Genomic DNA, 55,671 nt, shown 5'->3' with positions numbered 1-55,671 from the left:
GGCGAGTGGCTGGCGGCGCAGGCGGTCGCCCTGCACCGGCAAGGCCGGTTCGCAGAGGCCGAAGCGCTGCACCGGCAGGCCGTCGCCATGGCTCCGACCCAGCCGGCCGCCTGGACCAACGGCGGCCTGACCCTGCTTCGGCTCGGCCGTGTCAAGGAAGCCATCCACTGGCACCGGCTTGCGGTGGCGCTGAACCCGGCCTTTGCCGAAGCGCTGGGCAATCTCGGCGTGGCGCTCCAGGCCGATGCCGCCGCACCCGAGGCCGCCACGCTGCACCGCCGCAGCGCCCGGCTGCGCCCGATGCAGGCGGAAGTCTGGGGCAACCTCGCCGCAGCACTGCTCGCCACCCGCCGCTTCGCCGAGGCGGCAAACGCCTGCACCCGTGCGGCGGCCCTGGCGCCGGCTCTTGCCGGGGTGCTGACCACGGCCGGCGCGGCTGCGAAAGGACTGGGGCGCTTCGCCGAGGCCGCCCGCCAGTCCCGCCGGTCGCTGCGCCTCGTCCCGGCATCGCCCAAGGGCTGGTCGAACCTGGGCATGGCGTCGGCCGGGCTCGGGCGCTGGGACGACGCGCTGCACGCCCACCGCCACGCGATGGCACTCGCCCCCGACCTGCCGGATGTGCTGGTCAACCACGGCCACACGCTGCTGATGCGGGGAGAGTGCCGGCTCGCCGCCCTGTTTGCCGACCGCACGCTGAGGCTGGCCCCCGGCCGGGCCGAGGTGCGGATGAACCGGGCCCTGCTGCGGCTGGCCGACGGCGATCTCGGCGGCGGCTGGGCCGACTATGCCCACCGCTTCGCCACCGGCGACGCCGTGTCCCGCCGCTTCGACATCCCCGAATGGCAAGGCGAACCGCTGGCCGGCCGCCGCATCCTGGTGTGGGGAGAGCAGGGGCTGGGCGACGAGATCCTGTTCGGCACCGCGCTGCCCGATCTGCTCGCTCAGGCGGGGACGGTCATCGTCGAATGCGACCCGCGCCTTGCCGGGCTCTTCGCCCGCGCCCTGCCGGCGGCAGAGGTCAGGGCGCCCAGCGCGGATCCGCGGGATGCCGATTGCCACGCGCCACTGGGCAGCGTCGCGGCACGGCTGCGGCCGGATTTGCGACGGTTCCGCGCAACCAGCCCGTTCCTCAGCCCCGACCCCGGACTGGCGGCGGGCTGGGGCGAAAGGCTGGCGACGCTCGGCCCCGGCTTGCGGGTCGGCATCTGCTGGCGCAGCAGCCGGATGACGGCGGACCGGGCCGGCGCCTACAGCCGGGTCGCACAATGGTCACCGGTCTTCGGCATCCCTGGCATCGCCTTCGTCAGCCTGCAATATGACGGTCACGGCGCGGAGCGGGAGGAGGTCCTGCACCGCTTCGGCACCGTCCTGCATCACTGGCCCGATCTGGACCAGCGCAACGACCTTGACGGGGTGGCGGCGCTCATGTCCGGCCTGGATCTGGTCATCTCCGCGCCGACCGCGGTGGGGGAACTGGCCGCGGCGCTCGGCGTGCCGGTCTGGCGGATCGACGGGGCCGGGGACTGGTCGGCCCTGGGAACGGCGGTGCGGCCCTGGTTCCCGACGATGTCGCTGATCGGCCGGTCCGGCGACCTTGACGCCGCTCTTGCGGCAGTCGCGCGGCGCCTTCGCCGACTGGCTGACGACCCTTCCCGGTCGGGGTGACCATCGGAGAGTGGATGATTCGGCGCAATTCCGCATTGCGATTCCCGAGCGCGCCCATTATCGACTATGGCCGCCGGGTTCCGCGCAGGGTGGATGACCCGGCGCCCGCTCCGTCGTAAGCTGCTCCGGCAAGCCGAATGACGACAGCGGGACTTCAGCGAAAGGACGGTCGGTGCGGTCTGAGGACGCTCTTGCCAACATAGACGTCGCGGTGCTCGCCGGCGGGCTCGGCACGCGCATCCGGGGCGTTTTGGGTGACACGCCGAAGGTCCTGGCCCCGATTGCGGGCCGCGCCTTCCTCGGTCACCTGCTCGATTATCTGTCCACCTACGGGTCGCGCCGCGTGGTGCTGTGCCTGGGCCATCTGGCCGACCGGGTGACGGCCTGGCTCGCCCGCGGCGATTCGGCCGGCACCATCGACGTGGTCTGCCAGATCGAACCGCGCCCGCTCGGCACCGCAGGCGCACTCGGCTATGTCCGCAAGGAGTTGCGCAGCAGCACCATCCTGGTGGTGAACGGCGACACCTTCCTCGACGCCGACCTGCGGGCCTTCATCGCCTCGCACCGGCTGTCGGGGGCGGAGGCGTCGGTGCTCTGCGTGACGGTGGAAGACGCGTCCCGCTTCGTGCGGGTGGAGATCGGTCCCGACAGCCGTGTCCGCCGTTTCCTGGACAAGGCGCCGGGGGCGGGCACCATCAATGCCGGGGTCTATCTGTTCTCCGCCGCCTTCCTCGACCGCTTCGTCGCGTCGGGTGAGGTGTCGCTGGAACGCGACGTGCTGGAAAAACTGCCGGCCGGCACGCTGAACGCCCATGTCGCCAAGGCCCGCTTCCTCGACATCGGCACGCCGGAGAGCCTTGCCACGGCCGCCAGCGTCATTGCCGGCCGGGAGTCCTGAGGGGGGACTCCCGGCGCGCCGTCCCGAGGGCCGCAATTTACCCCCGCACGCCCCCGGTCTGTCGCTGGACAGGCGCAAAGTGCCGCGCCAAGATGCTGGGCACCCCGATCCCGCGTGCCGTGGTAGGACAGCCACGCCGTCTCTTACGGACCCGCGCCATGGCCGTCATCCTCATCCGTGCCGACGCCTCGCCGACCATCGGCACCGGCCATGTCATGCGCTGTCTCGCCGTGGCGGAAGCCCTGCGCGACCAGGGGCACGAGGCGCTGTTCGCCGCCGTGGAATCCACCCCCGCCATCGACCGCCGCCTGACCGCCGACGGCTTCCGCCATGTCTCCATCGCCGGCCCGGTGGGGGAGGCGGCGGATCTGGCCGCCACCCGCTCGCTGCTGCGGCGGGAACATGGCAGCGCGGTGATGCTCGACGGCTACCGCTTCGGCGAAGCCTACCGCGCCGGGCTTCAGGCGGCGGGCGCACGGGTGCTGGCCTGGGACGATCTGGGCGACGGCACGCCGCTGCACGCCGACCTCGTCGTCAATGCGGCACCGCAGGCCGCCGCCCTTCCCTATGACGCGATGGCGCCCGGCGCCCTGCTGCTGCTCGGCCCCGGCTATGCCCCGCTGCGGCGGGAGGTGCGGCAGGCGGCGCAGGCGCAACGGCTCGGCATCGCCGGCCGGCCGGTGCTGCTGGTGACCTTCGGCGGTTCCGACCCGCTGGGATTGACGGGCCCGGTCCTGGAGGCGTTGGCGAAGCGGCGGCCCGACGGCTGCCGGATCGTCGCCGTCGTCGGCGGCAGCAACCCGCGCGCGGCGGAGGTGGCCGGGCTTGCCGGCGATGGGTTTGCCGTGGAGATCGACTGTCCGCGCATGGGCGCGCTGATGGCGGAAAGCGGGCTGGCGGTGTCGGCCGGCGGCGGCACCATGGGCGAACTGGCGGCCCTGGCGGTGCCGACCCTGCTGGTGGTCACCGCCGACAATCAGGCGATGGCGAGCAGCGATGCCGCGGCGCTCGGCTGGAGCAGCGCCGTGGACGCCCGTGGCCGCCCCCCGGCCGAGGCGGCCGGGATCATCGCCGAGCGAGCGCTCGCTCTATGGGCCGATGCGGGACGGCGGCAGCGGATGCAGGATGCCGCCGCGGCGCTGCCGCTGGATGGCGAGGGAGCGGTGCGCATCGCCTGCGCCCTCACCGGCCCGGCTCCGAAGTCAGGCAGCGCCGCCCGGCGTCGGACGGCGCTCGCCTGAGGTTTTACTGGAGGTTGCTTGCGTCAGCTGACCACCCGCCAGGTGCCGTCCGCCTGCTGGCAGGCGGTGCCGAAGCCCTGCTGGGTGCGGCCCTGGACGACGATGGTCGTCTGATATTCACGGCAGAGCTGACCCTGCGGCCCGGTCCCCTCGCGCACGGGGGTATAGGTGCCGTAATTGCCGGTCTCCGGGTTGTTCCAGCGCACGGTGCTGCCGGTCGGCGCGCTGTAGGCGTTGACCGCCGCCTGCTGGGCATAATTCTGGTCTGCACGGTCGAGCGAGGCGCCGGCCGCATTGCCCAGCGCCGCACCCAGCAGCGTGCCGACACCCACCGCCACCAACTTGCCGCTGCCGCCGCCGAAGCGCGAGCCTGCCAGACCGCCGACCACGCCGCCCAGCACGGTGCCGGCCGTCTGCTTGTTGGCGCTGACGCCGCCATAGGAATCGCCGTAGCCGGGCTGGGCGCAGCCGGCAAGCGGGGCCGCGAGCAGGCTGGCGGACAGCACGGCGGCGAGGAAGGGGCTGGCTTTCATGGTGGCTCTCGTCCTGTTGGGTCCTGTTGGGATCGGCACGAAACCGTCCGTTCCTGACGCCATCAACATGGCTGACCCGCATCTTATTCCCGGTGCGTGACGCGGTGCCTCGGTTGCTCCTATGATCGACCCAACGGTTCCACAAAGGAATCGACGACAAGCCCTTGGGAGGGAACGAACATGCTGCCCAACGCGGACAGCTGGGACGGGGTATCCCGCGCCTTCGCCTGGCGCGTGCCCGACCGCTACAACATCGGCGTCGACGTCTGCGACCGCTGGGCGGAGGCGGAGCCGGACCGCATCGCCCTGATCAACAAGCGGCGCGACGGCGGGGTCGAGGAATACCGCTTCTCCGACATCCGCGCCCTGTCCAACCGCTTCGCCAACGCATTGGCGGCGCAGGGCGTGGCGCGCGGCGACCGGGTCGGCATCCTGCTGCCCCAGGCGCCGGAAACCGCCATCAGCCACGTGGCTGTCTACAAGCTGGGCGGCATCGCCGTTCCGCTGTTCTCGCTGTTCGGGGTGGAGGCGCTGGAATACCGGCTGGCCAATTGCGGCGCCCGCGCCGTGGTCACCGATGCCGTGGGCGCCGCCAAGATCGCCCAGATCCGCGACCGCCTGCCGGACCTGCGCGCCGTCTTCCGCATCGACGGGTCGGGGCCGGGCTGCCTCGACTGGCACGGACTGTGCGATGCGGCATCCGACAGCTTCACCCCGGCCGACACCGGCCCGGACGACCCGGCGCTGATCATCTACACCTCCGGCACCACCGGCCAGCCGAAGGGGGCGCTGCATGCCCACCGGGTGCTGCTGGGCCATCTGCCGGGCGTGGAGATCTCGCACGACCTGTTTCCGCAGCCGGGCGACCGCATCTGGACGCCGGCCGACTGGGCGTGGATCGGCGGGCTGCTCGACGTGCTGCTGCCGGCCTGGCACCATGGCGTGACGGTGGTGTCCCACCGCTTCGAGAAGTTCGATGCCGAGGCCGCCTTCGCCCTGCTGGCCGAGTTCAAGGTGCGCAACGCCTTCCTGCCGCCGACCGCGCTGAAGATGATGCGGGCGGTGAAGAACCCGCGGGCGCGCCATGCCATCGACATGCGATCGGTCGCCAGCGGCGGCGAGACCCTGGGCGCCGGGCTGCTCGACTGGGGACGCGAGACCTTCGGCGTGACGATCAACGAGTTCTACGGCCAGACCGAGTGCAACATGATCGTCTCCTCGGCTGCCACGCTGATGGCGCCGAAGCCCGGCATCATGGGGCGCCCGGTCCCCGGCCATGACGTGGCGGTGATCGACGGCGAGGGCAACCGGCTGACGCCGGGGCAACTCGGCCTGATCGCGGTGCACCGCCCGGATCCGGTGATGTTCCTCGGCTATTGGAACAACCCCGACGCCACCGCGGCCAAATTCATCGGCGATTGGCTGGTCACCGGCGACCAGGGCGAGTTGGACGGGGACGGCTACATCCGCTTCGTCGGACGGGACGACGACGTCATCACCTCGGCCGGCTACCGCATCGGCCCCGGCGAGATCGAGGATTGCCTGATCGGCCACCCCGCCGTCCGCATGGCGGCGGTGGTCGGCGTGCCCGATCCGCTGCGCACGGAGATCGTCAAGGCCTTCGTCGTCCTTCAGGAGGGCGTGACGCCGGACGATGCGCTGGTCACCTCCATCCAGGAGCATGTGAAGACCCGGCTGGCCGCGCACGAATATCCGCGCGCCATCGAATTCATGGAAAGCCTTCCCATGACCACCACCGGCAAGATCATTCGCCGGGAGTTGAGGAACCGCTCGTAATATCATGATCGAATTGATTTTATTGGCTGCGGCATTTTTCGCCGGGGCGATGAATGCCGTTGCCGGCGGGGGCAGTTTCCTGACCCTGCCGGCCCTGATCTATGCCGGGGTGCCGCCGGTCGCCGCCAATGCCACCGGCACGGTCGCCCTGCTGCCCGGCTATGCCAGCGGGGTCTACGGCTATCGCCAGGACCTGACGCCGGTCGGCACGCTCAGCCTGCCGCTGCTGTCGGCGGTCAGTCTGGTCGGCGGTCTCGCCGGGGCCGGGTTGCTGCTGGTGACGCCGGATTCGGTGTTCCGCGGCATCGTGCCGTGGCTGCTGCTGCTGGCGACCGGTCTGTTCGCCTTCGGCACCATGCTGGCGCAGCGCCTGCGCAGCCTGGGACTGCACGGCAACGGGGCGATGCTGGGCACGCTGTTCGTCGTCTCGGTCTATGGCGGCTATTTCAACGGCGGGCTCGGCATCCTCCTGCTGGCGCAGCTGAGCCTGTTCGGCATGACCGACCTGAACGCCATGAACGGGCTGAAGAACCTGTTCTCGGCGGTGCTGACCGCCATCGCCGTGGTGGCCTACGCCGCCGGCGGCGCGGTCGAATGGCCGAAGGCGCTGCTGATGACGGTCGCGGCGGTCGCCGGCGGCTATGTCGGCGCCCGCCTGGGCCGCCGGATTCCGAAGCCCGTGCTGCGCGCCGGCATCATCGCTGTCGGGCTGGTGATGAGCGCGGTATTCTTCCTGAAATGATCGCGCTATAGAGGGCGCAACTTTGCGCCTGTCCGGACCCCCGCCGCCATGCTGACCGTATCCAATCTCGACCTGTACTATGGTGACGCCCAGGCGCTCGACGGCGTCACGTTGCAGGTGGCGGCGGGGCAGACCACCGCCATCGTCGGCGCCAACGGGGCGGGCAAGACCTCGCTGATCCGGGCCATCGCCGGAATCCTGAAGCCGGCGCGCGGCAGCATCCGCTTCAAGGACCGCGAGATCGCCGGCCTGCCCAGCCATGTCGTCTGCGACCTCGGCGTCGGGCAGGTGGCGGAGGGGCGGCAGATCTTCCCGACGCTGAGCGTGCGCGAGAATCTGGAGATGGGCGCCGTCATCCCGCGCGCCCGCGCCGGCGCGCGCCAGACCTACGACCGCGTGCTCGACCTGTTCCCGCGCCTGCGCGAAAGGCTGGATCAGGCGGCCGGCACCCTGTCCGGCGGCGAGCAGCAGATGCTGGCCATCGGCCGTTGCCTGATGGGCAAGCCGGAACTCATCATGTTCGACGAGCCGTCGCTCGGCCTGTCGCCTGCCCTGGTGCAGGAGCTGTTCCGCATCATCCGCTCGCTGGCCGCCGAGGGCATGACGATCATTCTGGTCGAACAGAATGTCGCGGCCTCCCTGCGCATCGCCCAGACGGCTTACGTGCTGGAAAACGGCCGCGTCGTCCTGTCGGGAACGGGGGAGGCGCTGCTGGCCGACCCGGCGGTGAAGCAGGCCTATCTCGGGCTGTGACGCCACCGGCCCTCCGGCCGGCGTTACCCCCCTTATCCTCCTATCGTTGAATATACGAACCATCTACAGTCCTCGTAAGCTGGCAGTCCAAAGAATGAGCGGACGGGGACCATGGCGGCAGGCTGTAGCAGACGGGCGACCTTGCTGGCGGCCGGCGCGCTTCTGGCGTCGGCGATGGTCCGGACCGCCGCGGCCTCCGAGTCCGCCGCCAGCCGTCCGGCCGTCCGCGCCGGGGTGCTGAAATTCGGCACGGTCAGCTGGGAACTCGACACCGTCCGCGCCAATGGTTTCGACAGGCAGGCCGGGATCGACCTGCAACTGGTCGAGCTGGCCGGCAACCCCGCCACCCAGGTGGCGCTCCAGGCCGGTGCCGTGGAGATCATCGTTTCCGACTGGCTGTGGGTGTCGCGGATGCGCAGCAAGGGGGAGGCGCTGTGCTTCATCCCCTATTCGACCGCCGTCGGCGCGCTGGTGGTTCCCGCCGGGTCGAAGATCGCCGGGGTCGGCGACCTGCGGGGCAAGCGCATCGGCGTCGCCGGCAGTCCGCTCGACAAAAGCTGGCTTCTGCTCAAGGCGTTGGCGGCCGACCGGCACGGGCTGTCGCTCGACCGCGATGCGCAGCCCTTCTTCGCCGCCCCGCCCCTGTTGAACAGCAAGGTCGCCGACGGCGACCTCGATGCGGTGCTGACCTATTGGCCCTTCGCCGCCCGGCTGGAGGCGAAGGGCATGCGGGTGTCGATGACCGTGGCCGACATGCTGGAGGCATTGGGCCAGCCGGCGACGGTGCCGTCCATCGGCTATGTCTTCCGCGAGGAGTGGGCGCGCGCCAACCCGGCCGCCCTTGCCGGCTTCCAGGCTGCCACCGGTCAGGCGAAGACCCTGCTGGCGCAGTCCGACGCCGCTTGGCAGCGGCTCGCCCCGCTGATGCAGGCGGAGGACGATGCCACCTTCCGCACGCTGCGTGACCGCTACCGCGACGGCATCCCGCGCCGCTGGACGGAGGAGGAGCGGGCAGGGGCCGCGAAACTCTATGCGCTGATGGCAAGGCTGGGCGGACGGGACCTGGTCGGCGATGCACCCGCCATCGCGCCCGGCACCTTCTGGACCGGCGGGGCGTAGCCGGTGCGCCGCGCCCTGATGCCTGTCCTGATGCCGGTGGTCTCGATCCTGCTGCTGCTGGCGCTGTGGCAGGCCGCGGCGATGATCGTCGGCGGACGCCTGCTGCCGGGACCGCCGGTGGTGGCCCACGCCCTGCTGCGCGAGGCGGAGAGCGGGGCGCTGTTCCATCACATGGGCGTCACGCTGCTGCGCGTGCTGGCGGCCTTCGCGCTCGCCATGTCCATCGGCGTCGGCATCGGCCTGCCGATGGGGCGCTCGCCAGTCCTCGACCGGCTGTTCGGCCCCTGGTTGGTCTTCTTCCTGAACCTGCCGGCGCTGGTGGTCATCGTGCTGGCCTATGTCTGGTTCGGCCTGACCGAGGCGGCGGCCATCGGTGCCGTCGCCATCAACAAGATCCCCAACACGGTGGTGCTGGTGCGGGCCGGCGCCCGCGCCATCGACGAGGGGCTGGTCGACATGGCCCGCGTCTACCGCCTGTCGCCCGCGGACCGGCTTCGCCATGTGCTGGTGCCGCAACTCACCCCCACAATCGCCGCGGCTGCGCGGTCCGGCCTGGCGCTGATCTGGAAGATCGTGCTGGTGGTCGAACTGCTGGGCCGCAGCGACGGTGTCGGATTCCAGATCAACCTCCTTTTTCAGACCTTCGATGTCGCAGGAATCCTGGCTTACACCATCGCGTTCGTGGCCGTGGTCCAGCTTCTGGAATACGGCGTCCTCCAGCCGGCCGAGCGGCATTGCCAGCGTTGGCGGCGGATGCCCGCTGACGCTTGAGATCCGCTCCAAGCGCTTCGGCGCGGTGGAGGCGGTGCGCGGCCTGACCCTGTCGGCCCCGGCGGGGGAGGTCGTGGCGCTGGTCGGCCCCAGCGGCTGCGGCAAGACGACGGCGCTCGGCATCGTCGCCGGGCTGGACCGCGCCTTCGACGGCGTGGTGGAGGTCGGACCGCGGCCGGACGGCGGACCGGCCCGCATCGGCTATGTCTTCCAGGAACCGCGCCTGCTGCCCTGGCGCACGGTGCGGCAGAATCTGGCGCTGGTCCTGCCGCGGGCGCAGCGGCGCGGGCCGGCGGTCGACGCCATGCTGGAGGCGCTGGAGCTGTCGCCCTTCGCCGACCGCTTCCCGACCCAGCTGTCGCTGGGGATGGCGCGGCGGGTGGCGCTCGCCCGCGCCTTCGTGGTGGAGCCGGACCTGCTGCTGATGGACGAGCCGTTCGTGTCGCTGGACGAACCGACGGCGCTCCGGCTCCGCGGGCTGCTGTCGAACTTGCTGGACCGGCGGCCGACCACCGTGCTGCTGGTCACCCACAATCTGCGCGAGGCGTTGGCTCTGGCCGACCGGCTTCTCCTGCTGGCGCCTTCGCCCGGCCGGGTGGTGGCGGAGGTGCCGGTGGCCGTTCCCCGCGCCGCCCGCGACGACGCCACCATCGAGGCGCTGCGCCGCGACCTGCTGTCCCGGCCGGAGCCGGCCTTCCGCCTGCTGGCCTGAGGCAACGGGCCGACCCTGCGCGGCCTGTGGGTCCATTTGCCGCTCGTCCGTTCACGAACGCTGCGCTATCGTGGCCGCATCCTTGCCGGGAACGCCCGGCGTTTGCAGAGGGCGTCGAAGCCGGATGGCTTTCGGTCGGATGACAGTGCGGCAGGTGCGGCGGCTCGGCCTTGTGGCCGGGATGGCTGCCCTTTTGCTGCAAGTCATCGCCTGGGGCTGGATGCCCCTGATGAGCAGCCGGATCGCCCAGGCCGGGGAGACCGTGTCCCTGGCGATCTGCTCCTCCGGCGGCCTGACCACCATCCAGGCCGCTGCGGCCGATTTCGCGATCCCCCATGACGGCGATCCTGGGAAGTCGCCGGACCCGGCGTCGCCCGGAACCGGCCATTGCCCGCTCTGCCCGCTGGTGACCGGGCTGGCCTTGCCGCCGCCGCTGCTGGCGGTCGGCCCCGCTCTTGCCATGGACCGCGACACCCGCCTGCTGCCGGCCGAGCATGTCGCCGCCGGCTGGTTCCTGTCGACCCTCCAGGCGCGGGCTCCCCCACCGCTCGCCTGATTTTCCTCCCGCTTCGAGTCATCGCCGCTGCCGGCCGCCACGCCCGATCCCTGTGCGGATTCCCGCGCTCCGGTCGCCGCAGCGATCACAAGCACAAGCGTGCCCGCTGCACGCCCCATTTCCCGAGCCCTGCGGTGTCATCCGCCGTGGCGGCCACCCCCTGCCATTCACATCCGCATTCCAGGAGAAGAGTCCATGAAGCGCATTCTCGGCATCGCCGCAGCCCTCGCCCTGTTCGGTGCCGGCACCGCCCTGGCCCACGGCTTCAAGGCCGGTGCAATCGAGATCGGCCACCCCTGGGCCCGCGCCACCGCGCCGTCCGCGCCGAATGGCGGCGCCTATCTGTCGCTGACCAACACCGGAACGACGGAAGACCGTCTGGTCGGCGCCTCCACCCCCGCGGCGGAGAAGACCGAACTGCACACTCATCTGAACGAGAATGGCGTGATGAAGATGCGCGAAGTCGCCGGCGGCATCCCGGTCCCGGCGGGCGAAGCGGTGAAGCTGGCGCCGGGCGGGCTGCACATCATGCTGCTCGGCCTCAAGCAGCCGCTGGTGAAGGGCGCCCACATCCCGATGACCCTGCGCTTCGAGAAGGCCGGCGCCGTCGAGGTCGAGATCGCCATCGAGGCGGCTGGGCAGGCCGCGGCGCCGGCCGAAGGCCACAGCATGGGGGCTGCCGGCGCCGGCCACACCCACAACGCCGCACCGGCCCAGAAGCAGTAACGGAAAAGGCCGCCGGCAGGGAAACCCGCCGGCGGCCTTTTCTACACCCCACGCCCTTATTCGGCCGGAGCGATCCCCACCGGCTGGGCCAGCCTCGCCGCCTCGGCCGCCCGATAGCGGGGCGACAGCACGCCGAACCGGCGCGCCCACCAGGCGGTCAGCGGCGGCGTCAGCAGGGCGGTGACGACCACGCTGGTGGCGATCAGCGCCGTGGCGGACGGAGCGACCGGCGCGAAGGTCGGCTCGATGGAAGCGATGATCGGCGGCACCGTCACCGCGGCCCCGGCGGTGGAGGCAGCACCGATGCCCGCCGTGCCGTTGCCCTTCGCCAGCAGGATGTCGGCCAGCACCAGCATGAAGCCGGTGACGGCGATGACGCCCAGGCCCAGCACGATGCCCAGCAGGCCGGTGTTGAGGATGGTCGAGAAGTTCAGGTTGTTGCCCAGCGCGAAGGCGAAGAAGGGAACCATCACCGAGACGCCCTGGGTGAAGAAGGCCCGCAGATCCTTGTCGAGGTTGCCCAGCGCGAAGCCGATCAGGAAGGGCAGCAGGGCGCCGACCATCGTCTGCCAGGGGAAGGCGGCCAGACCGGCGATGCCCAGCGTGACCATGGTCATGAAGGGGCCGGATTCCAGGCACATCAGGCAGAAGGCGCCGGCTTCCTCTTTGGTGCCGTACTGCTGCATCAGCGCCATGTACATGCCGCCGTTGGTGTCGTTCATCACCGCGATGATCGCCAGCACCGACAGGCCGGAGAAGAAGCCCGAGGTGATGCCCTCCGCCGGGATGAACCAGGAGGCGATGACGCCCGCCATCGCCGCGGTGAGGATCTTGACCGAAACCAGCACGCCGCTCTTGCGCAGGACCAGCGGGGTAGCCTTCAGGCTGATGCTGGCGCCGATGCAGAAGAACCACACCGACAGGATCGGCAACGTGCCGGTGATCAGGCCGTTGGTGAAGGAGCCGAAGAATTTCCCCGTATTGGGAGCCAGCGTGTTCAGGCAGGCGCCAAGAAACAGGGGGACGATCATCATCCCGCCGGGGATGCGGTCGATCCGGGATTTGATGTTCATGGAAGACACTCCTGCGAATTTCATCCCGTCGCCGCCGCGCCCCTTCGCCATCGGGCATGTTTCAGCGGCCGTTAATCTCGTTGAAAGCGGCAGCCAAAGCGCCGCCTTGTGCATACTAGTATACAAGTTAGCTGGCCATTGTCAAAGCGGCTGATTGTCAGCCGCGACAGGTTGTCGCGCCGGGCGGGAAGCGGAGAGGGAAAGCGGGAGGCCGGGGAGGCAGCAGGCAGAGTCAGCATGCCGGAAGCGGCACGCAGGGCTGCGGCTGGACCGGGGTCGGTCCACAATGTCGATGCGGGTGCAGGCCGGTCCGCCGGTGCCGGTGGCGGCGGAACCGGCGGGACAGACGGTCAGCGCGGCCGGTGGCGGGCGAGGGCGTCGGTGATGTCGATGTCGCGGAACGGCTTGCCGATCACCGGCCGGGTGCGGTGGGCATCGGGCAGGCCCTCGGCGCCATGGCCGGTGGTGAAGATGAAGGGAATGCCGGCGCCGGCCAGCCGGTCGGCCACCGCGTCCACCCGTTCGCCACGCAGATTGACGTCGAGAAGCGCGATGTCGAATCCGCCTGCTTCGATCATTTCCAACGCCGCGGACACCGAACCCGCCGGGCCGAGACAGGCGACTCCCCGGTCGATCAGGGCGTCCTCCAGGCTCATGGCGATCAGCGGTTCGTCTTCGACGATCAGGACGGTCAGGTTCGACAGATTAGCGTCGGTCACTGTGGGCTCACTCGCGACGACAGAGGAATGACAAGCCGGCATCGCACGCCGGCGGTTTCGAAAGCAAGGGCTACATCGCCCTCCAACTCATGCGCCAGACCGCGCTCGATCAGGCGGGAACCGAAGCCGCGCCGGGTCGGCGGCGCCACCGGCGGCCCGCCGCTCTCGCGCCAGCGCAGCACCAGCGCGCCGGCACCGCTCCGGACGGATCGACCGCCGGTTTGGCCGGAATCGGCCTGACCGGAGCTGGCATGATTGGAACCGGCCTGACTGGAACTCGATTGGCACACGCCATCGCGCACCGGCGTTTGGCCCGGCTTGACGATTTCCCAATCCAGGTCGACACGGCCGTCTTCCGCCGACAGCGCACCGTATTTCGCTGCGTTGGTGGCAAGTTCGTGAAAGGCGAGGTGCAGCGACACCGCCACGCCGGTGGTCAGATTGACCGGCGGGCCGGCAACCTTGACGCGGCCGGCATGGACATGGGGCTCCAGCGTCAGCGCGGCGATCTCGCTCAGCGAGGCGCCCTGCCAATGGCGGCGGGTCAGCAGATCGTGGGCCTGGGCCAGAGCGCGCAGGCGGGACTGGAAGGCATCGGGGAAGGCCTCCACCGACGGGGCCGCGCGCAGGGTCTGCTTGGCGATGGACTGCACCATCGCCAGCGTGTTCTTGACCCGGTGGTTCAGCTCCTCCAGCAGCAACAGCTGCCGCTCCTCGGCCTTCTTGCGATCGGTGATGTTCAGCGAAACGCCGGCCATCCCGGTCGGCGCACCGTCCTTGTCATAGATGGCGCGGCCACGAACCTGCACCCAATGGACGCTGCCGTCGGGCCAGATCGTGCGGTATTCCATGTCCAGCGGGGAACCGCTGGACACCGCCTGGCGAACCATCGCCTGCTGATGCTCGCGGTCGTCGGGATGGACCCGCTCCAGCAGGCGGTCGTAGGTCGGGATGTCGGCCGGATCGGCCAAGCCGAGGTTGGCGGCGCAGATCGACGAGACGCGCAACCGTTTGGTCGCCAGCGTCAGCTCCCAGGATCCCAGCCGCCCGGCCTCCAGCGCGAAGCGCAGCCGTGCCTCGCTCTCGGCCAGCGCGGCACGCTTGTCGGCCAGCTCGTTGCGGTCGCGCGCCTCGATCAGGGCACGGCGGACCACCACCTGCAACCGCTCCATCCGCAGCTTCACGACATAGTCGGTGGCGCCCTTCTTCAGCGCCTCGATGGCGTTCTCCTCGCCCAGCATGCCGGACACGAAGATGAAGGGCACCCGCGGCAGGCGGTCGCGCGCGATGGCCAGCGCCGACATGCCGTCGAAATCGGGCAGGTCGAAGTCGGACAGGATCAGGTCGAAGGGTCCGCCGTCGGTGACCGCCTCGATGAAGGCCTGCCGCGTCTCGACGCGATGCACGTCGAACGCATGGTCGTCGATCATCAGAAGATGCTCGCGCACCAGATCGGCGTCGATGCCGCTGTCCTCCAGCAGGAGGACGCGGCAAGGCGTCGGCGGGCCCAGACCCGCGGCATCGCCGGCGGCGGTGTCGATCACGTCAGCCATCAGGTGCCGCGTGGCCGGCGGGGATGGCAGCCGGGCGGCGGCTCGTTCAGAATCGCCCAGAAGCTGCCGATGTCGCGGATCGCGTCGAAGAACTCCTTGAAGCCGACCGGCTTGACCACGAAGGCGTTCACCCCCAGGCGATAGCTGCGGACGAGATCCTGCTCCTCCTTGGAGGAGGTCAGCATGACCACGGGGATGGCGCGGGTGTTCTCGTTCGCCTTGATCCGCTGCAACACCTCGATCCCGTCCACCTTCGGCAGCTTGATGTCGAGGATGATGACGGCCGGATATTTCGGGTCGGTCGGCTTCGACACCGCCTGCCCGTCGTCATGGAAAAGATAGGACAGCGCCTCGGCCCCATCGCGGGCGACGACGATGTCGTTGGCGAGTTGCGCCTCGGCGAACGCCTCCAGCGTCAGCTCCAGATCCTTCGGGTTGTCCTCGACCAGCAGGATCGGTTTCAGCGTGGCCATGGGGCTACCTCGATTCAACGGCGACGGACCGCGGCAGGGAGAAATGGAAGGTGGCGCCGTGATCCAGCCTGCCTTCCGCCCAGACCCGCCCGCCGTGGCGCTCGACGATGCGGCGGACATTGGCAAGCCCGATGCCGATGCCTTCGAACTCTTCCTCGCGGTGCAGGCGCTGGAATACGCCGAAGAGCTTGCCGGCATAGGCCATGTCGAATCCACGGCCATTGTCGCGGACGAAGAACTCGTGCGCGTCGGCGTTGGAGCGGCAGCCGACCTCGATCTCCGGATCGGTGCGGTCGCGGGTGTATTTGATGGCGTTGGCCAGCAGATTCTGCACCACCAGCCGCAGCATGGTCGGGTCGCCGGTCACGCCGGGCAGCGGATGCACGGTCCAGCGCAGATTGCGGCCTTGCAGATCCGGCTCCAGCAGATGGCGCACCTCGTCCACCAGCTGGCCGACATCGACCTCCACCCGCGCCAGCGTGGCGCGGCCCAGCTGCGAGAAATGCAGCAAGCCATCGACCAGCCGCCCGGCCGAACTCGCCGCCTCGATGATGCTGTCCAGATAATGACGCTCCCGCTCGCTCAGCTTGTCGCCCGCGCGGGACCGCAGCAGCTCGGCATAGCTGGTGACGTGCCGGAACGGAGCCCGCAGGTCGTGCGAGACCGAATAGGAGAAGGCGGCAAGCTCGCCGTTGCTGCGGCGCAGCTCCTCGTTCAGCGCGGCCATTTCCTCGGCCTTGCGCAGAACGATGCTGACGATGGCGTTGCGGAAATCGCCGGCGGCCTCGATCTCGCCATGGCGCCAGGGCAGGGACTGGCCGCGCACCGTTTCCTTCCAGGCTTCGAAGGAACTGCGCGGCGACAGCCCGCCGTTGGAGTCCAGCGGCTTCTTGGGCTCGCCCGCCCAGTCGATCGACTGCACGATCTCCGGCCGGAACCACAGAAGATAGCTGGGGTGAAGCTGCGAGATGGAGATCGCCAGCAGGCCGCTGGATGTCCGCTCCATCCCGGCGGCGGCCGGCATCTCGGCCGGAAGCTGGTGGCTGACGAACAGATCCTTGATGCCCTGTCCGGCCAGTTCGGCGGCGATGGCCTCGACCACCTCCTGCGGCGGGGTGCGGCCGATCAGCCGGCAGTCGCCGTCGAACAGGATCGCGGCGCCGTCGGCGTTGACCAGCCCCAGCAGATCCTCGCGGTCCTCGCTCAGCCCGTCGATGAAACTCTCCGCCGCCGCCATATGGGCGAGCAGGCGGGCCTGCGTGCTCTTGGAGCGGATGCGATGGTCGGCGTCCAGCGCCCGTTCCAGCGCGATCATCTGGCTGGACAGCACCTGCCCGAGCAGATCGCAGGCGGTGCGCACCGCGAAGGAGACCTGCCGCGGCTCCGCATGGTGACAGGAGATCAGGCCCCACAGCCTGTCGCCATCCATCACAGAGATCGACATGGAGGCCGGCGTGCCCATGTTGCGCATATATTCGAGATGCACGGGCGAGACGCTGCGCAGCACGGAAAAGCTGAGGTCCAGCGGCGGCGCATCCCGCTTGGCCGACAGAAGGGGAACCGGCTGGTAGCGGGCGTCGGCGATCAGCCGCAGGCGGTTCAGCGCATAGAGCCGACGGGCCTGCTGCGGGATGTCGGAGGCCGGGAAGCGCAGGCCGCGGTAGGAGGGCAGGCGGCCGTTGCCGTCCTCGGCGATGACGGTGCCGTTCCATTGCTCGTCGAAGCGGTAGACCAGCACGCGGTCGAACCCGGTCAGCGACCGCACCTCCGCGGCCGTGCTGGCCAGCAGGGCATCGAAATCATGGGCGGCCTGCATGCGGCGGATGCCTTCGCGCATCTGCGGGTACAGCGCCTCCAGCGTGCCGGCACCGGTGTCGGGCAGTTCCTCCAGTTCCAGGATCGCCAGGGCACCCGAGCGGTGGACGATGGCCTGATGATCGGCGCCGCCGCGCAGGCTGACGAGTTCGAGCTGCACCGGCTCCGCCGGGGCGTTGCGCAGTCCACGGATCAGCGACGCCGTCGATACGCAGTCGATCAGCCGGTCGAGCGGCAGACCGAAAGCTTCGGCGGGCGGGCGGTTCAGCACCGCTCCGGCCTCGGCGCTCGCGCAGACCAGACGCAGGCTGTCCGCCTCCACCGCGAGCAGATGGCCATGCGGCTGGATGCTGCCGGGAAGATGAATCGGTTCGCGCGCGCAGGCGTCGAGGTCGAGCGTGCCCGCCATGGTCTGGGGCCACGGTTCCGGTCCGGTTGCAGGCGTCACAATCGTCCTTTGCTCGTCTCGGTCACAGTTCGACGGTCCGTTCCTGAGCCGGCCCCGTCTTCACATCGGGCCCCGCTGATGGCGCCCGCCGGTTTTCAGCATAATCAGCGGGTTAAAAACCCTGTTTTCGCCGCGCGCACCGCGTCGGGGTGAACGAAGCGACAGGATAACCTGTCAGACCCTATACTTCATTATCATAGGATACGTTGTATGATCGTTCCTGGATTTTTCAGAGTTCCGCTCTTTCATCATACGCCGAAGATCATATTCCGAATTGGCCTTTGGGATCGCTTATAAACAAGTATGCTGCACCGGTTTCATGACTGTCTGCGACAAATGGTCAGATATGGGGAAGGGGACGCCATGAAAACCGAGGTAACGCGCCTGCTCGGCATCGACTATCCGATTGTGCAGGGCGGGATGCAGTGGGTCGGGCTGGCGGAACTGGCCGCGGCCGTATCGAATGCCGGCGGCCTGGGCATCCTGACCGCACTGACCCAGCCGACGCCGGAGGATCTGGCGCGTGAGATCGGGCGGTGCCGCGCGATGACGGACCGGCCATTCGGCGTGAACCTGACCATGCTGCCCGCGGTGAAGCCGCCGCCCTACGAACGCTATCTCGATGTCATCATCGACAGCGGCATCACCATCGTCGAGACGGCCGGCAACAGCCCACGCGCCTTCGTGAAGCGGATGAAGGCCCATGGCATCCGCATCCTGCACAAATGCACCAGCGTCCGCCATGCGCTGAGCGCCGAACGGGCCGGGGTGGACATCATCAGCATCGACGGGTTCGAATGCGCCGGCCATCCGGGAGAGGACGACATCCCTGGCCTGATCCTGATCCCGGCGGCGGTGCGGGCCTTGCGGATTCCGGTGATCGCCTCGGGCGGGATCGCCGACGGGCGCGGCATGGCCGCCGCCCTGGCCCTGGGCGCCCAGGGCGTCAACATGGGCACCCGCTTCCTCTGCACGCGCGAGGCGCCGGTGCATGACGGCATCAAGCAGGCGCTGGTCGCCGCCGGGGAACGCGACACCAACCTGATCCTGCGCAGCATGCGCAACACGGCCCGCGTGTTCAGGAACGCGGTATCCGACGAGGTCGTCGCGCTGGAGAAGCGCCCTGGCGGCGCCCAGTTCGAAGAGGTTCGGCCGCTTGTCGCCGGACAGCGCGGCCGGGCGGCCCTGGAGTCCGGCGATGTTCAGGACGGAATCGTGTCCGCCGGCATGGCGATCGGCCTGATCGACGATATCCCGAGCTGCGACGATCTGATCCGCCGGATGGTTGCCGACTGCCGCGCCCATCTGCGCCGCGCACTGGCTCTGGCGGAGGAATAGACGGGCGGGGCAGGGCAGGGACTCAGAAGATCAGCTTCAGGATGCCGGTGACGACCAGCAGGCCGATGATGAAGATGATCAGGATGGCCCAGCCGAAAATCTTGAGCATGATGCGGTCCTTCAATGGCCTCGTTGGCAGCGCCGCCGGTATCCGGTGACGCCACGGTCATGCTTGGAACAACCCGCAAGGCAGCACCGGAGTTCCCGCCCGGCGGGCAGCGACGCCGGCCACACACCGTGCCCGGAGAGCGCGGCCCGGTCAGCGCGCATAAAAGACGCATAAGCATTCTTATGGAAATTGACTGTTGAGGCAGGGCCGCTTCCTAGGGAAATCCCCTATGGGGAAAATTGCCTGCCTCCGCGCAGGACTTCCGGCCGCAGCCGCGTATAAAAGCCTGACAGCAACCGGGAGCGGGCGGACGACGGCGTGAAGCCTACCGAGGAGACGGCGACGGACGAGGCGTTGATGGCGGACGCCGCGGCCGGTGACCGGAAAGCGTTTGGAACGCTCACGCGCCGACATCTGCGCCGCAGCATCGCCTTGGCCCAACGGGTTGTCGGGAACGCCGCCGACGCCGAAGAGGTCGCGCAGGACGCCTTCCTGCAGATCTGGGCCAACGCCGACCGCTGGCGCGGCGACGGAACCCGCTTCACCACCTGGCTGTACAGGATCGTGGTGAACCGTGCCATCGACTACAAGCGGCGGCGCAGCTTCGCCCCCCTGGATGCCGCCGACGAGATCGCCGACCCGGCCTGGAGCGCCGAAACGGTGATCGACGGCATCCGCATCGGCGCCGCGGTGGATGCCGCGATCGCCGCCCTTCCCGAACGGCAGCGGGCGGCGCTCAGCCTTTGCTACCATGAGGAGATGACGTGCGCTGAAGCATCGGAAATACTGCAGGTGTCTGTTTCGGCTATGGAAAGTCTGCTGGTCCGGGCGCGCCGCGTCGTGCGGGCCCGGCTTCAACCCCTGATCCGTCAGAAGGACGGTGCACGGTCATGACGCTCAAAGAGTTCAAACGCTACGCCGACGCCTATGGCGCCGATCTGGACCGCTGGCCGCGTGCCGCGCGGATCGATGCCCTGGCCCTTCTGGACGACAGCGCCGAAGCCCGCGACCTGCTGGCCGATGCCGCCGTCACCGACGCGCTGCTCGACGCCGCCTCGACCCCGCTGGTCTCATCCCGGCGCGAGGCCGAGGTCTTCGACCGCATCGCCGACTGCCTGGCGCAGCGGATCGTGCCCGAATTCGTTCCGTGGTTCCTGTCGCGGCCACCCTTCCGCCCTGCCCCGCTGGCCGGTTTCCTGGCCGGCATGGCGCTGGCCGGCTTCCTCAGCTACAGCCAGGGCCTGATTTCCTTCGAAAAGACGAGCACTCCCAGCCTGTCCGGCGTGATGATCGTCAGCTATCTGGGAGACACGCGATGACGCCGTCGATCCGGCGCCGCTGGCCCTGGTTCCTGCTGGTCGGGTCCCTTGCGCTCAACATGCTGGCCGGCGGCTTCGTCGTCGCCCACAGCTTCCGCCCGCCCCCGCCGCCCGGCGGGCCGGACCAGATGCTGGAACGCTTCGTCGACGACGTGTCGCAACGCTTGTCGCCGGCCGATGCCGCGGTCCTGCGGAAGGCGCTGGACGATGCCCGCCCGCTGTTCGTCCGCATGCATGTCAGCCGGGAGGAGTTCACTCCCCGTCTGCGCACCGCCCTGATGGCCCAGCCCTTCGATGCGGCCGGCCTGAGGGTCCTGTTCGACCGCGTCCACGCCAACGACGCCGCCCTGCGCAGCGAGATCGAGGCGCGCGTCGTCAATACCCTTTCCCGTCTCTCCCCCGAAGGCCGCCTGCGTTTGGCTGAAAGCCGCCTTCCCTGATCCTTTCGGTTTCGACCGGCGGCAGACACATCCGGGGTCAGGCCGGGGCGGCATGTCCGTCCCGGCCTTTTTTTCCTTTGTCCGGAAACGGACCGGGCGACCCAAAAAGAAAAGGCGGCCTGACGGTATCGCCGCCGGGCCGCCCTTAAGTTGGTTCGGGAGGAAACGCAACCAAGTTGCACGCAAAGATATAGGCCAATATGGTTAACGGCCGATGAATGGAGGGGAGAAATCGACCCCTACCACTTATTTGCGAAGATCGTCGCCGCATGGTCCCGCCGACGGTTGACCTGCCCTACCCTGTCTCTCTGACGAAAGGCCGGGGTGGCGTCACCCGCCCCCGACGCGCTATGACAGACGCCCGTTGTTTCGTCACCAGTCCGCAGGATCCCTGCCTCATGCTGTCCATCAGCCAGCGCATCGCCGACGAACTGTCGGTCCGCGAGTCCCAGGTCGCTTCCGCCATCGCCATGCTCGACGAGGGATCGACCGTCCCCTTCATCGCGCGCTACCGCAAGGAGGCGACCGGCGGCCTGGACGACACCCAGCTCCGCACCCTGGAGGAGCGGCTGGGCTACCTGCGCGAGCTGGAGGACCGCCGCGCCAGCATCCTGTCCACCATTCAGGACCAGGGCAAGCTGACGCCGGAGCTGGAGCGCCAGATCAAACAGGCCGACACCAAGACCCGGCTTGAGGATCTCTACCTGCCCTACAAGCAGAAGCGCCGCACCAAGGCCCAGATCGCCCGCGAGGCCGGGCTGGAGCCGCTGGCCGACGCGCTGCTGGCCGATCCGAAGAAGCAGCCCGACATGGAGGCCGCCGCCTTCGTCAGCGCCGACAAGGGCGTCGCCGACGTCAAGGCGGCGCTGGACGGCGCCCGCCATATTCTTGTGGAGCGCTTCGGCGAGGATGCCGAGCTGGTCGGCCGCCTGCGCACCGCCATGGCCGACAAGGGCGTCGTCACCTCCAAGGTGATCGAGGAGAAGAAGGCGGAGGGCGCCAAATTCTCCGACTATTTCGACTTCTCGGAGAACTGGTCGAAGCTGCCGTCGCACCGCGCCCTGGCGCTGTTCCGCGGCCGGACGCAGGGCGTGCTCGACATCCGCCTGGATCTGCCGGTCGAGGAGGGGCAGCCCCACCCGGCGGAGGGCACCATCGCCGTCCACACCGGCATCCGCGACCAGGGCCGCCCGGCCGACAAGTGGCTGTCCGACGTGGTGCGCTGGACCTGGAAGCTGAAGATCGGCCCGCACATTGAGACCGACCTGATGGGATCCTTGCGCGAGCGCGCCGAGGACGAGGCGATCCGCGTCTTCGCCCGCAACCTGCACGACCTGCTGCTGGCCGCCCCCGCCGGTCAGCGCGTCACCATCGGGCTCGACCCCGGAATCCGCACCGGCGTGAAGGTGGCGGTGGTCGATGCCACCGGCAAACTGGTGGAAACGACCACCATCTATCCGCACCCGCCGCGCAACGACTGGGACGGCTCGCTGGCGGTGCTGGCGGCGCTGGCGGCCCGGCACAAGGCGGAACTGATCTCCATCGGCAACGGCACCGCGTCGCGCGAGACCGACAAGCTGGCCGCCGACCTGATGAAGCGCCACCCCGAGCTGTCCCTGACCAAGCTGGTGGTCAGCGAGGCCGGCGCGTCGGTCTATTCCGCCTCGGAAACCGCGGCGCACGAGTTCCCCACCCTGGACGTCAGCCTGCGCGGCGCGGTGTCCATCGCCCGCCGCCTGCAGGATCCGCTGGCCGAGCTGGTGAAGATCGAGCCGAAATCCATCGGCGTCGGCCAGTACCAGCATGACGTGGCCGGCGGCAAGCTGGCCCGGTCGCTGGACGCGGTGGTCGAGGATTGCGTGAACGCCGTCGGCGTCGACCTCAACACCGCCTCGATTCCGCTGCTGACCCGCGTGTCGGGCCTGAACGAGACCATCGCCCGCAACATCGTCGAGCATCGCGACCGCAACGGCGCCTTCCGTTCGCGCAAGCAACTGCTCGACGTGGCGCGGCTGGGGCCGAAGACCTTCGAGCAGGCCGCCGGCTTCCTGCGCATCCGCGACGGCGAGAATCCGCTCGACGGCTCCGCCGTCCATCCGGAGGCCTATCCGCTGGTCCAGCGCATCGTGAAGACGACCGGCCGCGATCTCGGCAGCGTCATCGGCGACGCCCGCTTCCTGCGCGGCCTGAATGCCGAGGAGTTCACCGACGAGCGCTTCGGCGTCCCCACCGTCGAGGACATCATCAAGGAGCTGGAGAAGCCCGGCCGCGACCCCCGGCCGGAGTTCAAGACCGCCACCTTCAAGGAGGGCGTGGAGGAGCTGAAGCACCTCCAGCCCGGCATGATGCTGGAGGGCGTCGTCACCAACGTCACCGCCTTCGGCGCTTTCGTCGACATCGGCGTCCACCAAGACGGTCTGGTGCACATCTCCCAGCTTGCCAACAGCTTCGTGAAGGACCCTCACACGGTGGTGAAGGCCGGCGATGTGGTGAAGGTGAAGGTTCTGGAGGTCGACATTCCCCGCAAGCGCATCGCGCTCACCATGCGCATGGGCGAGGAAGCGCCGCGTCCGGCCCGCCGGGAAGAGCGGCGCGACGAGCGGGGACCGGCGCGTCAGCCGCAGCAGCAGGATCGCCGCCCCGCGGCACCTGCGGCCAAGGCTGCGCCGAAGCCGGCGAAGGCGCCGGAGCCGGTCAACAGCGCCTTCGCCGAGGCGTTCGCCCGGGCGCAGTCGGGCAAGAAGAAGTAGGGGTTGGGGGGCGCGATGCCCCCTTCTCCCACTCCCAGGCGATAAACGGAAATTTCTCGATGTGCCGGCGGCCCCTCTCCCCCCAAAACGCGGGGGAGGGTTGGGCTCCCCTGCCCTGCGCTGGCACATGGCCACAGGGCATCACTCGCTTTTTGCCCCGTCCAGCCGTTGCGGTACAATTTTTAGCCGATTCGATGTTGATAGTTTTTCTCTTTTTGCTAATAATTTGTTGGTCCATCAATACTATTACGGGTGTATGAATATGACTTATCAAAATCCGCCCAAAGTGCCGGTCAGCTTTTTCGGACCGACCTGGACCCACCAGTCCCAGAACTATTTCTGGCATCCGCCGGTGCAGCAAACCGAATATCCGCATTTGCATCTTACCGGCGGCACAGTTTCCGAAATCGTTACCATCAGCAATCTTTCCTATACGACGGGAGGAGCCGGAGGAAATATCAATATCGTCTTCAGCGCGGCGAGCGGCTTTCAGCTGATCACGCAAGATATCACTTACAAGATGGCCTACAATACGACCATCAGCGCTCTCAATGCTGCCCTGCTGAAGGTCTGACCGGCGAGTAAGCTGCCATTCCGACTCCCTCTGCTTCGACTGCCGGGAGAGGTGAAGCTTTTCCCGGCAGCCCGCGGATGGCGGACAAAAAAGTCCCCTCGTCCGCGGGGGGGACGAGGGGACGAAGGCCGACGGCTTGGCCGTTACGGGGATGTCATTCGGCTGCCATCAGCATCGGCGCCTCGTCGCGCACCCGGTTCACCGCCACATAGCGGTCGAGCGCGTCCAGGCATTCGTTGAGGGTTCCGGAACCGACCGCACGGCAGTCCTCGAAGGCATGCGGTTCGGGGCGGAACCAATGGGTGACATAGCATTCCTCGCGCCCGTCCAGGCTGAGGGTGAGGGCGAAGCGGCCCTCACGCCCGAGATGGGCTTGAGCGGCGCGCAGACGCGCCTGGACCTCTTCTATCGTCATGGGATGATATCCTTCCCTTGATGCCGCCTGCGGTCAGGCGGCGTGAGCGAACTTGCCGTCTTCCGAATCAGAATCTTCCAACCGTCGAGCCCAGTCGATGTCACGCGACAACGAGTCGACAAGGACGCGGGCCGCAACTGAGGTTTCCGCAGGCGTGTCGGACCGCAGCAGTCCCGACAGCCGCATCGCCAGCGTTTCGGCCTCAGCCTCCACCCAGCGGGCGTAGTGGCGGCGGCGCTGGTCGCGATTCCAGTACCAGCGCGGCAGCTGCGCGTTGGCACGTTCGAACTCGCCTTCCCAGGCGCTCATGCGGAAAAGACCGCTGGGCGACCGGTCGCCGGTGCTCTGAGTCGCCCTGGGAGTTGTCTGGGTCATGGCCTTCCGTCAGGCGGCTTCCCGCCCGTCCTCTTCCTCGCGCTTCAGAATCTCGGCCTTCTTCTGGGCGAACAGGCCGGTGATGCGGTGCTGGGCGGCGCGGTCCACGGCGCCGATCTCGCGCAGGCGGGTGCCGACGCCCGACCGCCAGACCTCTTCCAGGTCATCGAGGTCCAGGCAGACCCCCAGCCGGCGCTTCACCTCCGCCTCGAAGGCTTCGACGGCGGCGGGTTGCAGGTCCGGGTTGGACTTGGCGGCATAGAAGGCCTCCGATTCCTCCCGGTATTTGCTGTCGTCGAACTGGCCCATATAGACGTCGGCGGCCAGACCGATCTGCAGCAGGCATTTGCCGACCGCGTCGGTCATCGACATCTTGAAGCACTCGTCGTCCGGCATCTCCATGCCGTTGCGGCGGCGGACCATCTCGGTCCCGCCCCACTGCGGGCCGGTGAAGCACTTTTCCTTCGTCTCCGGGTCGATGTACCAGACGCGGGCGCAGATGAAGATCATCCGTTCCGCGATGGTCCAGTCGACCTGCTCATAACCCCAGCCCTTGCCGATCGGGCCGAACACCTCCGTCATCATCTGGAAGCGCCAGGTCGGGTCGATCTGCGTGCCGCGGAAGCCGCCGGCACGGGTGAAGGGCTTGGTCGCCTTCGGGTCGGTGCGCTTCAGCCGGTTCCACAGGAACATGGTGTCGATGCGCTGCGGCTCTTCCGCCCGGCTGCCGGCGCCGGCAGCCCCCTTGGACCCCTGGGAGCCGCGGCCGCCGGATTTCGGCTCGGCCGGGCTGGTCTCCGCCACGCTGGACTCGGTCACGTTCGATTCAGGCATCTCGGCATCGGCAACGATGTGGTCGGTCTTGCTCATGCGTCCCATGATTTGGGTCCTTCTTGTCCAAACGTTTCGGCTCTCCCCTCACCCCAGCCGGCGGTCAGCGCTGCTTCCAGGCTGAATTCCACCCCGTTCGGGTCAGCGGAGGGCACCCAGGATTGCGCGTCCGCCAGGGCGCGGCGCGGCGGTGCGCCATAGCGCAGGCTGAGTCGCCCCTCGCGGTCACGCGTGAGATAGAGGCCACCGGCCTGACCGGTGGCGACAAAGGCGATACGGGCATCGTCGGGCATCAGTGCCTTGAGGGCGGCCTCGGCCTCCTTCACCTCCAGCGCCGCCGCCCGGTTGGCGACCAGCCGGTCGGCCAGCGCGCGGAAGCGGTTGTGCCGCCCCATGTCGAAGACGCGGCCATTCTCATAGGACGGGCCGTCCATCGGCAGCGGATCCGACGGCTCGACATCGTTGACGACGTGCCACCAGAAGGCTTCCAGCGTCTCGACCAGCCGCTCGACATCGTCCGGCCGCCGGTCCACCGTCACCAGGCTGTGGCCGGTGGGGCGCAGGATCGACAGCAGCGCGCGGTCCAGACCGACCACTTCCAGCTGGTGCTGGACCTGCCAGTGATAGCGGCGGGCGAGATCGGCATCGGTCTGGAAGCCGCTGTTGAACTTCGCCTCCACGATGGTGTCGAGAGCGCCATCGGCCACACTGCCGGTCAGGAAGTCGGGATGGGCGACCATCCAGTCATGCTCGGCGTGTCGGTAGGTATCGGGTGCCGCAACGCAGACGCGGCCGGTGGCATGGGCGACGAAGCGCGGGTGCAGATGCTCGGTCGCAATTCCGATCTGCACGGCGGCGACGAAATCCAGATTCTCAGGCTCGACCCGGCCGGTCTTCTCGCGCCACAGCGACAGCCAGTCGCCAGCCATCACGCGTGTCGCATCCGACGACCCGATCCGCCCCGCCCGCAAGTCCCGCTGTGCCTGAGTGATCGCCATGCTGTTCCGCTTTTCCCGGTTTTGGGCCCTTTCGGACCACCCGTCCCGGCGTCTAAGCGCGGCCCTTGCTGCGACTTCGCAGCATGTGTTTCGGACCGCCTCACCGGACTCTGAATATGGGATGCGAACACGCAGCTTTCAAGAACAAAACATGAACCTACGGCTTGACCATAGACCAGATCAAAGACCTGAAAACACGCTATATTTGGTGTGTTCTGACAAGAGTCGTCACAAGTCAAAACGGACGGAGTAGAGCTGACCGTTTTTGCGAGTCGCGGCGGATGGGAACGCGCACCGCGACTCTGTCCGCCACGGGCTTTTACATGCGAAGCGCTCGCACCACGTGAACGGCGACTCCAGCCACATGGGCACGGTCGAAAGCGGTGGGGTGGCAATCGGGATCGGTCGAAACCGGCATCAGATGGGGCGGAAAGAAGCGGTATCCGCAGATGGTGCCCTCGCCCACCGTCACCACCACGTCGCCCGCCTGCGGCGTCAGCACGTCCAGCGGTTCCAGTACCACGCAGTCGCGCGGCAGCACGCCGGCGGCGTCCAGGCTCTTCGACAGGATGCGCAGCGCGAAGGCCCGGCGGGAGGTGTGTCCGTCCATGGCGACCGACGCGGCACCCTCCTTCAGCGCCCCAGCCAGGAACGCCTCCCCTGCCCGGCGGCCGAGGTCGAGGAAAATGTGCGCCTGTTCCAGCGACAGCACCGGCACGCGCGTGACCGGCGCATAGGCATGCTCGTCGAGGAAGCGCGGCTCCGACCCGGCCACACGGGCCAGCCGGGCCAGCGTGTCGGCGCTGGGCACGCTGCCCATTGCCGGATCGCGCAGGAAGCGGGTCAGGTTGGTGGCGGTGACGCCGGCCAGCCGCGCCCAGCCGCCGGCGCTCCAGTCCTTCGCCTCCATGACGCCGGTCATCCAGCGCAGGATGGCTCGCCGCGTGTCGTCCATCATTCTCCCCTTGGCAATCCCCCACCCTGTCCTACACGGTCGCGACCGGATGGGGGAAGGCGCGATGGACTAGAAGCTGCTGCGATTTCGCAGTGCCGCCTTGGACTCCGCCGTGGCGGCCCCATCTGTGCGGCATCGAAGCCAACAGCAAGGAGTTGCGACCGTGATCGTCACCAGCACCGAGTCCATCGAAGGCCGCCAGATCACCGAGTATCTCGGCATCGTCGCCGGCGAGGCGATCATGGGCGTCAACGTGTTCCGCGACCTGTTCTCCTCCGTGCGCGACATCGTCGGCGGCCGGGCCGGCGGCTACCAGGCGGCCCTGCGCGACGCGCGCGAGGCGGCTTTCGCCGACCTGCAAGAATCGGCCCGCGCCCTGGGCGCCGACGCCGTGGTCGGCGTGGACGTCGATTACGAGGTGCTGGGCAAGGAGAACGGCATGCTGATGGTGTCGGTCAACGGCACCGCCGTCCGCCTCCGCTAAAGTCAGCCCCTGACCGTAAGCGTCAGCGATGGCGTCTGGACAGGCCGGACCTTATGCGTAGACTGCCGACCAAGCAAACAATCGGAGGGGGTTGCACATGCGTGGGGTTGTCCGCGGTTCCATCCGGTCAGGCTGCATCGGCGGCCTCGCCATGGCGGCGTGCCTGTTCGGCGCCCTGCCCGCTCTGGCGCTCGACGCCATCGTCGAGAAGAAGGTCTTCGAGATGCCGTCCTACACCACCACCGGTGGCGGGACGATCAAGAATGTCCGCATCGGCTGGGAAAGCTACGGCAAGCTGAACGATGCCAAGGACAACGTCATCCTCATCACCCATTTCTTCAGCGGCAACAGCCATGCCGCCGGGAAATACAAGGCCGATGATGCCGCTCCGGGTTATTGGGACAGCATCATCGGCCCCGGCAAGCCGCTGGATACCGACAAATACTTCATCATCGCCTCCGACACGCTGGTGAACCTGTCGCCCAAGGATCCCAACGTCGTCACCACCGGCCCGGCCAGCATCAATCCGGACACCGGCAAGCCTTATGGCATGAGCTTCCCCATCGTCACCATCCAGGACTTCGTCAATGTCCAGAAGGCTCTGGTCGACAGCCTGGGCATCAAGACCCTGCAGGCGGTGATGGGCGGCTCGATGGGGTCGCTCCAGGCCTTCGAATGGGGGGCCGACCATCCGGAGATGGTCAAGCGCGTCATCGCCGCCATCGGCGGGCCGGAGGCCGACCCCTTCCTGATCGGCTGGCTGAACCTGTGGGCGGCCCCGATCAAGCTCGACCCCAACTGGAACAACGGCGACTATTACGGCAAGGCGGAGCCGAAGGCCGGCCTGACCGAGGCGCTGAAGCTGGTCACCCTGCACGCCCGTCACTGGAAATGGGCAGACGCCGCCTTCGGCCGCAAATGGGCGGAGGACGGCAAGGACCCGAAGGCCGCGATGGCCAACCAGTATGCCATCGAAGCCTGGCTGGAAAAGGCGGCCTCAGGCCGCGCCGCGGTCAGCGACGCCAACCATTTCCTCTATCTGGTGAAGGCCAACCAGACCTTCGTCACCGGAAACGGCGCCTCGCTGGAGGACGGTCTGGCGAAGATCAAGGCTCCGGTCCTGCTGATCCCGTCGGCCGACGACCTCGTCTTCCCGCCCGACCGCAACATGCGCCCGCTGAAGGATCGGCTGGAAAAGCAGGGGAACGCGGTGGAGTACACCGAATCGATCACCTCGACGCTCGGCCATCTCGACGGCGTGGTGAACATCGGCAAGGCGGGCGACACGATCGCGCAGTTCCTGGCGAAGTGAGGTGGCGGGGGGCTTTGGACGCCGGAGCCCCCTACTCCCCGCTGATCGGCGCTCCGCGGAAGTTCAGCAGGCTCGGCGCCTTGTCGATGATCTCTTCCAGGATCAGCGACGCCGTCTCCAGGTCGCGGTCCAGTTCCGGGCCGAGCTTGCCGACATAATTGGGCCGCTTCAGCTTTTCCGCGGCATCGTGCAGGCTGCGCAGCTCGGCGACGAAGATCTCGCGGGCGCCCATCGGCAGGATCGGGTTGGCCGACAGCACGAAGAAGAAGCGCATGCTGGCCCGCACCAGAAGGGCCAGCATCACCATGTCCAGCTTCTCGAACTGGTCGCGCAAATCGTCGGAACGCGCATCGACCAGATTGCGCAGGCGCTGCTCGATCAGGATGACCAGCGCCTGGAACTCGCCCACCTTGTCGCGGAAGTCGCGGTAGGCGCCGAAGCTGTGCTTGCTGGCCTCATGCTCGGCCAGCTGGGCCAGCTTCGATGCCTCACGGCACTGGCGCTCCAGCGCGCCCAGCAGTTCCTTGACCTCGGTTCGGGTGTATTGGCGCTTGCTCATGGGACTCGGCCGGGTTTGTGCAGGTGTTCGGACTGGCGGTCTGACGTTCCGTCAAGCTATAGCACAACCCACGGGCGGCAACCTATCCCATGCTCAGTGATCCGCCTTCACCGGCGCCCCCGGGCGGCGCACCAGCGGCATGAACAGCAGCGCGCCGAAGAACACCGCCGACATCAGCAGCATGGCGTCGTTGAAGGTCAGGATCAGCGCCTCGCGCTGGACCAGCCCGACCAGCCGGGACATCGCGGCGGCGGTCGGATCGGCCACCAGCCCGTCAAAGCGCTGGCTGAGGCTGTCGACCATCTGCTGCACCTCCGGACGGGCGAGGTTCACGTTGTCGCCGAGCCGGTTCAGGTGCAGCGCGTTGCGGTCGGTCAGCACCGTGTTGATCGCGGCAAGTCCGATGGCGCCGCCGAGGTTGCGCATCAGGTTGTAGAGGCCCGACGCGTTCTTCAGCTTGTCAGGCGGCAGGGTACCCAGCGCCACGCTGTTGATCGGGATGAAGCACAGCATCAGCGACATGCCGCGCACCGCCTGCGGCAGGAACAGCTCCCAGAAGCCGGTGTCGGCGGTGAAGTGGCTGTTCAGCCAGACGCCGGTGCCGAACAGGATCAGCCCCAGCGCCAGCATGGCGCGCAGGTCCATCCGCTTCGACAGCGCGCCGGCGATGGGTGCCGACATGAACTGGAAGATGCCGGTCACGAACATGATCTCGCCGATCTGCAGGCTGTTGAAACCGCGCACGCGGGCCAGGAACAGCGGCTGCAGATAAACCGACCCGTAGAGGCCGATGCCGAGGATGAAGCTGTAGAGCGATCCGATGGCGAAGTTGCGGTCGGCGAAGGCGCGCAGCTCCACGATGGGATTGCGGTAGGACAGCACCCGCCAGAAGAAGCCGGCGGCGGAGACGGCGGCCACCACCGCCAGCGCGAAGATCGTCTCGTCGTCGAACCAGTCGTTGCGCGGCCCCTCCTCCACCACATACTCCAGGCTTCCCAGGAAAGCGGCCATCAGCCCCAGCCCGAGGAAGTCGAAGCCCTTGCGCAGTTCCGGATTCGGCCGGTCGACATCGACCAGGAACCAGACCAGCGAGGTCACCAGGATGCCGGGGATGACATTGGCCAGGAACAGCCAGTGCCAGGAAAGGTGCTGGGTCAGATAGCCGCCCAGCGTCGGGCCGATGGTCGGCGCCATGGTGGCGACCAGCCCCATCATCACCGACACGCCCGCCCGCTTTTCCGGCGGGAAGATCATGAAGCTGGTGGCGAACACCGTCGGGATCATCGCGCCGCCGATGAAGCCCTGCAAAGCCCGCCAGACGATCATCGATTCGATGCCGCCGGCAAAGGCGCAGGCGACACTGGTCAGGGTGAAGCCGGCCGCCGCCAGGGTGAACAGCACGCGGGTCGACATGATGCGCGACAGGATGCCCGACAGCGGGATCATCACGACCTCCGCGATCAGGTAGGAGGTCTGCACCCACGAAATCTCGTCGGCGCTGGCGGCGAGACCGGCCTGGATTTCCGACAGCGAGCTGGAGACGATCTGGATGTCCAGGATCGCCATGAACATGCCGACGACCATCGCGAAGAAGCCGGCGATGTCGCGGGTGGTGAGGGGGCGCATGCCCTGGGCCGGTGTCGCCATGGAACCGCTGCCTTCCGTCGCGGCCGAACGACTGCCGCCCCGGGGGTGGCCCCAGGGATGGCTCCGGCCGATAAGCTGCCTGGATCTATCGAAGTGAATGACGGACAGGGACGCCGCCCCGAAGGGGGAGGAGGGGCGGCGTCCCCGCCGGAGCCGTGGCCGCTTACCTGGCGGCCACCGCCTGCTTGTCGGTCAGCGCGCCGAAGACGGCGCCGCTGGTCAGATGCGGCTGGCTGTCGGCACCGCGGGTGTCGACCTCCGCCACCACGGACAGGCCGGGGCGCAGCAGGCCGGCCAGCGCGTTGTCGCGCGGCAGGGCGATGCGGACGGGAACGCGCTGGACGATCTTGGTGAAGTTGCCGGTCGCATTCTCCGGCGGCAGCAGCGAGAACTTTGACCCCGAGGCCGGGGCGAAGCTTTCCACCGTGCCGGTCAGATGGCGATCCGGGAAGGCGTCGACGGAGATGCTGACATGCTGGCCGGGGCGCATGCGCGACAGCTGGGTCTCCTTGAAGTTGGCGACCACATAGACGTCGGGCAGCGGCACCAGCGACAGCATCTGCACGCCTGGCCGGGCATACTGGCCGACCTGGACGCCGCGGTTGCCGATCACCCCGTCGACCGGCGCGCGGATCACGGTGTTGTCCAGATCGTTGCGCGCCGTCTGCAGGGTGGCCTGCGACTGGGCCAGATGGGCTTCCGTCTCGGTCCGGGTGGCGCGCAGGACGTTGACCTGCTCGTTCTCCGAGGCCAGCGCCGCCCGCGCCTTCGCCACCTGGGCCACCGCCTTGCGCAGGTCGGCGTCGGCGGTTTCCAGCTTCTGGCGGCTGGTCCAGCTGTCGCTGGCCAGCGAGCGGTTGCGCTCATAGTCCTGCTGGGCGCGGCGCTGTTCGGCCTCGGCGCTCGCCAGCGTGGCGGCAGCCTGGTCGATCACCGTGCGCTGAAGCTCCAGCTTGCTGTCCAGCGTGCCGAGCGCCGCCTTCTGCGCGGTCACCGCGGCTTCGGACTCCGCCACCTTGGCGCGGAAATCCTGCTCGTCGAGGATCGCCAGCACGTCGCCCGTCCGAACCAGCTGGTTTTCGGCGACCTTCACATCGCGGACATACGCGGAGATCTTCGGGCTGACGACTGTGATGTCGCTCTGCACATAGGCATTGTCGGTCGATTCCATGAACCGACCTTCCGTCCACCACTGTTGGCCGGCGACGGCGCCGCCTGCCAGCACGGCCAGCGCAACGCCCGACAGCACGATCTTCCGCACGCCATTCGCCATTGTCTCTATCCCCAATCCACCGCGGTCCGGCCAGATGTCCGCCGATGCGCTCTTGCCGGCGCCGTCACGGAAAAGAAACTGAACCGTTCAGTTTAGTCTTGCCGGAAGATGGCGGACGGCCTATCTGTTGTCAAGACCGAACTGAACGGTTCAGTTTTTGTCAACGGGTGTCAGGGGGCTTGTCGGGCGATGCGGAACGCGGTAGGGGCCAAGCACATGGACCAAGGCGAGGCGCGCATGACCACGTTGGTTGCCCCCACTCCCGAAGCAGGATCGAAGCCGGCCCAGATCATGGACGCGGCCGGCACCCTGTTCCTGGAACATGGCTACAGTGCCGTCAGCATGGACGCGGTCGCCAAGAGGGCGAACGTGTCCAAGGCGACGCTGTACGCCCATTTCGGCAGCAAGGAGGAACTGTTCCGGGCGATGGTCGCCTGCGAATGCGCGAACTCCGTCATGGCCGGCATCTGGGACGAAGCGATGCGCCTGCCGGCGGCCGATGGGCTGCGCCTGATCGGCAAGACCTTCGTCCGTTTCATCGCCTCGCCCAAGGCGCTGGGCCTGTACCGGATGGTGCTGGGCGAGGTTCTGCGCCAGCCCCAGCTCGCCCAGGCCTTCTATGACAGCGGTCCCGCCGAAACCTTCCAGCGCGCGCACCAGTTCATGACCCATATGGTGGAGCGGGGGGAGCTGGCGATCACCGATTGCGACCTCGCCACCCACCAGTTCTTCGGTCTGCTGAAGGCCAACATGCACATGAAGCTGCTGCTTTGCCTGAGCGAACGGCCGGGCGACGCGGATCTGGAGCGATTCGTCGATGCCGCCGTCGATCTGTTCGTCAAGGGCTATGCGCCCGAAGCGCGCTGAGGGGTAAGGCGCCTGAAATACGCCCAATAAGAGTTGAGCCGCAGCGCCCACAAACCTTCAGTTGGTGCCGGAGACAATCCAAATCCAATCGTCATAAATCCAGCGACAGGCTTCGCCCCCTTCGTCTTGTCACCGGCCAAGGCTTCGTATAGCGTGCCCACGACATACCGGCGTAACGGTGCGTGGCGGGTTTGCGGATGGATTTCGAGACGACCTTCATCGCGCAGGTCATCACCGTAATTGGCTTTGCCGTCGGTCTGTCCATTGTGGTCGCCTCCGGCCGCTATCCGCGCCATATCCGCAATTCCCTGCGCGCCTATGCCTACGGCAAGTTCCTGGTGGGGCTGGGCTTCCTGGTCGCGGGCCTGCGCGGCGGCCTGGCGCCGGACCTGCTCGTGCCGCTCGCCAACGGGCTGGGCATCGCCGGGCTGTCGATGAACTACACCAGTGTCCGCCATCTCCAGAATCGGCCGGCCCCGCCGCTGGCGCCGCTGGCCGTCGGGTTGGCGGTGGGGCTGGTCAGTGCCCTGCTGCTGCTGTCCGGCGGCGGCATCGCCTCGATCCGCATCCTGGTCAGTTTCACGACGGCGGCCATGCTGCTGGTGATCGCCTTCGAAGTGCTGGTGCGTTACGAGGGGCGCGGCATTCCGCACTATGTGACCGGGATCCTCTGCGCCTCCCTGGCGGTGGCCTATCTGGTCCGCATGGGTGCCGGTGTGACACAGGGCGAGGCGCCGACCGCCTACATGCTGGACGACGGGGTGGAACGGCTCACCTTCCTGCTGACGCTGCTGGGAACGGTGGTCGGGGCGATCAACTATGTCCTGATGGCCAGCGACGAGTTCAACCGCGAACTGGCGAAGCTCGCCCACACCGACGGGCTGACCGGCAGCCTGAACCGCCGCCGCCTGTTCGAGCTGGGCGAGGTCGAGTTCCGCCGCGCCCGCCGCCATGGCCGCGACCTGACGGTGCTGGTGCTCGACATCGACCGCTTCAAGGCGGTCAACGACCGGGCCGGCCATCCGTTCGGCGACCGGGTCATCCAGGCGGTGGCCGATTGCTGTGCCGCACAGATCCGGAGCGAGGATTCGGTGGGCCGGATCGGCGGGGAGGAATTCGCCATCCTGCTGCCGGAAACGGGTGTGGAGGCCGGCCGGTTGCTGGCCGAACGGCTGCGCAGCGCCATCGAGCGGCAGTTGGCCCAGCTTGGCGCCGAAGCCGGCGTGACGGTGACCTGCAGCATCGGCGGCGTCAGCCTGACGCGGGAACACAGCGAGTTTTCCGACCTGATGGCCCAATCGGACAGCGCGCTCTACGATGCGAAGCATGCCGGGCGCAATCAGGTGCGTTTCTACCCCGCGGTGGCGCTGACCCCTGCGTTGCACGCCTGACAGCCAGGAAAGAGACGCGCGGGACCGGTTAGAAAAAGTGGCCCCGCGGGCAATGGCGCACGGCCGCCTTTACCCGCGGGGCCGCTTGCCGCATTATCCGCGCCGGTCCCCGCCGGCCGGCTTACTCCGGTCGATAGTCCGGGGCCGGCTTGCCGGGTCCGATCCGGCACCGTCCCTTCCGGCAACATCGGCGCAAGGTCGTGGTTCTTTCCCATCTCGGCTCCAGCGGCCTGGAGCCGCAGCGGTCGCAGCTGACGCTCGGCACAAAATTCAGGCTCATCAACTGGGGGCTGGTCCTGCTGATCTGCACGATCACCGGGGTCGGCGTCGGGCTGCTCTATTCCGCCGCCGGCGGCCACTGGAAACCGTGGGCACAGCCGCAGCTGGTCCGCGCCATTCCCGGCCTCATCCTGATGCTGGGCATCGCGCTGGTCGACATCCGCCACCTGATGAAGTCGGCCTACGTCATCTTCTTCATGGTGCTCTGCCTGCTGATCGCGGTGGAGCTGATGGGCCGCATCGGCATGGGCGCCCAGCGCTGGATCGACCTCGGCTTCTTCCAGCTCCAGCCGTCGGAGCTGATGAAGCCGGCGCTGACGCTGGCGCTCGCCCGCTATTTCCACGGGGTGACGCTGGACCAGATCGGCCGGCCGCTTCTGCTGATCCCGCCGCTGCTGCTGGTCTTCACACCAGTCGCCTTCGTCCTGATGCAGCCCAACCTCGGCACCTCGCTGCTGCTGATCATGGGCAGCGGCGCCATCTTCTTCGCCGCCGGAGTCCGGGTATGGAAGTTCCTGCTGGTGATCGGCGGCGGCCTCAGCGCCATCCCCATCGCCTGGGAATTCCTGCACGACTACCAGAAGCAGCGCGTCTACACCTTCCTCGATCCGGAAACCGATCCGCTCGGCGCCGGCTACAACATCCTGCAGTCGAAGATCGCGCTCGGCTCCGGCGGTCTGTTCGGCAAGGGCTTCATGTCCGGCTCGCAAAGCCAGCTGATGTTCCTGCCGGAAAAGCACACCGACTTCATCTTCGTCGTGCTGGCGGAGGAGTTCGGCATGGTCGGCGCCGCCACGCTGCTGGCGCTCTACATCCTGCTGTTCATCTATGGCTGGGTGATCGCGCTGAACAGCCGCAGCCAGTTCGGCCGGCTGGTCGCGGTCGGCATGACGGCGCAGTTCTTCCTCTACGTCTTCGTCAATGTGGCGATGGTGATGGGGCTGATCCCCGTCGTCGGCATCCCGCTGCCGCTGGTGTCCTATGGCGGGTCGGCGATGATGACGCTGATGATCGGCGTCGGCCTGCTGCTGAGCATGTCGGTCCACCGTGACGTCCGCATCCCCAAGAGCGGCGTCACCGACGTCTGACGTCCAACGTCTGACTTCCGACCTCCGGCATCCCCCATTCGGTTCGGTTATCGGCTGAGGTACGCCGGGCAAGTGCCTGTCGCACCCCGGCCGCGCCGTTGCCGCTTCGCCCCGCTCTCGCGATATCGGGGTGCAGGCCGACCGATCTTGCGGATAGGCCCGGTATCAGCGGGAGGAAATAGCCATGCGGAGAGATGCCTCAGGACAAAGCGGACGGACGGCGGTGATCGGGGCGGGCCTCGCCGCCCTTCTGCTCGGCAGCGCACCGGCGCTGGCGGACTCGCCGTTCAGCCATATCGGCGGCAGCTTCAGCGAGACTTCCGGGTCCTTCGAGACCTCGCGCTGGCAGCGGTCGGACGGCTGGAAGGCCGGCGGGCACATGAACTGCACCTGGAGCCGGGCCAACGTCACCGCCGGGAAAGGCCACGTCGCCCTGTCGGTCAGCGACCGGATTGCCGGCAGCGAGCGCATGTCCGGCAGCGACCGCTATTCCTGCGGCGAATATTCGACGCACCGCTTCTACGGCTACGGCGCCTACACGGTGTCGCTGAAGGCGGTGAAGGCCGACGGGGTGATGACCTCGGTCTCCCACTATACCGGCCCGCCCTTCGGCGATCCGTGGGACGAAATCACCATGGGGATCGCCGGCAAGGACACCACCAAGCTGGAGATCAGCTACGTCGTCAACGGCGCCGGGCACCGCGACACGGTGGTCGATCTCGGCTTCGATGCCGCCAAGGGCGTCCACAGCTACGGCTTCGACTGGAAGCCCACCGGCATCGTCTGGACCGTCGACGGCAAGCCGGTCCATCAGGTGTCGGGCAAGCCGGAGGAACTGCCGCGCATGCCCGGCCGGCTGATGCTCCGCTTCTGGAGCGCGTCCGGCGACACCGAATGGCTGCGCCGCTTCACCTATCCCGGCCATCCCCTGGCAGCCGAGGTCGCCTCCGTCACCTACCGCGAGGATCCGGCGAACCTCAGCAACTGAGGACCGCCCGGTCAGTCCAGCGCTTCGGCGCCCAGGTAGGATTCGACGACGCGGGGGTCGGCGACGACCTCCGCCGGGGCGCCGTCGGCGATCTTCTCGCCATGGTCCAGCACCACCACGCGGTCCGACAGCGCCATCACCGCGCGCATGACATGCTCGATCATCAGGATGGTCAGGCCTTCGCGCCGGTTCAGCTCGCGCAGGACCTCGACCATCCGGTCGACCTCGGTCGGGCGAAGCCCCGCCAGCACCTCGTCCAGCAGCAGCAGGGTCGGGCGGGTGGCCAGCGCACGGGCGACCTCCAGCCGCTTGCGGTCGGGCAGGGTCAGGCTGCGCGCCGGGCGGTTGGCCTGATCGGCCAGCTCCAGACGCTCCAGCACGGCGCGGGCCTGCCGCCTCGCGGTCTCCACCGACCGTTCGCGGGCCAGCGCGCCGACCACGACATTCTCCTCGACCGTCAACTGGCCGAAGGGCTTGACGATCTGGAAGGTGCGGCCGATCCCGGCGGCGCAGACCTGGTTGGGCTTCAGGCCGGTCAGGTTGCGGCCCTTCAGCGTCACCCGCCCCTCGTCGGGCGGGAAGACGCCGGCGATCAGGTTGAAGGTGGTGGTCTTGCCGGCGCCGTTCGGGCCGATCAATGCCAGGATGCGCCCCTCCGGCACGGTGAAGCTGACCTCCGACACCGCCTTCAGCCCGCGGAACCGCTTGGACAGGCGCTCGACCTCAAGCAAGGCGGTCATCTCAGGCGCCCTCCCCCGGCTGGCGGACAAGACGCAGGCGGCGGGCCAGCCAGGGCCACACGCCCTCCGGCCGGAACACCACGATCGCCACCAGCGCCGCACCGTAGAACAGTTGCTTCAGGCCGGGCAGGTCCAGCCCGCCGGCCTCGATCAGGAAGGTCAGCGCCTCGCCCAGCGGCGTCAGGATGAAGGCGCCCAGGATCGGGCCGACCAGCGTGCCGATGCCGCCGACGATGGCCGGCAGGATGATCTCGATGGACCGGCCCATGGAGAAGACCTGCTCCGGGAACAGGTTGTTGAAATAGAAGGCCTGGAACACGCCGCCCAGCGCGGTCAGGGCGGACGACACCGCCACCGCCGTCATGCGGGCGCGGAACAGGTCGACGCCCGACGCCTCCGCCGCGTCCGGCTCCTCGCGCACCGCCAGCCACTGGTAGCCGAGCCGGCTGTGCAGCAGGGCGCGCGACAGGAACAGCGCGCCGACGACCAGCGCCAGCGCCACGTAATAGAACAGCACCGGCGAGCCGCGCAGGTTCAGCGGATCGCTCGCCCCCGCCTCCACCGGCAGGAAGAAGCCGCCGGACCCGCCGACCCAGGTGATGTGGTCGAAGCCGATGCGTGCCACTTCGGCGAAGGCGATGGTCAGCAGGGCGAAATGCACGCCCTTCACCCCGAAGCGGAATCCCAGGAAGCCGATGACGCAGCCGGCCACCACCGCGACCAGCATCGCCAGGACCATGCCGGCCCAGGGGCCGATGCCGAAATGGACGAACACCGCCGCGCTGACATAGGCGCCGAGCCCGACATACAGCGCATGGCCCAGCGACAGCAGGCCGGAAAAGCCCATCATCACGTTCCAGGCCTGGCCGACATAGGCGAACCACAGGACGGTGGTCAGCACCGACACCAGATAACGGTCGGCGACGAAGGGCGCCACCGCCAGCCCCAGCGCCGCCAGGACCAGCAGGACAAGCCCGCGTCCTGTCACACCGGAAGGCATCATTCCCGAAAGGCCGCTCATGACCGTTTCCCCAACAGCCCTTGCGGGCGCAGCAGCAGAACCACGATCAGCACCCCGTAGCTGAACAGGGATTTCATGGACGGCGTCAGCAGGAAGCCGGCCAGCGCCTCCGACATGCCGATCAGCACGCCGCCCAGCAGCGCGCCGGGCAGGCTGCCCAGCCCGCCGACGATGACGATGATGAAGCTGAGCAGCGTGTATTCCGGCGCCAGCTGCGGCCGGGCATCGACCAGCAGCGTCATCAGCGCACCCGCCACCCCGACCACAGCGGCGCCGATGCCGAAGGTCAGGGCATAGAGCCCGTCGATGTTCAGCCCGACCACGCGGGCGCCCAGCGGATTGTCGGCACAGGCGCGGATCGCCTTGCCGGTGCGGCTGAAGCGGAAGAAGGCGAACAGCGCCGCCGCCACCACGATGGCCGCCGCCCCGGCACGCAGCCGCACGGCGTCCAGCAGCATCGACCCGATCTCCACCGTGTCGAAGCTGTAAGGCACCTGGACGTTGCGGGCGTCCGGGCCGAACAGCATCAGCATGGCGTTGACCAGGATGGTGGCGATGCCCAGCAGCAGGATGAACTGCATGTGCTCCGGCCGCTCGACGAACTTGTTGACCAGCCCGCGCTGCAACAGCCAGCCGCAGGCGAACAGCAGCGCCGCCATAAGCGGCGCCGACAGCAGCGGGTCGAGGCCCAGCCAGCCGCCCAGCAGCACCGCGCCGTACATGCCCGCCACCATCATCTCGCCATGGGCGAAATTGACGACGCGCACCACGCCGAAGATGACCGAAAGCCCCAGTGCCGCCAGCCCGTAGACCAGGCCGGTCAGCAGGCCGGAGGCCGCGATGTTCAGATAATAGTCGATCGGCATGGGCGGCGGATTGTCCGAACGGTTGGGTTCTGCGGGTTAGCAGTCCAAGGGGGATGCAGGCAAGCCAGAACGACCGCCGGCACTGCGATTCGTTCCGATCCCGCTATGGCTGGCCGGCGATCCGGGTGCCGCCGCGCAGGCTCGCGATACGCTCCGTCACGTCATTCAACCGACGGTCGAGTGCCGTCGCCAGACAGGACTGCGCCGCCGCGGCCACCGCCGGGTCCCCCTCGGTCCCGCTGCGAATCCAGCAGAGCGCCGCGATCCGCTCGTGGAAGCGGCGCTCGTCCTGGATCAGTTCATAGGCCGCGCCGGCACGGGCCGCCGGATCGGCGATGCCGGCCAGAAAGCGGTCCTGCGTTCCGCGGGCACGGCCGTCGAGAAAGGCGAGCGCCGGAACGTCGCAGATCATCCGCCGCAGCGGCGCCGTCATGGTGGCGCAGCGCGGATCGGCGACAGGCGCCGGTGGCGGCTCCGGCGGCTTGGCGATGGCGACCGCAGACACCGGAGCGGCAAGGGGCGGTGGCGGGGCGGTCTTGACCGCAACCGCAACCGTCCCGGCCGGCCGGGAAGCCGGCAGCTCCGGCGTGGCCCCGCCCAACGCCCCCCGCACCACCCGCACCGGCATGCCGACCTCCGCCGCCGCGAAGACGGTCTCGATGTCCGCGGGCAGCATGCGGAAGCAGCCGCCGCTGGCCCGTGTGCCGACCGAGTCCGGGTCGTTGGTGCCGTGGATGGCGATGGCCGGCCAGCCGAGATCGAGCGCGAACCGGCCAAGCGGATTGTTCGGTCCGGGCGGAACCGCCCGCGGCAGGGCGGGGTTGTCACGCCGCTGATTGGCGGTCGGCCGCCATGTCGGGTCGCGGCGCTTGCGCTTGATGCTGCTGTCGCCGACGGGAATCGGCACGCCGGGGCGGCCGATGGCGACCGGAAAGCTGCGGGTTCCGCCGTCGGGATCCGTCAGGTAGAGGCGGCGGTCGGCAAGGCTGATGGCAATCGACCGGCCGACTGGCTCCAGATTGGCCGGCTCCAGATTGGCCGGCCCCGGATCGGCCGCTTGCGCCGCCCCCTGGCCGGCGATCCCGGCGAGGGCGAGGAGGGCCCACAAAAGACACCGTGCCAGGATGGCGGTGGCGGCTGTTGTCGGTCGGAGGAGGACGCCGCGGCCGCGGTCTCCCCGAAAGGTCGTAAATCCATGCATGCGGAAAGTTGATCGCGTGTCCCCTAAAACAGGGTAAACAGCATGGGACGACGGTCGCCGGGGAACGGGGCCGCCCCGGACAGCAAGGACGTGCATCATGGACCAGATCGAGCAGACGTTGGCCGTCGCAACGGAACACCACCGCGCCGGCCGCACCGCGGAGGCCGAACGGCTGTATCGCGACGTGCTGGACGCGTCGCCCGGCCATCCGGACGCCCTGCATCTGCTGGGCGTGATCGCGCTGCAATCCGGGCGGGCGGACGAGGCGGTCGACCGCATCGCCCAGGCCGTGGCCGGCGATGACGGTTCCCCGCTGTTCCATGCCAATCTGGGCCATGCGCTGCACGCGTCCGGCCGCCACCGCGAGGCGGCGATGAGCTTCGCCCGCGCCCTGACCCTGCTGACCAATGAGGGAGAGGGCTGGGGCAATGTCGGGGCCCTCGCCAACCTGATCCGCCGCTATGACGACGACATCCGCGCCGCCGCCGCCGCGGAGGTCGATGCCCGCTACACCATGGGCGACGTGATGCGGCGCCAGTCGCTGCTTTTCCTGCTGACCGGCGACGTGACCTATTACCGCGCCCTGGTGAACACGGCGCTGGACGACCCGCTGCGCTTCTCCATCCCGTCGATGCATTACGCCTATTGGGGCATCGCCATGCGGCTGTTCCAGGGCGACACGCGCAAGGGCGATGTCAGCGCCTTCACCGTCGGCGAATTCCGCCGGTTCTACCGCCTGCTCGTGGAGGAGACGGCGCGCCGCTACGGCCTCGACACCCGCCTGCGCCGGGTGGCGCCGCGCACTGCGGTGAAGCGGGTGGCGCTGATCACCAACCAGATGCTGGGCGAGGGGCACCAGCCGACCGCCGACGCCTTCGATTATGCCCACCGGCTCCAGGACGACCATGGCTGCCAGGTGCTGATCGTCAACCCCAACGCCATGGCGGTGGAGGGCGAGAACGGCTTCGTTCCGGAATACAGCTACAACGTCACCGCGGAGTATGACGGCGAACAGACCCTGACCGCCTTCGGCGCCGAGGTCCGCATGCTGTCCTTCCCGCAGCCGCGTTTCGACGAGGAGAAGCTGACCGCCATCGTCGATGCGGTGCAGCATTTCGATCCCGATGTGATCGTTGCCTTCGGCGGCTCCAACACGGTGGCCGATCTGTTCGCCCGCAGCCGGCCGGTGGTGTTCCTGCCGACCTCCAGCGGCCTTCCGCCCTCGCTCGCCACGCTTCTGCTGGGCTATGCCCCGGAGGACAGCGCCGCCGGCTGGCCGGAGGAGGCGCGGGCGCGCTTCCGTCCCTTCTTCTTCGGCTGGACCCTGCCGGATGCCGGTCCGGCACGCAGCCGCGCCGATTTCGGCCTGCCGGCCGATGGGCCGCTCCATGTCGTCGTCGGCAACCGCCTGGATCAGGAGGTCGGGCCGGAGTTCCTTGAAACGCTCGACCGCCTGCTCGACCGCGTGCCCGACGCCCATATCGCCTTCGCCGGCGCGGTGACCGACCTGCCGGGCCGGATCGCCGCCACCCGCAACGCGGCGCGGATGCAGGCGCTGGGACATGTCGACGCCATTCGCGGGCTGTACGGCGTGGCGACCGCCTATCTGAATCCGCCGCGCCAGGGCGGCGGCGGCAGCGCGGCCTTCGCTCTGGCGGACGGGCTGCCGGTGGTGACCTATGCCCAGGGCGATGTCGCCGGGATCGTCGGTCCCACCCTGACCGTTGCCGACGAGACGGCCTTCCTGGACCGGGCCGCGACGCTTGGACAGGATGCCGCCGCACGGGCGCAGGCTGCCGAGGCGGCACGCACCCGCTTCGCCGAAACGGCGGACCGCGCGCGGTCGGTGGAAAAGCTGCTGGACTATGCGCGCGAGGCGCAGGAGCTGTACTGAACCCCGGCCCCTCCCCTGCCCCGGACAGACGTCCGCCCGGCCCCCGTACGAAGCAAACCTTCGTACAAGGGCCGGGCGGAATTGTTTCAGACGCCATCCGACGGCGGAGGTCTCAGACCGTCACTGATCGTACGTCCCGGCGCCGACGATGTAACGGCCATCGCGGGTGACGTAGGAATGCTTGTGCTCGACCTTGTTGGTCTGGCGGTTCAGCCAGACATAGTCGATGACGGCGGTCGGCTTGTCCTTGGTCTCGGTGATCATTGCCTGGACGATGGGCTTGCCTTCCGCATCCTTCAGATCGGCGGCGTTGGAGCCGGCCAGCTTCGGGTTGGCGCCGGAGGCGACATAGCGGCCGTCGGTGTCGAAAACGAACACATACAGCTCGCCGCGGCGGAAACTGCCCTTGGGGTCCTGGAAGGCCTTGGTCGCCTCGTCCGGCCCCTTGGCCTTCAGGTAGGCGACGGCCTCGGCGACCAGCGACTTGGCCTGTTCAGGCGTGGCGTGATCGGCGGCGAAGGCCGGTGCGGTCAGCAGGGCTGCCGCGACGGCGACCAGGGATGCGGTTCTGCGAATCATGGATGACCACCTTGGAAGAGAAGAATAAAGGGAAGGAGCCAACGATCCGGCAGGGGGTCACTCCTCGTGCACGGTTTCCAGCCAGGAGCGGATCGACCACAGCGCCTCCTGCCCCAGGGCCTCGCCGAACTTCGGCATGTAGGTGACACCGTTGCGGATCGAGCCGTTGGTGACGCGCTCCTTGAACCACTCGTCGCCGGCGTCGCCCTTCTCCAGATAGCGCAGGTCGGGGGCGATGCCGCCCGACACCGCACCCAGCCCATGGCATCGGGCGCAGTTCTGGTTGAAGGCCGACGCGCCGATCTCGATGGCGCGCGGATTGCCGCGGAAGGGATTGCTGTCCCGCCACTTTTCACCCAGCTTCTCCAGCCCGGTGGTGTCCACCGGCTGCGGGACGACATCGCCGTGGGCATAAACCAGACCGGGAAGAGCGACGGCGCCGATCAGACCAACCGCGGCTGCAAGCCGAACAATCCGTGCATTCATGAGAAAGACGTTCCCTCTGTTTCTAGCCGCCCTGCGGCCTTTGCTTCGCATGAGCAGACGTTATCAGCAGTGGGACCCACGAATAATTGGACTATGGTAGGACATCATCGGAACAATGCCTGACATGACTACAATGAGGCACAGACACGGGAATGGGCGGACCGGATCGCTCCGGCCCGCCTTGCTCCCGCCTGTCCGCGCTGGCGGTCAGGCCTTCGGCAGCTTGAAGACCCAGAGCGAGCCGCCCTGGTTGATGTCCTTCACCAGCTTGGCGACGTCGCCGCCCCACAGCGGCACCGCACCGCCCCAGCCGGAGACGACGGCGACATACTGCTCGCCATCCATCTTCCAGGTGACCGGGCTGCCGACCACGCCGGAGCCGGTCTGGAACTTCCAGACCTCCTGGCCGGACTTGGCGTCGAAGGCCTTCAGATAGCCTTCCGGCGTGCCGGTGAAGACGAGGTTGCCGGCGGTGGTCAGGACGCCGCCCCACAGCGGGGCCGGGTTCTTGTATTCCCAGACGATCTTGCCGGTCTTCGGATCGACGGCGCGCAGCGCACCGATGTAGTCGTCGTACAGCGGCTTGATGGTGAAGCCGGCGCCGAGATAGGCCGCACCCTTCTTGTAGGTGATCGGCTCGTTCCAGATGTCCATGCCCCACTCGTTGGCCGGGACATAGAACAGCTCGGTCTGCGGGTTGTAGGCCATCGGCATCCAGTTCTTGGCGCCCAGGAAGGCCGGGGCCGCGAACACCGACTTGCCCTTTGCGTCATGCGCATCGGCGGTCGCCGGGGCGCCTGGACGGTTGTCATCGTTGTACATCGGACGGCCGGTCTCGATGTCGATGCCCTTGGCCCAGGTGATCTTGGTGACGAAGGGCGAGGCGTTGATCAGCTTACCGTTGGTGCGGTCGATGACATAGAAGAAGCCGTTGCGGTCGGCCTTGCCGCCGGCCTTGATCACCTTGCCGTCCTTCTTCAGGTCGAAGGACACGAACTCGTTGACGCCGTCGAAGTCCCAGCCGTCATGCGGCGTGGTCTGGTAGTGCCACTTGATCTCGCCATTGTCCGGATTGATGGCCAGCGTGGAGGAGGTGTAGAGGTTGTCGCCCGGACGCAGGTGCGAGTTCCAGGGGGCCGGATTGCCGGTGCCGAAGAACAGCGTCTTGGTTTCCGGATCGTAGGTGCCGCCCAGCCAGGTGGCGCCGCCGCCGGTCTTGTACATGTCGCCGGGCCAGCTGGCGTTGGTCTTGCCGGTGACGGTCGAGTCCTTGCCGTTCAGCGTGCCGACGTTGCCTTCGATGGTCGGGCGCTGCCAGACCAGCTCGCCGGTTTCGGCATCGCGGGCTTCGATCATGCCGATGACGCCGAACTCGCCGCCGGAATTGCCGGTGATGATCTTGCCGTCGATGATCAGCGGGGCGGCGGTGTTGGAATAGCCTTCCTTGTAGTCCTGCAGCTTCTTGTTCCACACCACCTTGCCGGTCTCGCGATTCAGCGCGACGAGGCGGGCGTCCAGCGTGGCGAAGTAGATCTTGTCCTTGTAGATCGCCGCACCGCGGTTGACCACGTCGCAGCAGGGCATGATGCCGTCGGGCAGGCGGTGGTTGTATTCCCACTTCTTGTGGCCGGTGCGGGCATCGACCGCATAGAGGCGGGAATAGGAACCGGTGACGTAGATGGTGCCGTCATAGATGATGGGCTGGGCTTCCTGGCCGCGCTGCTTCTCGCCGCCGAAGGAGAAGGACCAGACCGGGACCAGCTTCTTGACGGTGTCGGCAGTCAGGTCGGTCAGCGGGCTGAAGCGCTGGGCCTGGGGCCCCATGCCATAGGTCAGGACCGCTTCGGTGTTGGTGGCGCTCTTCAGCAGATCGTCGCTGGACGGGCCACCGGCGTCGGCGGCGAGGACGCCGGTGGCGCTGAACGCGGTCAGCGAGGCTGCCAGGGCGAGACTTGTAACCAGGCGCTTCATGTGCGGTTGCCTCCCAAAACTGATGATGACGGCACCGCCCGGGCAAGACCCGCCCGTTGCCGCCGGACGGGCGGGTCCGGCGGTGGCGAACGGAATCGGGGCGGCTTTTCAAGCTTTTGGCGGCCGGAGGGGCCGCATCGCTCTACGATATTCGGCAGTGTAGACGGATGATCGGTCGGGTAAATTGTCGGATAGTAGCAGGCGTAAGCGTCAGTTCTCCTCCGCGTCCCCGAGTCCTCAATTGACCCGTGGCAGACTTGCCTGCTCGATCTTCGGCCAGAGATGGGCGACGGAGCGGCGATACTCTTCCCGCAGCACGTCAAGCACTTGGAACCGCTCCGGAATCGGCAGTTCCAACGCTTCGGCCATATCGAGGCCTGATGAGACGGCGTCGCGCAGCGTGCCGTCGAGCCAGGTCAGCCAGTCGCGGGTCTGGGCGACGCAGGCCTTGTCGGGACGGATGTGGCCGTGGTTGGGCACCAGCAGCCGAAGGTCCAGCGCATCGACCGCGTCCAGCTCCTTCAGCCAGTCGGCGACGGTGGCGTGCGGCGTGGTCGGGGTGCGGTCGCAGAACACCACGCCGCCGGAGAACAGCACGCCCGTCGATTCGTCCAGGATCATCAGGTCGGCGGCGGTGTGGCCGCTTAGCGGGATCAGCCGCAGGCGGTGGTCGCCGAACTTGACGGTCGAGCCATAGACCGGCTCGGTCGGCAGCGTCACCTCGGTCCCGCGCATCCAGTCGCCGACCAGCCGGTACATGTTCTCGGCGATGCCATTGCCCTCCTCCTGGATGCCGGCGATGGTGCCGGGCAGCGCCGCGACGGGCACATCGGCGAAGGCCTGGTTTCCCAGCCAGTAATCCGGGTGCAGGTTGCTGACGAAGACCTTGCGGATCGGCTTCTCGGTGACCTTGCGGATGGCCGCGCGCATTTCCTCGCCATAGCGGCGGGACGGGCCGGTCTGGATGACGATCACCCCGTCCGCGGTGACGATGAATCCAGAATTCAGGATGTTGCCACCGTTGGCGCGGGTGAAATGCTTGGTGGAGCCTTCGAAGACGTAAGTGTCGGGGGCGATCCTCGTCGGCTTCAGATCGTAGGTCAGCGTCCCGGCGGCATTTGCCCCACCCGACATCAGTCCAGCGGCAAGGACGGTGGACAGCGCCAGCCGGCGCAGCAGCGGCATGCTCATTGCCCGACACTCCATGGCTGCCCGGCAGGTTTCAGGGACATCGCCGGCTTGGCGCCGGGCGGCGGCATCGGGATGGTCGCGTGGATCTCGCCGCCCTGGTTGTCCCGGCCGCGCAGAATCAGCGCCGTGGCGTCCGGCGGCGGGCGGATATCCAGCGAATAGACCGGATTCTCCGACACCGGTTCCAGGCTGTCGATCCGCGCCAGCGTCGGCGACCCGCCGGGGGTCTGCGCATCCACCTGCAGGGTTTCGACGAAATAGGCCGGTATGCCGTCGACCAGCCCGGTGTCGTTGGGGTGGCGGATACGCAGCCGCAGCCGCGCCACCCCGTCCTCGCCCGCCGGCCACAGCCGGGCCTGGACCTCACCGACATGGTCGGCCCAGTCCTTCTGGGCATAGGATGCCGGCGGAGCGCTGCACCCGCCGCCCGCCGCGTCGACCAGCACGCCGGACACATGCCAGACCCCGTCGGCGGTCCGTGCAGCACCCCGCACGGCGGTGGCCTGCTGGATCTTGATGCGGGTGGCGATGTAGGGCGCCGCAGTGCCGGGATGGTAGCGCAACACCAGCGGGAAGGGGTTCAGGTCGGCAATCGCCACCATCTCCACCACCTGTCCCAGCGCCGTGGCATCGACGGAGAGCGGCACCGCGCGGGTGTCCTCCGCCGCCGCCGGAGCGGTCACCTTGACCGCAGCGTCGAACACGACCGGAGCGCCGGCGAAATACTGGTCGCGCAGGATGTCCCACATCACGGACTTCAGCGGATCGGATGGGGAACTTGCAGCAAAGGCGGGGACGGCAGCGACGAGCATCGCACCGGTAAGTCCCATGTGACGCAGCGCGTATCTCATCCACCCCTCCCGACCCATACGGCAAACCATCCGCGCGTGTCCCCGGTTCACTCCACCAGCGGCGGCGGCGTGTGGGTGACGCCGTAGGCGGCGAAGATCTTCGCCATCGTTCCGTCCTCGGTCAGCGCCGTCACCGCGTCGCCGATGCTGTAGGCGAGGTCGCGGGAGTTCTCCTTGGTCGCCATGCCGATGTTCCAGTTGGAGGTCATCATGCCCGGCAGGGTCACTGTGGTGACCGGGAACTGCTCCATCCTGGCCCCGAGCGCTGCCTGCACCTGGCTCAGCGGCGCCAGCACCGCCGCCACCTCGCCGGCAGTCAGCTTTTCGATGGCGGCCTCCGGCGTCGTGCAATGGATGATGCGGCTGCGCAGCCGGCCACCCTGCAAACCCAGCAGGAAGAAGTCGGGAACGCTGTCGATCTCCACCGCGATCGGCTCGTCCGGCAAAGTCGCCAACACGGCGGAGCGCACCCGCTGCGGATCGCGGGCGAGCGCGAAGACCTCCTGATGATAGGGGCCGAACAGCACGGCTTCCGGGTTCATCAGGCCGAAGCGCTTGTCATAGGGGATGTGCATCATGATGTCGGCCAGCTCGCCGCCGAACAGGCTGCCGCGCCACACCGCCACGCGCAGATCGTCCGACACCGTCTCACCGGGGATCTGCTCGTAGATGTCGGCCTTGACGCCCAGCTTCTCCGCAATCGCCCGAGCAAGATCGACGTCGATGCCGACCAGACTGCCGTCGCGCTGAAAGGAAAAGGGTGGAAACCCGCGATAGACTGCCACGCGCAGCCGCCCGCGCTCCATCACCTCGTCCAGCGGCCGGGCGACGGCAGGCCCGGTGCCAAGCATGGACGCAGCCCCGGCGGACGCACAGCTTGCGGCCAGTCCGGACAGGAAACGGCGGCGGGTCACAATCGCCATGGCAGGTCCCGGCAGTGGTGGGTTCATCGGGGATAAGGGCTGGCAGGATAGCCATTGATCCGCAACGCCAATAATTGGACTTTGGTACAAGATGCCCTCCGGCCCGCCCGGCAGTCCCCGGTCGGCGGCCCCCGGCCGGTGGGCCCTGCCCGCCCCGTCTCCTGTCCATGCTTCCATAGTCGCATTCCGGAGTTGTGCGTCGCCCGATAGGCTGCACACCAAACTGTTGGCATTCCGACGGATACGATGCGACGGATACGATGACAAAGCTTCGCCTGTCCCGCCTTCTCAACAGCGTGTCGCTGGCGGCACTCGGCGCCCTGCTGCTGGCCGGGGCGCCCGGTGTCGGCACAGCCGCCGACGCCGTGGGCGAGATCCGCATCGGCTTCCTGTCGCAGACGCCCGAGCCGCCGCCCTCCGTCGCCAACCCGGACGAGCCGGCGGCCGACGACGGTCTGGCCGGGGCATCGCTCGCCATCGCCGACAACAACACGACCGGCAAATTCCTGAAGCAGTCCTTCGTGCTCGACAGAGTGGAGGTTGCGCCGGACGGCGATGCCGCCGCGGCCCTGCGCGAACTGGCCGGCCGCAGCGACCGCTTCGTCGTCGTCGATGCCCCCGGCGCGACGGTGGAGGCGCTATCGAAGCTGCCGGAGGCGCGCAATCTGCTGCTGCTGAACGCCACCGCGCCCGACGACGTCCTGCGCGGCAGCGCCTGCGCCGCCAACCTCATCCATGTCGCGCCCAGCCGGGCGATGCTGGCCGACGCGCTCGGGCAATATCTGGTGAAGAAGCGCTGGCCGCGCTGGTTCCTGGTCACCGGCCGCCGGCCGGAGGACAAGCTCTACGCCGACGCCGTCCGCCGCGCCGCCAAGCGCTTCGGCGCCCAGATCGTCGCGGAGAAGGAGTGGACGGCCGAAAGCGACGTCAACCGCACCGCCGAATCCGAGATCCCGGTCTTCACCCAGGCCAAGGCCTATGACGTGCTGGTCGTCGCCGACGAGGTCGGGGAGTTCGGGGACTATTTGTCCTACCGCACCGCCGATCCGCGCCCGGTCGCCGGCACACAGGGGCTGGTCCCCACCGTCTGGCACCGCACGCACGAGCAATGGGGGGCGGCACAGCTGCAATCCCGCTTCAAGGCAGCGGCGAAGCGCCCGATGACGGCGCGTGACCACAATGACTGGACCGCCGTCCGCGTCGTCGGCGAGGCCGCCGCCCGGGCCCGCACCGCCGATCCCGACCGCCTGATCGCCTTCATCCAGTCGCCCGACTTCACCATGTCCGCCTTCCGCGGCGCACCGCTCAGCCTGCGGCCCTGGGACGGGCAACTGCGCCAGCCCGTTCTGCTGGCCGCCGACCGCTCGCTGGTGTCGGTGTCGCCGCAGGAGGGGTTCCTGCACCCGCGGACCGAGCTGGACAGCCTGGGCTACGACCAACCGGAAACGCTCTGCAAGACGCGAGGAAAGACCACGCCATGACCGCCGCCCGCTTCACCGGCATTTCCTTGGCCGCATTGATCGCCGCCACCCTGGCGTCCGCCGCCTCGGCCCAGACCATCTATGTGTCGAACGAGAAGGACAACACGCTGTCGGTGATCGACGGCAAGACCATGGCGGTCACCGACACCATCAAGGTCGGCAAGCGCCCGCGCGGCATCACCCTGTCCAGGGACGGCACCCAGCTGTTCATCTGCGCCAGCGACGACCACACGGTGCAGGTCTTCGACCTCGCCAGCAAGACGGTGGTCCACAACCTGCCGTCGGGCGAGGATCCCGAACAGTTCGCCCTCAGCCCCGACGGCAAGAGCCTGATCATCGCCAACGAGGACAGCAACATCGTCACGGTGGTCGACGTGCCGACCCGCAAGGTCGCCTTCCAGGTCGATGTCGGGGTGGAGCCGGAGGGGATGGACGTCAGTCCCGACGGCCGCTGGGGCGTCAACACCTCCGAGACGACCAGCATGGTCCACTGGATCGATATGGAAAAGCGCTCGGTGGTCGACAACACGCTGGTCGGTCCCCGCCCGCGCTACGCCCAGTTCACCAAGGACGGCTCGCAGCTGTGGGTCTCGTCGGAGATCGGCGGCACGGTCAGCGTCATCGACACCGCCACCCGTCAGGTGAAGAAGGTCGTCGATTTCCACATCAAGGGTGTCGCCAAGGACCGCATCCAGCCGGTGGGCGTCAAGCTGACCGACGACGGCCGCTATGCCTTCGTGGCGCTCGGCCCGGCCAACCATGTCGCGGTGGTGGATGCCAGGACCTTCGAGGTGAAAGATTACCTGCTGGTCGGCCGCCGCGTCTGGCATCTGGCTCTGACGCCGGACCAGAAGATGCTCTACACCACCAATGGGGTCAGCGGCGACGTGTCGGTGATCGACGTCGACAGCCTGAAGGTGACCAAGACGGTCAAGGTCGGCCGTTACCCCTGGGGCGTGGCGGTCAAGGGCTGAGGCACAGGAAGGGGAAGGCGGAATGACGGTGCCGGCATTGGAGGTCGAGGGGCTGCGCCACGGCTATGGCGGAAACCGCCTTGCGCTGGAGGATGTCGGCTTCCGCGTGATGCCCGGCGCCTTCACCTGCCTGCTTGGGCCGAACGGGGCGGGGAAGAGCACGCTGTTCGCGCTCGCCACCGGGCTGCTGCGGCCAGCCGACGGGCGGGTGCGCATCCACGGCCACGACATCGTGCAGGCGCCGGGCAAGGCACTGGCCGAGCTGGGCGTGGTGTTCCAGCAGCCCACCCTCGACCTCGACCTGACGGTGCTGCAGAATCTGCGCTATTTCGCCGCCCTGCACGGCATCGGCCGGCGCGAGGCCGACCGGCGGATCGAGACGGAACTGACCCGCCTGTCGCTGTTCGAACGGCGGGGAGAAAAGTTGCGGGCGCTGAACGGCGGCCATCGCCGGCGGGTGGAGATCGCCCGCGCCCTGCTGCACCGCCCGACCCTGCTGCTGCTGGACGAACCTACGGTCGGGCTGGACATCCCCGCCCGTCGCACCCTGATCCGCCATGTCCACGCCCTGTGCGCAGAGGACGGCATCGCCGTGCTGTGGGCCACCCACCTGATCGACGAAATCGACCCCGTCACCGACCATGTGGTGGTCCTGCACCGTGGCCGGGTGCGCGCCAGCGGGCCGGTCGCCACGGTGAATGCCGAGACCGGCTGCGCCACCGTGGCGGAGAGCTTCGACCGGCTGACCGCCGCCCGACCCGCCGCCGTGGAGGCCGCAGCATGACCGGACGGCAGCTCAGAACCTGGGGGATCGCCTTCCAGGGCATCGTCGCGCGCGAGGTGCTGCGCTTCATCCACCAGCGCGAACGCTTCCTCGGCGCGCTGGTCCGCCCGCTGGTCTGGCTGTTCGTCTTCGCCGCGGGGTTCCGGGCGGCGCTCGGCATCGCCATCATCCCGCCTTACGAGACCTACATTCCCTACGAGGTCTACATCGTGCCTGGGCTGATCGGCATGATCCAGCTGTTCAACGGCATGCAGGGGTCGCTGTCGATGGTCTACGACCGCGAGATGGGCAGCATGCGCATCCTGCTGACCAGCCCGCTGCCCCGCGCCTTCTTGCTGGTGGCGCGGCTGTTGGGCGGGGTGGTGGTGTCGGTTCTCCAGGTGGCGGCCTTCCTGCTGATCGTCAGGCTCTATGGCATCGACCTTCCGGCCTGGGCGCCGCTGACCGTGCTGCCGGCCCTGCTGCTGAACGGGCTGATGCTGGGGGCGCTCGGCATGGTGCTGGCCTCCACCATCCGCCAGCTGGAGAATTTCGCCGGGGTGATGAACTTCGTCGTCTTCCCCCTGTTCTTCCTGTCCTCCGCGCTTTACCCGCTCTACCGCATGGAGGAGGCTGGCCCGCTGCTGTGGTGGCTGTGCAGCCTCAACCCCTTCACCCATGGGGTGGAGTTGATCCGCTTCGCGCTCTATGGCCGGATCGACGGGCTGGCGCTGGCGGTCGTCACCGGTGCCACCCTGCTGTTTGCGGCGCTTGCGGTACGCGGCTATTCCCCGGCGCGCGGCATGGGATCGCGGGCACCGTCGGCGGCGGGGTAACGTCTCATGCCGCATCGTGGAAGATGATGCCCGTCGTGTAGCGCTCACCTGACCGCACCGGGCTGACGCCATGGCGATGACGGACGCGGTAGGTCCCGCGGGTGCCCTGCACCGGGCGTTGGTCCACCGCAAAGATCACCGCCTCCCCCAGCCCCAGCGGCACGACGGTGGCGCGCGACTGCATGCGCGGGCGCTGCTCGGTCAGGACGAACTCGCCGCCGGTGAAGTCCGTTCCCGGTGCCGACAGCAGGATGGCGACCTGCAATGGGAACAGCGTCTCGCCATAGAGATCCTGATGCAGGCAGTTGTAGTCGCCGGGACCGTATTTCAGCAGCAGCGGCGTGGGGCGCATCTGCCCCGCCGCATGGCAGCGCTCCAGAAACCCGGCATGCTCCGCCGGATAGCGGGTGTCGAGCCCCATCGCGGCAGCCCAGCGGTTGGCGACCGGTGCCAGCCGGCGGTAAAGCGGTCCGCGCAGCGCCGCAATCGGTCCCGGCAGCGGGTAACTGAAATATTTGTACTCACCTTTGCCAAAGCCGTGCCGCTCCATCACCACCCGGCTGCGGAAGGGGGTGTCCTGCCCATAGAGCCCCGCCAAGGCCTTGCAGCTCTCCCCATCCAGCAGAGGCCCCACGACGGCATGGCCCACCGACTCCAGTTCCGCGCCGATGCGCGTCCAGTCCAGATTCTCCAGCGCCATCACCGTGTCGCCTCGCTGCGCTCACGGTCCAGCAGATCCCGCTTGCGCTCCACGCCCCAACGATAGCCGGACAGGGCACCATCCGACCGCACCACCCGATGGCAGGGGATTGCCACCGCCAGTGGGTTGGCCCCACAGGCGCGCGCCACCGCCCGCACCGCCGCCGGCTCGCCGATGGCAGTGGCGACCTCGGCATAGCTGGCGGTGCTGCCGGCCGGTATGGCACGCAGCGCCTGCCATACCCGCTGCTGAAAAGCGGTGCCGCCGATATCCAGCGGCAGGGCAAGGCCCGTCCCTGGAGTCTCCACAAATCCCACCACCTGCGCCACCGTGGCCTCGAAGGCCGGATCGCCCCCGATCAGTTCGGCCCTGGGAAAGCGGTCCTGCAGATCGCGAAGCAGCAGCTCCGGATCGTCGCCGAGCAGGATCGCACAGACCCCGCGCTCCGTCGCCGCCACCAGGATCGAGCCCAGCGAGCAAGCGCCGACCGCGAAACGGATCGTCTCCCCCGCTCCACCCCTGCGGTAACTGGTGGGTGTCATTCCCAGCCGTGCCCCCGCGGTTTCGTAGAACCGTCCGGAGGACCCATAGCCGGCCTCATAGATCGCCTCGGTCACGCTACCGGCCTGCTGCAAGGCGTCGGCGACGCGGGCGGCACGCTGGGCCTGCACATAGGCCCGCGGAGTAACCCCGGCCACCTGCTTGAAGATGCGGTGGAAATGGTGCGGGCTCATCCCGGCTGCCGCCGCGAGCTGGTCCAGTTGCGGCGCTTCCTCCGCCTCCTCAATCAGGCGGCAGGCAGCGGCGACGGCCTCGGCGCGGCGGTCGCCCTGGCTCGGCCCCTCCGGCCGGCAGCGTTTGCAGGGCCGGAAGCCTGCCCGTTCGGCCTCGGCATTGGTGGCATAGAAGGCGACATTCTCCGGCCGCGCCGGCCTTGCGGCACAGCTTGGCCGGCAATAGACGCCGGTGCTGCGAACCGCATAAACGAACTGCCCGTCAGCGGCAGGATCGCGGCGGCGCAACGCCTCCCAGCGTTCCGCCTCGGCATCGATGACTTTGGAGGCGGCAGTATCGAGTGCGACGATCATGTGTCCCTCTCTCTGCACGAACCTTACAGGTTCCGTGGTGTGATGAGGGAGCACTCTCTACCGCGTGGCAGGTCGGCACACTCCGCCGCTTGCTTTCGAATTGCAGATATCCGGCCCAAACAGCGAAACGCCCCGGCTCATGTGAGCCGGGGCGTTTCCGAAGTGCGTGAAGATGCAAGCATACGTGCTTTGGGTTGAAGCGTCTCTTGTGCCTGAGCGACCTGGCGGCGACCTACTCTCCCACGTCTTAAGACGCAGTACCATTGGCGCGGAGGCTTTTCACGTGTGCCTGAGCGACCTGGCGGCGACCTACTCTCCCACGTCTTAAGACGCAGTACCATTGGCGCGGAGGCTTTTCACGGCCGAGTTCGGGATGGGATCGGGTGTTTGACACCTCGCCATGACCACCAGGTCACCGAGGCACAAGACCGACGCATTGTTACCGAAAGCGCTGTATGCTTGTTCGTGCAAGTGATGTCGAGGATGTATCGAACGGCGATGCGCTGGTCAAGCACTGCTT

Annotated in this window: 55 protein-coding genes and 1 rRNA gene (1 of these 56 running past the window's edge); 28 read left to right on the top strand and 28 right to left on the bottom strand. The window is 68.1% G+C overall.

What is annotated here, in order from left to right; genetic code table 11:
- The 3 genes from CRT60_RS16875 to pseG form a co-directional block, all read left to right on the top strand.
- Positions 1-1,665: the final stretch of a tetratricopeptide repeat protein gene (locus CRT60_RS16875; protein ID WP_098737672.1), read on the top strand. Its footprint begins 2,433 nt before the window's first position; the window shows 1,665 of its 4,098 coding nt (coding positions 2,434-4,098); the start codon falls outside the window, past its left edge; its stop codon occupies positions 1,663-1,665.
- 172 nt (positions 1,666-1,837) lie between these two features.
- Positions 1,838-2,563: a nucleotidyltransferase family protein gene (locus tag CRT60_RS16870; RefSeq protein ID WP_098737671.1), complete on the top strand. Its 726-nt coding sequence runs from the start codon at positions 1,838-1,840 to the stop codon at positions 2,561-2,563.
- A gap of 158 nt (positions 2,564-2,721) precedes the next feature.
- Positions 2,722-3,804 (top strand): UDP-2,4-diacetamido-2,4,6-trideoxy-beta-L-altropyranose hydrolase, encoded by a 1,083-nt coding sequence (pseG, locus tag CRT60_RS16865; protein WP_098737670.1) that lies wholly within the window; start codon positions 2,722-2,724, stop codon positions 3,802-3,804.
- A 23-nt stretch (positions 3,805-3,827) separates the two neighbouring features.
- Here pseG and CRT60_RS16860 read toward each other — a convergent pair whose 3' ends face one another.
- The gene (locus tag CRT60_RS16860) at positions 3,828-4,337 is read right to left on the bottom strand and encodes an RT0821/Lpp0805 family surface protein (protein WP_098737669.1); all 510 of its coding nucleotides are present in this window, start codon (positions 4,335-4,337) and stop codon (positions 3,828-3,830) included.
- A 180-nt stretch (positions 4,338-4,517) separates the two neighbouring features.
- Between CRT60_RS16860 and CRT60_RS16855 the strand changes: the two genes are divergently transcribed.
- The 8 genes from CRT60_RS16855 (at position 4,518) to CRT60_RS16820 (ending at position 11,513) form a co-directional block, all read left to right on the top strand.
- On the top strand, positions 4,518-6,134 hold the full coding sequence (locus CRT60_RS16855; RefSeq protein WP_098737668.1) for an acyl-CoA synthetase: 1,617 nt from the start codon (positions 4,518-4,520) through the stop codon (positions 6,132-6,134).
- A 4-nt stretch (positions 6,135-6,138) separates the two neighbouring features.
- Positions 6,139-6,876 carry a sulfite exporter TauE/SafE family protein gene (locus CRT60_RS16850; protein WP_098737667.1) on the top strand — a complete coding sequence of 246 codons (738 nt, stop codon included), beginning with the start codon at positions 6,139-6,141 and terminating at the stop codon, positions 6,874-6,876.
- Positions 6,877-6,924: 48 nt separating this feature from the next.
- Positions 6,925-7,629: an ABC transporter ATP-binding protein gene (locus tag CRT60_RS16845; protein WP_098737666.1), complete on the top strand. Its 705-nt coding sequence runs from the start codon at positions 6,925-6,927 to the stop codon at positions 7,627-7,629.
- A gap of 111 nt (positions 7,630-7,740) precedes the next feature.
- Positions 7,741-8,748, top strand: a complete 1,008-nt coding sequence (locus CRT60_RS16840; RefSeq protein ID WP_098737665.1) for an ABC transporter substrate-binding protein — start codon at positions 7,741-7,743, stop codon at positions 8,746-8,748.
- Positions 8,749-8,766: 18 nt separating this feature from the next.
- The gene (locus CRT60_RS16835) at positions 8,767-9,519 is read left to right on the top strand and encodes an ABC transporter permease (RefSeq protein WP_244592544.1); all 753 of its coding nucleotides are present in this window, start codon (positions 8,767-8,769) and stop codon (positions 9,517-9,519) included.
- 34 nt (positions 9,520-9,553) lie between these two features.
- Positions 9,554-10,231, top strand: coding sequence for an ABC transporter ATP-binding protein (locus CRT60_RS16830; protein WP_244592543.1), 678 nt, complete (start codon positions 9,554-9,556; stop codon positions 10,229-10,231).
- Positions 10,232-10,460: 229 nt separating this feature from the next.
- Positions 10,461-10,787 carry a DUF2946 family protein gene (locus CRT60_RS16825; protein WP_244592542.1) on the top strand — a complete coding sequence of 109 codons (327 nt, stop codon included), beginning with the start codon at positions 10,461-10,463 and terminating at the stop codon, positions 10,785-10,787.
- A 195-nt stretch (positions 10,788-10,982) separates the two neighbouring features.
- Positions 10,983-11,513: a copper chaperone PCu(A)C gene (locus CRT60_RS16820; RefSeq protein ID WP_098737663.1), complete on the top strand. Its 531-nt coding sequence runs from the start codon at positions 10,983-10,985 to the stop codon at positions 11,511-11,513.
- 56 nt (positions 11,514-11,569) lie between these two features.
- Here the strand turns inward: CRT60_RS16820 and kdgT are convergent, their stop codons facing one another.
- The 5 genes from kdgT to CRT60_RS16795 form a co-directional block, all read right to left on the bottom strand.
- Positions 11,570-12,586, bottom strand: a complete 1,017-nt coding sequence (kdgT, locus tag CRT60_RS16815) for a 2-keto-3-deoxygluconate transporter (protein ID WP_098737906.1) — start codon at positions 12,584-12,586, stop codon at positions 11,570-11,572.
- A 350-nt stretch (positions 12,587-12,936) separates the two neighbouring features.
- Positions 12,937-13,305, bottom strand: a complete 369-nt coding sequence (locus CRT60_RS16810) for a response regulator (protein WP_098737662.1) — start codon at positions 13,303-13,305, stop codon at positions 12,937-12,939.
- On the bottom strand, positions 13,302-14,858 hold the full coding sequence (locus CRT60_RS16805) for a sensor histidine kinase (RefSeq protein WP_098737661.1): 1,557 nt from the start codon (positions 14,856-14,858) through the stop codon (positions 13,302-13,304). The genes CRT60_RS16810 and CRT60_RS16805 overlap by 4 nt, the downstream gene beginning before the upstream one ends.
- Positions 14,858-15,331: a response regulator gene (locus CRT60_RS16800; RefSeq protein ID WP_098737660.1), complete on the bottom strand. Its 474-nt coding sequence runs from the start codon at positions 15,329-15,331 to the stop codon at positions 14,858-14,860. Before CRT60_RS16800 ends, CRT60_RS16805 begins: the two co-directional genes overlap by 1 nt.
- A 4-nt stretch (positions 15,332-15,335) precedes the next feature.
- The gene (locus CRT60_RS16795) at positions 15,336-17,594 is read right to left on the bottom strand and encodes an ATP-binding protein (protein ID WP_244592541.1); all 2,259 of its coding nucleotides are present in this window, start codon (positions 17,592-17,594) and stop codon (positions 15,336-15,338) included.
- Positions 17,595-17,957: 363 nt separating this feature from the next.
- Between CRT60_RS16795 and CRT60_RS16790 the strand changes: the two genes are divergently transcribed.
- Positions 17,958-18,932, top strand: a complete 975-nt coding sequence (locus CRT60_RS16790) for an NAD(P)H-dependent flavin oxidoreductase (protein WP_098737658.1) — start codon at positions 17,958-17,960, stop codon at positions 18,930-18,932.
- A gap of 22 nt (positions 18,933-18,954) precedes the next feature.
- Here the strand turns inward: CRT60_RS16790 and CRT60_RS37845 are convergent, their stop codons facing one another.
- A complete protein-coding gene (locus CRT60_RS37845) occupies positions 18,955-19,056 on the bottom strand; it encodes a small membrane protein YohP (protein WP_475369091.1) in 102 nt (33 codons plus the stop codon).
- Between the two features lie 303 nt (positions 19,057-19,359).
- Here CRT60_RS37845 and CRT60_RS16785 point away from each other — a divergent pair, with 303 nt between their 5' ends.
- The 5 genes from CRT60_RS16785 (at position 19,360) to CRT60_RS35730 (ending at position 24,124) form a co-directional block, all read left to right on the top strand.
- Positions 19,360-19,935: a sigma-70 family RNA polymerase sigma factor gene (locus CRT60_RS16785; RefSeq protein WP_098737657.1), complete on the top strand. Its 576-nt coding sequence runs from the start codon at positions 19,360-19,362 to the stop codon at positions 19,933-19,935.
- Complete coding sequence (locus CRT60_RS16780) at positions 19,932-20,360, top strand: hypothetical protein (RefSeq protein WP_098737656.1); 429 nt, start codon at positions 19,932-19,934, stop codon at positions 20,358-20,360. The genes CRT60_RS16785 and CRT60_RS16780 overlap by 4 nt, the downstream gene beginning before the upstream one ends.
- Positions 20,357-20,800 carry a periplasmic heavy metal sensor gene (locus CRT60_RS16775; RefSeq protein ID WP_098737655.1) on the top strand — a complete coding sequence of 148 codons (444 nt, stop codon included), beginning with the start codon at positions 20,357-20,359 and terminating at the stop codon, positions 20,798-20,800. Before CRT60_RS16780 ends, CRT60_RS16775 begins: the two co-directional genes overlap by 4 nt.
- A gap of 398 nt (positions 20,801-21,198) precedes the next feature.
- A complete protein-coding gene (locus CRT60_RS16770) occupies positions 21,199-23,550 on the top strand; it encodes a Tex family protein (protein WP_098737654.1) in 2,352 nt (783 codons plus the stop codon).
- Positions 23,551-23,650: 100 nt separating this feature from the next.
- Entirely contained in the window at positions 23,651-24,124 is a 474-nt protein-coding gene (locus tag CRT60_RS35730; RefSeq protein WP_143273293.1) for a hypothetical protein, read from the top strand.
- A gap of 154 nt (positions 24,125-24,278) precedes the next feature.
- Here the strand turns inward: CRT60_RS35730 and CRT60_RS16760 are convergent, their stop codons facing one another.
- The 5 genes from CRT60_RS16760 to CRT60_RS16740 form a co-directional block, all read right to left on the bottom strand.
- A complete protein-coding gene (locus CRT60_RS16760; RefSeq protein WP_098737652.1) occupies positions 24,279-24,539 on the bottom strand; it encodes a hypothetical protein in 261 nt (86 codons plus the stop codon).
- A gap of 33 nt (positions 24,540-24,572) precedes the next feature.
- The gene (locus CRT60_RS16755; protein ID WP_098737905.1) at positions 24,573-24,848 is read right to left on the bottom strand and encodes a hypothetical protein; all 276 of its coding nucleotides are present in this window, start codon (positions 24,846-24,848) and stop codon (positions 24,573-24,575) included.
- Between the two features lie 75 nt (positions 24,849-24,923).
- Positions 24,924-25,793, bottom strand: a complete 870-nt coding sequence (locus CRT60_RS16750) for a hypothetical protein (protein WP_244592540.1) — start codon at positions 25,791-25,793, stop codon at positions 24,924-24,926.
- Positions 25,781-26,743 carry a YqaJ viral recombinase family protein gene (locus CRT60_RS16745; protein ID WP_098737651.1) on the bottom strand — a complete coding sequence of 321 codons (963 nt, stop codon included), beginning with the start codon at positions 26,741-26,743 and terminating at the stop codon, positions 25,781-25,783. Before CRT60_RS16745 ends, CRT60_RS16750 begins: the two co-directional genes overlap by 13 nt.
- 319 nt (positions 26,744-27,062) lie before the next feature.
- Positions 27,063-27,701 (bottom strand): XRE family transcriptional regulator, encoded by a 639-nt coding sequence (locus CRT60_RS16740; protein WP_244592539.1) that lies wholly within the window; start codon positions 27,699-27,701, stop codon positions 27,063-27,065.
- Positions 27,702-27,861: 160 nt separating this feature from the next.
- Here CRT60_RS16740 and CRT60_RS16735 point away from each other — a divergent pair, with 160 nt between their 5' ends.
- Positions 27,862-28,182 (top strand): heavy metal-binding domain-containing protein, encoded by a 321-nt coding sequence (locus CRT60_RS16735; protein ID WP_098737649.1) that lies wholly within the window; start codon positions 27,862-27,864, stop codon positions 28,180-28,182.
- A 97-nt stretch (positions 28,183-28,279) separates the two neighbouring features.
- Entirely contained in the window at positions 28,280-29,494 is a 1,215-nt protein-coding gene (locus CRT60_RS16730; protein ID WP_098737648.1) for an E22 family MetX-like putative esterase, read from the top strand.
- 31 nt (positions 29,495-29,525) lie between these two features.
- Here CRT60_RS16730 and CRT60_RS16725 read toward each other — a convergent pair whose 3' ends face one another.
- The 3 genes from CRT60_RS16725 to CRT60_RS16715 form a co-directional block, all read right to left on the bottom strand.
- A complete protein-coding gene (locus CRT60_RS16725) occupies positions 29,526-30,053 on the bottom strand; it encodes a hypothetical protein (RefSeq protein ID WP_098737647.1) in 528 nt (175 codons plus the stop codon).
- 93 nt (positions 30,054-30,146) lie between these two features.
- Positions 30,147-31,700, bottom strand: a complete 1,554-nt coding sequence (locus tag CRT60_RS16720) for a DHA2 family efflux MFS transporter permease subunit (RefSeq protein WP_098737646.1) — start codon at positions 31,698-31,700, stop codon at positions 30,147-30,149.
- A 163-nt stretch (positions 31,701-31,863) separates the two neighbouring features.
- Entirely contained in the window at positions 31,864-32,973 is a 1,110-nt protein-coding gene (locus CRT60_RS16715; protein ID WP_098737645.1) for an HlyD family secretion protein, read from the bottom strand.
- Positions 32,974-33,210: 237 nt separating this feature from the next.
- On the opposite strand from CRT60_RS16715, the gene CRT60_RS16710 reads away from it, so the two are divergent.
- The 4 genes from CRT60_RS16710 to CRT60_RS16695 all read left to right on the top strand — a co-directional run bounded on the left by CRT60_RS16710 (position 33,211) and on the right by CRT60_RS16695 (position 37,586).
- The gene (locus CRT60_RS16710) at positions 33,211-33,840 is read left to right on the top strand and encodes a TetR/AcrR family transcriptional regulator (RefSeq protein ID WP_244592538.1); all 630 of its coding nucleotides are present in this window, start codon (positions 33,211-33,213) and stop codon (positions 33,838-33,840) included.
- Positions 33,841-34,037: 197 nt separating this feature from the next.
- On the top strand, positions 34,038-35,231 hold the full coding sequence (locus CRT60_RS16705) for a GGDEF domain-containing protein (RefSeq protein WP_098737643.1): 1,194 nt from the start codon (positions 34,038-34,040) through the stop codon (positions 35,229-35,231).
- 200 nt (positions 35,232-35,431) lie between these two features.
- A complete protein-coding gene (gene rodA / locus CRT60_RS16700) occupies positions 35,432-36,598 on the top strand; it encodes a rod shape-determining protein RodA (protein ID WP_098737903.1) in 1,167 nt (388 codons plus the stop codon).
- 184 nt (positions 36,599-36,782) lie between these two features.
- Positions 36,783-37,586, top strand: a complete 804-nt coding sequence (locus tag CRT60_RS16695) for a family 16 glycosylhydrolase (RefSeq protein ID WP_098737642.1) — start codon at positions 36,783-36,785, stop codon at positions 37,584-37,586.
- An 11-nt stretch (positions 37,587-37,597) separates the two neighbouring features.
- Here CRT60_RS16695 and CRT60_RS16690 read toward each other — a convergent pair whose 3' ends face one another.
- From CRT60_RS16690 to CRT60_RS16675, 4 genes are all read right to left on the bottom strand, one after another.
- A complete protein-coding gene (locus CRT60_RS16690; RefSeq protein WP_098737641.1) occupies positions 37,598-38,326 on the bottom strand; it encodes an ABC transporter ATP-binding protein in 729 nt (242 codons plus the stop codon).
- Between the two features lies 1 nt (position 38,327).
- Positions 38,328-39,347, bottom strand: a complete 1,020-nt coding sequence (locus CRT60_RS16685; protein WP_193548438.1) for a branched-chain amino acid ABC transporter permease — start codon at positions 39,345-39,347, stop codon at positions 38,328-38,330.
- Complete coding sequence (locus CRT60_RS16680) at positions 39,344-40,213, bottom strand: branched-chain amino acid ABC transporter permease (RefSeq protein WP_098737640.1); 870 nt, start codon at positions 40,211-40,213, stop codon at positions 39,344-39,346. Before CRT60_RS16680 ends, CRT60_RS16685 begins: the two co-directional genes overlap by 4 nt.
- A gap of 103 nt (positions 40,214-40,316) precedes the next feature.
- Entirely contained in the window at positions 40,317-41,321 is a 1,005-nt protein-coding gene (locus tag CRT60_RS16675; protein WP_244592537.1) for a L,D-transpeptidase, read from the bottom strand.
- Positions 41,322-41,511: 190 nt separating this feature from the next.
- Here CRT60_RS16675 and CRT60_RS16670 point away from each other — a divergent pair, with 190 nt between their 5' ends.
- Positions 41,512-43,308, top strand: a complete 1,797-nt coding sequence (locus CRT60_RS16670) for a tetratricopeptide repeat protein (protein WP_098737638.1) — start codon at positions 41,512-41,514, stop codon at positions 43,306-43,308.
- A 120-nt stretch (positions 43,309-43,428) separates the two neighbouring features.
- Here the strand turns inward: CRT60_RS16670 and CRT60_RS16665 are convergent, their stop codons facing one another.
- The 6 genes from CRT60_RS16665 to CRT60_RS16640 form a co-directional block, all read right to left on the bottom strand.
- Entirely contained in the window at positions 43,429-43,887 is a 459-nt protein-coding gene (locus CRT60_RS16665; protein ID WP_098737637.1) for a cache domain-containing protein, read from the bottom strand.
- 57 nt (positions 43,888-43,944) lie between these two features.
- On the bottom strand, positions 43,945-44,373 hold the full coding sequence (gene pedF / locus CRT60_RS16660) for a cytochrome c-550 PedF (RefSeq protein ID WP_204561953.1): 429 nt from the start codon (positions 44,371-44,373) through the stop codon (positions 43,945-43,947).
- 207 nt (positions 44,374-44,580) lie between these two features.
- Positions 44,581-46,344 carry a methanol/ethanol family PQQ-dependent dehydrogenase gene (locus CRT60_RS16655; protein ID WP_098737636.1) on the bottom strand — a complete coding sequence of 588 codons (1,764 nt, stop codon included), beginning with the start codon at positions 46,342-46,344 and terminating at the stop codon, positions 44,581-44,583.
- Positions 46,345-46,581: 237 nt separating this feature from the next.
- The gene (locus CRT60_RS16650; RefSeq protein ID WP_193548437.1) at positions 46,582-47,535 is read right to left on the bottom strand and encodes a quinoprotein relay system zinc metallohydrolase 1; all 954 of its coding nucleotides are present in this window, start codon (positions 47,533-47,535) and stop codon (positions 46,582-46,584) included.
- Entirely contained in the window at positions 47,532-48,386 is an 855-nt protein-coding gene (locus CRT60_RS16645) for a quinoprotein dehydrogenase-associated SoxYZ-like carrier (RefSeq protein WP_098737635.1), read from the bottom strand. The genes CRT60_RS16650 and CRT60_RS16645 overlap by 4 nt, the downstream gene beginning before the upstream one ends.
- A 47-nt stretch (positions 48,387-48,433) precedes the next feature.
- A complete protein-coding gene (locus CRT60_RS16640) occupies positions 48,434-49,309 on the bottom strand; it encodes a transporter substrate-binding domain-containing protein (RefSeq protein WP_098737634.1) in 876 nt (291 codons plus the stop codon).
- A gap of 260 nt (positions 49,310-49,569) precedes the next feature.
- Between CRT60_RS16640 and CRT60_RS16635 the strand changes: the two genes are divergently transcribed.
- From CRT60_RS16635 to CRT60_RS16620, 4 genes are read left to right on the top strand one after another with little or no spacing between them, the layout of a single operon-like run.
- Entirely contained in the window at positions 49,570-50,790 is a 1,221-nt protein-coding gene (locus CRT60_RS16635; RefSeq protein ID WP_098737633.1) for an ABC transporter substrate-binding protein, read from the top strand.
- Positions 50,787-51,764: a YVTN family beta-propeller repeat protein gene (locus CRT60_RS16630; protein ID WP_098737632.1), complete on the top strand. Its 978-nt coding sequence runs from the start codon at positions 50,787-50,789 to the stop codon at positions 51,762-51,764. The genes CRT60_RS16635 and CRT60_RS16630 overlap by 4 nt, the downstream gene beginning before the upstream one ends.
- A gap of 22 nt (positions 51,765-51,786) precedes the next feature.
- Positions 51,787-52,548 (top strand): ABC transporter ATP-binding protein, encoded by a 762-nt coding sequence (locus CRT60_RS16625; protein WP_098737631.1) that lies wholly within the window; start codon positions 51,787-51,789, stop codon positions 52,546-52,548.
- On the top strand, positions 52,545-53,363 hold the full coding sequence (locus tag CRT60_RS16620) for an ABC transporter permease (protein ID WP_098737630.1): 819 nt from the start codon (positions 52,545-52,547) through the stop codon (positions 53,361-53,363). Before CRT60_RS16625 ends, CRT60_RS16620 begins: the two co-directional genes overlap by 4 nt.
- A 4-nt stretch (positions 53,364-53,367) precedes the next feature.
- Here CRT60_RS16620 and CRT60_RS16615 read toward each other — a convergent pair whose 3' ends face one another.
- From CRT60_RS16615 to rrf, 3 genes are all read right to left on the bottom strand, one after another.
- Positions 53,368-54,063, bottom strand: coding sequence for a 2OG-Fe(II) oxygenase (locus CRT60_RS16615; protein WP_098737629.1), 696 nt, complete (start codon positions 54,061-54,063; stop codon positions 53,368-53,370).
- The gene (ada, locus tag CRT60_RS16610; RefSeq protein ID WP_098737628.1) at positions 54,063-55,151 is read right to left on the bottom strand and encodes a bifunctional DNA-binding transcriptional regulator/O6-methylguanine-DNA methyltransferase Ada; all 1,089 of its coding nucleotides are present in this window, start codon (positions 55,149-55,151) and stop codon (positions 54,063-54,065) included. Before ada ends, CRT60_RS16615 begins: the two co-directional genes overlap by 1 nt.
- A gap of 296 nt (positions 55,152-55,447) precedes the next feature.
- Positions 55,448-55,563 (bottom strand): 5S ribosomal RNA (rrf, locus tag CRT60_RS16605).
- Positions 55,564-55,671: the final 108 nt, after the last annotated feature.

This window comes from Azospirillum palustre (genome assembly GCF_002573965.1).
Classification (GTDB): domain Bacteria; phylum Pseudomonadota; class Alphaproteobacteria; order Azospirillales; family Azospirillaceae; genus Azospirillum; species Azospirillum palustre.
This window is presented reverse-complemented; position numbering and strand designations above follow the sequence as displayed.

Bases quoted from the DNA above. Each gene is read 5' to 3' on its own strand.
- pseG (WP_098737670.1), top strand. From the start codon at position 2,722: ATGGCCGTCATCCTCATCCGTGCCGACGCCTCGCCGACCATCGGCACC.
- CRT60_RS16860 (WP_098737669.1), bottom strand. From the start codon at position 4,337: ATGAAAGCCAGCCCCTTCCTCGCCGCCGTGCTGTCCGCCAGCCTGCTC.
- CRT60_RS16855 (WP_098737668.1), top strand. From the start codon at position 4,518: ATGCTGCCCAACGCGGACAGCTGGGACGGGGTATCCCGCGCCTTCGCC.
- CRT60_RS16850 (WP_098737667.1), top strand. From the start codon at position 6,139: ATGATCGAATTGATTTTATTGGCTGCGGCATTTTTCGCCGGGGCGATG.
- CRT60_RS16845 (WP_098737666.1), top strand. From the start codon at position 6,925: ATGCTGACCGTATCCAATCTCGACCTGTACTATGGTGACGCCCAGGCG.
- CRT60_RS16840 (WP_098737665.1), top strand. From the start codon at position 7,741: ATGGCGGCAGGCTGTAGCAGACGGGCGACCTTGCTGGCGGCCGGCGCG.
- CRT60_RS16835 (WP_244592544.1), top strand. From the start codon at position 8,767: ATGCCTGTCCTGATGCCGGTGGTCTCGATCCTGCTGCTGCTGGCGCTG.
- CRT60_RS16825 (WP_244592542.1), top strand. From the start codon at position 10,461: ATGAGCAGCCGGATCGCCCAGGCCGGGGAGACCGTGTCCCTGGCGATC.
- CRT60_RS16820 (WP_098737663.1), top strand. From the start codon at position 10,983: ATGAAGCGCATTCTCGGCATCGCCGCAGCCCTCGCCCTGTTCGGTGCC.
- kdgT (WP_098737906.1), bottom strand. From the start codon at position 12,586: ATGAACATCAAATCCCGGATCGACCGCATCCCCGGCGGGATGATGATC.
- CRT60_RS16805 (WP_098737661.1), bottom strand. From the start codon at position 14,858: ATGGCTGACGTGATCGACACCGCCGCCGGCGATGCCGCGGGTCTGGGC.
- CRT60_RS16800 (WP_098737660.1), bottom strand. From the start codon at position 15,331: ATGGCCACGCTGAAACCGATCCTGCTGGTCGAGGACAACCCGAAGGAT.
- CRT60_RS16790 (WP_098737658.1), top strand. From the start codon at position 17,958: ATGAAAACCGAGGTAACGCGCCTGCTCGGCATCGACTATCCGATTGTG.
- CRT60_RS16780 (WP_098737656.1), top strand. From the start codon at position 19,932: ATGACGCTCAAAGAGTTCAAACGCTACGCCGACGCCTATGGCGCCGAT.
- CRT60_RS16775 (WP_098737655.1), top strand. From the start codon at position 20,357: ATGACGCCGTCGATCCGGCGCCGCTGGCCCTGGTTCCTGCTGGTCGGG.
- CRT60_RS16770 (WP_098737654.1), top strand. From the start codon at position 21,199: ATGCTGTCCATCAGCCAGCGCATCGCCGACGAACTGTCGGTCCGCGAG.
- CRT60_RS16760 (WP_098737652.1), bottom strand. From the start codon at position 24,539: ATGACGATAGAAGAGGTCCAGGCGCGTCTGCGCGCCGCTCAAGCCCAT.
- CRT60_RS16755 (WP_098737905.1), bottom strand. From the start codon at position 24,848: ATGAGCGCCTGGGAAGGCGAGTTCGAACGTGCCAACGCGCAGCTGCCG.
- CRT60_RS16750 (WP_244592540.1), bottom strand. From the start codon at position 25,793: ATGGGACGCATGAGCAAGACCGACCACATCGTTGCCGATGCCGAGATG.
- CRT60_RS16745 (WP_098737651.1), bottom strand. From the start codon at position 26,743: ATGGCGATCACTCAGGCACAGCGGGACTTGCGGGCGGGGCGGATCGGG.
- CRT60_RS16740 (WP_244592539.1), bottom strand. From the start codon at position 27,701: ATGATGGACGACACGCGGCGAGCCATCCTGCGCTGGATGACCGGCGTC.
- CRT60_RS16730 (WP_098737648.1), top strand. From the start codon at position 28,280: ATGCGTGGGGTTGTCCGCGGTTCCATCCGGTCAGGCTGCATCGGCGGC.
- CRT60_RS16725 (WP_098737647.1), bottom strand. From the start codon at position 30,053: ATGAGCAAGCGCCAATACACCCGAACCGAGGTCAAGGAACTGCTGGGC.
- CRT60_RS16720 (WP_098737646.1), bottom strand. From the start codon at position 31,700: ATGGCGACACCGGCCCAGGGCATGCGCCCCCTCACCACCCGCGACATC.
- CRT60_RS16715 (WP_098737645.1), bottom strand. From the start codon at position 32,973: ATGGCGAATGGCGTGCGGAAGATCGTGCTGTCGGGCGTTGCGCTGGCC.
- CRT60_RS16710 (WP_244592538.1), top strand. From the start codon at position 33,211: ATGACCACGTTGGTTGCCCCCACTCCCGAAGCAGGATCGAAGCCGGCC.
- CRT60_RS16705 (WP_098737643.1), top strand. From the start codon at position 34,038: ATGGATTTCGAGACGACCTTCATCGCGCAGGTCATCACCGTAATTGGC.
- CRT60_RS16695 (WP_098737642.1), top strand. From the start codon at position 36,783: ATGCGGAGAGATGCCTCAGGACAAAGCGGACGGACGGCGGTGATCGGG.
- CRT60_RS16690 (WP_098737641.1), bottom strand. From the start codon at position 38,326: ATGACCGCCTTGCTTGAGGTCGAGCGCCTGTCCAAGCGGTTCCGCGGG.
- CRT60_RS16685 (WP_193548438.1), bottom strand. From the start codon at position 39,347: ATGAGCGGCCTTTCGGGAATGATGCCTTCCGGTGTGACAGGACGCGGG.
- CRT60_RS16680 (WP_098737640.1), bottom strand. From the start codon at position 40,213: ATGCCGATCGACTATTATCTGAACATCGCGGCCTCCGGCCTGCTGACC.
- CRT60_RS16670 (WP_098737638.1), top strand. From the start codon at position 41,512: ATGGACCAGATCGAGCAGACGTTGGCCGTCGCAACGGAACACCACCGC.
- CRT60_RS16665 (WP_098737637.1), bottom strand. From the start codon at position 43,887: ATGATTCGCAGAACCGCATCCCTGGTCGCCGTCGCGGCAGCCCTGCTG.
- pedF (WP_204561953.1), bottom strand. From the start codon at position 44,373: ATGAATGCACGGATTGTTCGGCTTGCAGCCGCGGTTGGTCTGATCGGC.
- CRT60_RS16655 (WP_098737636.1), bottom strand. From the start codon at position 46,344: ATGAAGCGCCTGGTTACAAGTCTCGCCCTGGCAGCCTCGCTGACCGCG.
- CRT60_RS16650 (WP_193548437.1), bottom strand. From the start codon at position 47,535: ATGAGCATGCCGCTGCTGCGCCGGCTGGCGCTGTCCACCGTCCTTGCC.
- CRT60_RS16645 (WP_098737635.1), bottom strand. From the start codon at position 48,386: ATGAGATACGCGCTGCGTCACATGGGACTTACCGGTGCGATGCTCGTC.
- CRT60_RS16640 (WP_098737634.1), bottom strand. From the start codon at position 49,309: ATGGCGATTGTGACCCGCCGCCGTTTCCTGTCCGGACTGGCCGCAAGC.
- CRT60_RS16635 (WP_098737633.1), top strand. From the start codon at position 49,570: ATGACAAAGCTTCGCCTGTCCCGCCTTCTCAACAGCGTGTCGCTGGCG.
- CRT60_RS16630 (WP_098737632.1), top strand. From the start codon at position 50,787: ATGACCGCCGCCCGCTTCACCGGCATTTCCTTGGCCGCATTGATCGCC.
- CRT60_RS16625 (WP_098737631.1), top strand. From the start codon at position 51,787: ATGACGGTGCCGGCATTGGAGGTCGAGGGGCTGCGCCACGGCTATGGC.
- CRT60_RS16620 (WP_098737630.1), top strand. From the start codon at position 52,545: ATGACCGGACGGCAGCTCAGAACCTGGGGGATCGCCTTCCAGGGCATC.
- CRT60_RS16615 (WP_098737629.1), bottom strand. From the start codon at position 54,063: ATGGCGCTGGAGAATCTGGACTGGACGCGCATCGGCGCGGAACTGGAG.
- ada (WP_098737628.1), bottom strand. From the start codon at position 55,151: ATGATCGTCGCACTCGATACTGCCGCCTCCAAAGTCATCGATGCCGAG.